General features: G+C 68.3%; 50 protein-coding genes and 1 rRNA gene (1 of these 51 running past the window's edge). 35 read left to right on the top strand and 16 right to left on the bottom strand.

Annotation, left to right across the window (positions count from 1 at the left end):
• The 3 genes in view from C7416_RS23265 to ccmI are tightly spaced (each overlapping or abutting the next) and all read left to right on the top strand, a layout consistent with a single transcriptional unit that may run on beyond the window.
• Positions 1-164, top strand: the final stretch of a protein-coding gene (locus tag C7416_RS23265; RefSeq protein WP_111521124.1) for a DsbE family thiol:disulfide interchange protein. Its footprint begins 379 nt before the window's first position; 164 of the gene's 543 nt are visible here — the last part of the coding sequence; the start codon falls outside the window, past its left edge; it ends in the stop codon at positions 162-164.
• Positions 157-624: a cytochrome c-type biogenesis protein gene (locus C7416_RS23260; protein WP_111521123.1), complete on the top strand. Its 468-nt coding sequence runs from the start codon at positions 157-159 to the stop codon at positions 622-624. Before C7416_RS23265 ends, C7416_RS23260 begins: the two co-directional genes overlap by 8 nt.
• Positions 621-1,820, top strand: coding sequence for a c-type cytochrome biogenesis protein CcmI (gene ccmI / locus C7416_RS23255; protein ID WP_111521122.1), 1,200 nt, complete (start codon positions 621-623; stop codon positions 1,818-1,820). The genes C7416_RS23260 and ccmI overlap by 4 nt, the downstream gene beginning before the upstream one ends.
• Before the next feature lie 3 nt (positions 1,821-1,823).
• Here the strand turns inward: ccmI and C7416_RS23250 are convergent, their stop codons facing one another.
• Positions 1,824-2,780 carry an L-threonine 3-dehydrogenase gene (locus C7416_RS23250; protein ID WP_111521121.1) on the bottom strand — a complete coding sequence of 319 codons (957 nt, stop codon included), beginning with the start codon at positions 2,778-2,780 and terminating at the stop codon, positions 1,824-1,826.
• Positions 2,777-3,979 (bottom strand): glycine C-acetyltransferase, encoded by a 1,203-nt coding sequence (kbl, locus tag C7416_RS23245; protein WP_111521120.1) that lies wholly within the window; start codon positions 3,977-3,979, stop codon positions 2,777-2,779. Before kbl ends, C7416_RS23250 begins: the two co-directional genes overlap by 4 nt.
• Positions 3,980-4,103: 124 nt before the next feature.
• On the opposite strand from kbl, the gene C7416_RS23240 reads away from it, so the two are divergent.
• On the top strand, positions 4,104-4,700 hold the full coding sequence (locus C7416_RS23240) for a helix-turn-helix domain-containing protein (RefSeq protein ID WP_111521119.1): 597 nt from the start codon (positions 4,104-4,106) through the stop codon (positions 4,698-4,700).
• Between the two features lie 45 nt (positions 4,701-4,745).
• Here the strand turns inward: C7416_RS23240 and C7416_RS23235 are convergent, their stop codons facing one another.
• From C7416_RS23235 to C7416_RS23200, 8 genes are all read right to left on the bottom strand, one after another.
• Positions 4,746-5,912 (bottom strand): xanthine dehydrogenase family Fe-S subunit, encoded by a 1,167-nt coding sequence (locus tag C7416_RS23235; RefSeq protein WP_111521118.1) that lies wholly within the window; start codon positions 5,910-5,912, stop codon positions 4,746-4,748.
• A gap of 8 nt (positions 5,913-5,920) precedes the next feature.
• Positions 5,921-6,748 carry an FAD binding domain-containing protein gene (locus tag C7416_RS23230; RefSeq protein ID WP_111521117.1) on the bottom strand — a complete coding sequence of 276 codons (828 nt, stop codon included), beginning with the start codon at positions 6,746-6,748 and terminating at the stop codon, positions 5,921-5,923.
• Positions 6,749-6,751: 3 nt separating this feature from the next.
• Entirely contained in the window at positions 6,752-9,148 is a 2,397-nt protein-coding gene (locus tag C7416_RS23225; protein ID WP_111521116.1) for a xanthine dehydrogenase family protein molybdopterin-binding subunit, read from the bottom strand.
• 115 nt (positions 9,149-9,263) lie between these two features.
• Positions 9,264-9,890: an N-carbamoylsarcosine amidohydrolase gene (locus C7416_RS23220; protein ID WP_111521115.1), complete on the bottom strand. Its 627-nt coding sequence runs from the start codon at positions 9,888-9,890 to the stop codon at positions 9,264-9,266.
• A complete protein-coding gene (locus tag C7416_RS23215) occupies positions 9,890-10,948 on the bottom strand; it encodes a 2,5-dihydroxypyridine 5,6-dioxygenase NicX family protein (protein WP_111521114.1) in 1,059 nt (352 codons plus the stop codon). Before C7416_RS23215 ends, C7416_RS23220 begins: the two co-directional genes overlap by 1 nt.
• Complete coding sequence (locus tag C7416_RS23210; protein WP_111521113.1) at positions 10,939-11,793, bottom strand: alpha/beta fold hydrolase; 855 nt, start codon at positions 11,791-11,793, stop codon at positions 10,939-10,941. Before C7416_RS23210 ends, C7416_RS23215 begins: the two co-directional genes overlap by 10 nt.
• 9 nt (positions 11,794-11,802) lie before the next feature.
• Positions 11,803-12,555 (bottom strand): maleate cis-trans isomerase family protein, encoded by a 753-nt coding sequence (locus C7416_RS23205; protein WP_111521112.1) that lies wholly within the window; start codon positions 12,553-12,555, stop codon positions 11,803-11,805.
• A 20-nt stretch (positions 12,556-12,575) separates the two neighbouring features.
• Positions 12,576-13,538 (bottom strand): amidohydrolase family protein, encoded by a 963-nt coding sequence (locus C7416_RS23200; RefSeq protein ID WP_111521111.1) that lies wholly within the window; start codon positions 13,536-13,538, stop codon positions 12,576-12,578.
• A 466-nt stretch (positions 13,539-14,004) separates the two neighbouring features.
• On the opposite strand from C7416_RS23200, the gene C7416_RS23195 reads away from it, so the two are divergent.
• The 10 genes from C7416_RS23195 (at position 14,005) to C7416_RS23150 (ending at position 24,001) form a co-directional block, all read left to right on the top strand.
• Positions 14,005-15,633: an MFS transporter gene (locus tag C7416_RS23195; protein WP_111521110.1), complete on the top strand. Its 1,629-nt coding sequence runs from the start codon at positions 14,005-14,007 to the stop codon at positions 15,631-15,633.
• A 165-nt stretch (positions 15,634-15,798) separates the two neighbouring features.
• On the top strand, positions 15,799-17,016 hold the full coding sequence (locus C7416_RS23190) for an ABC transporter substrate-binding protein (protein ID WP_111521109.1): 1,218 nt from the start codon (positions 15,799-15,801) through the stop codon (positions 17,014-17,016).
• Between the two features lie 8 nt (positions 17,017-17,024).
• Positions 17,025-17,798 (top strand): ABC transporter ATP-binding protein, encoded by a 774-nt coding sequence (locus C7416_RS23185; protein WP_111521108.1) that lies wholly within the window; start codon positions 17,025-17,027, stop codon positions 17,796-17,798.
• Entirely contained in the window at positions 17,795-18,532 is a 738-nt protein-coding gene (locus tag C7416_RS23180) for an ABC transporter ATP-binding protein (RefSeq protein ID WP_111521107.1), read from the top strand. Before C7416_RS23185 ends, C7416_RS23180 begins: the two co-directional genes overlap by 4 nt.
• A gap of 12 nt (positions 18,533-18,544) precedes the next feature.
• A complete protein-coding gene (locus C7416_RS23175) occupies positions 18,545-19,429 on the top strand; it encodes a branched-chain amino acid ABC transporter permease (RefSeq protein WP_111521106.1) in 885 nt (294 codons plus the stop codon).
• Positions 19,429-20,466, top strand: coding sequence for a branched-chain amino acid ABC transporter permease (locus tag C7416_RS23170; RefSeq protein ID WP_111521198.1), 1,038 nt, complete (start codon positions 19,429-19,431; stop codon positions 20,464-20,466). The genes C7416_RS23175 and C7416_RS23170 overlap by 1 nt, the downstream gene beginning before the upstream one ends.
• 82 nt (positions 20,467-20,548) lie before the next feature.
• Entirely contained in the window at positions 20,549-20,854 is a 306-nt protein-coding gene (locus C7416_RS23165; RefSeq protein ID WP_111521105.1) for a non-heme iron oxygenase ferredoxin subunit, read from the top strand.
• 11 nt (positions 20,855-20,865) lie between these two features.
• Entirely contained in the window at positions 20,866-22,146 is a 1,281-nt protein-coding gene (locus tag C7416_RS23160; RefSeq protein ID WP_111521104.1) for an NAD(P)/FAD-dependent oxidoreductase, read from the top strand.
• A 12-nt stretch (positions 22,147-22,158) separates the two neighbouring features.
• Positions 22,159-23,448 (top strand): aromatic ring-hydroxylating dioxygenase subunit alpha, encoded by a 1,290-nt coding sequence (locus tag C7416_RS23155; RefSeq protein ID WP_111521103.1) that lies wholly within the window; start codon positions 22,159-22,161, stop codon positions 23,446-23,448.
• A gap of 37 nt (positions 23,449-23,485) precedes the next feature.
• Positions 23,486-24,001, top strand: a complete 516-nt coding sequence (locus C7416_RS23150; protein WP_181461303.1) for an aromatic-ring-hydroxylating dioxygenase subunit beta — start codon at positions 23,486-23,488, stop codon at positions 23,999-24,001.
• Positions 24,002-24,049: 48 nt separating this feature from the next.
• On the opposite strand, the gene C7416_RS23145 is transcribed toward C7416_RS23150, so the two are convergent.
• On the bottom strand, positions 24,050-24,580 hold the full coding sequence (locus tag C7416_RS23145) for a MarR family winged helix-turn-helix transcriptional regulator (RefSeq protein WP_111521197.1): 531 nt from the start codon (positions 24,578-24,580) through the stop codon (positions 24,050-24,052).
• A gap of 110 nt (positions 24,581-24,690) precedes the next feature.
• Entirely contained in the window at positions 24,691-25,362 is a 672-nt protein-coding gene (locus C7416_RS23140; protein WP_111521101.1) for an ankyrin repeat domain-containing protein, read from the bottom strand.
• 219 nt (positions 25,363-25,581) lie between these two features.
• Between C7416_RS23140 and C7416_RS23135 the strand changes: the two genes are divergently transcribed.
• From C7416_RS23135 to C7416_RS23085, 11 genes are all read left to right on the top strand, one after another.
• Complete coding sequence (locus tag C7416_RS23135) at positions 25,582-26,049, top strand: nucleoside deaminase (RefSeq protein WP_111521100.1); 468 nt, start codon at positions 25,582-25,584, stop codon at positions 26,047-26,049.
• Between the two features lie 331 nt (positions 26,050-26,380).
• Positions 26,381-26,590: a hypothetical protein gene (locus C7416_RS23130; RefSeq protein WP_111521099.1), complete on the top strand. Its 210-nt coding sequence runs from the start codon at positions 26,381-26,383 to the stop codon at positions 26,588-26,590.
• Between the two features lie 65 nt (positions 26,591-26,655).
• On the top strand, positions 26,656-27,363 hold the full coding sequence (locus tag C7416_RS23125) for an intradiol ring-cleavage dioxygenase (RefSeq protein WP_111521098.1): 708 nt from the start codon (positions 26,656-26,658) through the stop codon (positions 27,361-27,363).
• A 279-nt stretch (positions 27,364-27,642) separates the two neighbouring features.
• Positions 27,643-28,809, top strand: coding sequence for a TRAP transporter substrate-binding protein (locus C7416_RS23120; RefSeq protein ID WP_373425080.1), 1,167 nt, complete (start codon positions 27,643-27,645; stop codon positions 28,807-28,809).
• Between the two features lie 18 nt (positions 28,810-28,827).
• Complete coding sequence (locus tag C7416_RS23115; RefSeq protein ID WP_111521096.1) at positions 28,828-29,466, top strand: TRAP transporter small permease subunit; 639 nt, start codon at positions 28,828-28,830, stop codon at positions 29,464-29,466.
• Complete coding sequence (locus C7416_RS23110) at positions 29,463-31,391, top strand: TRAP transporter large permease (protein ID WP_111521095.1); 1,929 nt, start codon at positions 29,463-29,465, stop codon at positions 31,389-31,391. The genes C7416_RS23115 and C7416_RS23110 overlap by 4 nt, the downstream gene beginning before the upstream one ends.
• A gap of 34 nt (positions 31,392-31,425) precedes the next feature.
• Positions 31,426-32,892, top strand: coding sequence for an MFS transporter (locus C7416_RS23105; RefSeq protein ID WP_111521094.1), 1,467 nt, complete (start codon positions 31,426-31,428; stop codon positions 32,890-32,892).
• 458 nt (positions 32,893-33,350) lie between these two features.
• Positions 33,351-34,751 carry an HlyD family secretion protein gene (locus tag C7416_RS23100; protein ID WP_062802697.1) on the top strand — a complete coding sequence of 467 codons (1,401 nt, stop codon included), beginning with the start codon at positions 33,351-33,353 and terminating at the stop codon, positions 34,749-34,751.
• A 23-nt stretch (positions 34,752-34,774) separates the two neighbouring features.
• Complete coding sequence (locus C7416_RS23095; RefSeq protein WP_111521093.1) at positions 34,775-36,118, top strand: hypothetical protein; 1,344 nt, start codon at positions 34,775-34,777, stop codon at positions 36,116-36,118.
• A gap of 2 nt (positions 36,119-36,120) precedes the next feature.
• The gene (locus C7416_RS23090; RefSeq protein ID WP_111521092.1) at positions 36,121-38,082 is read left to right on the top strand and encodes a glycosyltransferase; all 1,962 of its coding nucleotides are present in this window, start codon (positions 36,121-36,123) and stop codon (positions 38,080-38,082) included.
• Between the two features lie 40 nt (positions 38,083-38,122).
• Positions 38,123-39,967 (top strand): efflux transporter outer membrane subunit, encoded by a 1,845-nt coding sequence (locus tag C7416_RS23085; protein WP_111521091.1) that lies wholly within the window; start codon positions 38,123-38,125, stop codon positions 39,965-39,967.
• A 28-nt stretch (positions 39,968-39,995) separates the two neighbouring features.
• On the opposite strand, the gene C7416_RS23080 is transcribed toward C7416_RS23085, so the two are convergent.
• Together C7416_RS23080 and C7416_RS23075 are read right to left on the bottom strand one after the other, a co-directional pair.
• Positions 39,996-41,165, bottom strand: coding sequence for an acetyltransferase domain-containing protein (locus C7416_RS23080; protein ID WP_111521090.1), 1,170 nt, complete (start codon positions 41,163-41,165; stop codon positions 39,996-39,998).
• A gap of 10 nt (positions 41,166-41,175) precedes the next feature.
• Positions 41,176-43,347, bottom strand: a complete 2,172-nt coding sequence (locus tag C7416_RS23075) for a TonB-dependent siderophore receptor (RefSeq protein ID WP_111521089.1) — start codon at positions 43,345-43,347, stop codon at positions 41,176-41,178.
• Between the two features lie 81 nt (positions 43,348-43,428).
• Between C7416_RS23075 and C7416_RS23070 the strand changes: the two genes are divergently transcribed.
• Both C7416_RS23070 and C7416_RS23065 read left to right on the top strand, forming a co-directional pair.
• Entirely contained in the window at positions 43,429-43,851 is a 423-nt protein-coding gene (locus C7416_RS23070; RefSeq protein ID WP_111521088.1) for a Fur family transcriptional regulator, read from the top strand.
• 207 nt (positions 43,852-44,058) lie between these two features.
• A complete protein-coding gene (locus C7416_RS23065) occupies positions 44,059-44,868 on the top strand; it encodes an EamA family transporter (RefSeq protein ID WP_240988336.1) in 810 nt (269 codons plus the stop codon).
• Positions 44,869-44,888: 20 nt separating this feature from the next.
• Here the strand turns inward: C7416_RS23065 and C7416_RS23060 are convergent, their stop codons facing one another.
• A complete protein-coding gene (locus C7416_RS23060; RefSeq protein ID WP_111521086.1) occupies positions 44,889-45,470 on the bottom strand; it encodes a GNAT family N-acetyltransferase in 582 nt (193 codons plus the stop codon).
• 77 nt (positions 45,471-45,547) lie between these two features.
• Between C7416_RS23060 and C7416_RS23055 the strand changes: the two genes are divergently transcribed.
• The 8 genes from C7416_RS23055 (at position 45,548) to C7416_RS23020 (ending at position 57,304) form a co-directional block, all read left to right on the top strand.
• The gene (locus C7416_RS23055; protein ID WP_111521085.1) at positions 45,548-46,021 is read left to right on the top strand and encodes a winged helix-turn-helix transcriptional regulator; all 474 of its coding nucleotides are present in this window, start codon (positions 45,548-45,550) and stop codon (positions 46,019-46,021) included.
• Positions 46,022-46,349: 328 nt separating this feature from the next.
• The gene (locus C7416_RS23050; protein WP_111521084.1) at positions 46,350-47,672 is read left to right on the top strand and encodes an MFS transporter; all 1,323 of its coding nucleotides are present in this window, start codon (positions 46,350-46,352) and stop codon (positions 47,670-47,672) included.
• A 70-nt stretch (positions 47,673-47,742) separates the two neighbouring features.
• Positions 47,743-50,304, top strand: a complete 2,562-nt coding sequence (gene nirB, locus C7416_RS23045; RefSeq protein WP_111521083.1) for a nitrite reductase large subunit NirB — start codon at positions 47,743-47,745, stop codon at positions 50,302-50,304.
• 26 nt (positions 50,305-50,330) lie between these two features.
• Positions 50,331-50,714: a nitrite reductase small subunit NirD gene (gene nirD, locus C7416_RS23040; protein ID WP_012355456.1), complete on the top strand. Its 384-nt coding sequence runs from the start codon at positions 50,331-50,333 to the stop codon at positions 50,712-50,714.
• 65 nt (positions 50,715-50,779) lie between these two features.
• Positions 50,780-52,021 carry an NAD(P)/FAD-dependent oxidoreductase gene (locus tag C7416_RS23035; RefSeq protein ID WP_111521082.1) on the top strand — a complete coding sequence of 414 codons (1,242 nt, stop codon included), beginning with the start codon at positions 50,780-50,782 and terminating at the stop codon, positions 52,019-52,021.
• 37 nt (positions 52,022-52,058) lie between these two features.
• The gene (locus C7416_RS23030) at positions 52,059-54,782 is read left to right on the top strand and encodes a nitrate reductase (RefSeq protein ID WP_111521081.1); all 2,724 of its coding nucleotides are present in this window, start codon (positions 52,059-52,061) and stop codon (positions 54,780-54,782) included.
• 145 nt (positions 54,783-54,927) lie between these two features.
• Positions 54,928-55,935, top strand: a complete 1,008-nt coding sequence (locus C7416_RS23025; RefSeq protein WP_111521080.1) for a tripartite tricarboxylate transporter substrate-binding protein — start codon at positions 54,928-54,930, stop codon at positions 55,933-55,935.
• Between the two features lie 226 nt (positions 55,936-56,161).
• Positions 56,162-57,304, top strand: coding sequence for an MFS transporter (locus tag C7416_RS23020; RefSeq protein ID WP_111521079.1), 1,143 nt, complete (start codon positions 56,162-56,164; stop codon positions 57,302-57,304).
• An 87-nt stretch (positions 57,305-57,391) separates the two neighbouring features.
• Here the strand turns inward: C7416_RS23020 and rrf are convergent.
• Positions 57,392-57,504: ribosomal RNA gene (gene rrf, locus C7416_RS23015) — 5S ribosomal RNA — on the bottom strand.
• Positions 57,505-57,671: the final 167 nt, after the last annotated feature.

The raw sequence follows: 57,671 nt of genomic DNA, 5'->3' as shown, positions 1-57,671 counted from the left end.
TGGGGATCGACTACGGCGTCTATGGCGTGCCCGAGACCTTTGTCATCGACCAGCACGGCGTGGTGCGCTACCGCCAGGTCGGCCCCGTCACGCGCGAGGTGCTGGAGCAGAAGCTGATCCCGCTGATCGAGCGCCTGCAGCGCCAGGGAGGTCGCCATGCATAGGCTTCGCGCTGCGCTTGCCCTGTGGCTATGCTGGCTGCCAGTGCTGGCGGCTGCCGCGCCGACCGAGGCCGAGCTCGATGCGCGCGTGCATGCGCTGTCCAATGAACTGCGCTGCCTGGTGTGCCAGAACCAGACGCTGGCCGACTCCAACGCCGACCTGGCCGTCGACCTGCGCCGCCAGATCCGCGAGCAGCTGCGCGGCGGCGCCAGCGACCAGGCGGTCAAGGACTACCTGGCGCAGCGCTATGGCGACTTCGTGCTGTACAAGCCGCCGCTGCGGCCGCTGACGTGGCTGTTGTGGTTTGGCCCGCTGCTGCTGGTTGCCGGCGTCGCATGGGCGATCGTGCGGGCCCGCGCGCGTCACCGCGGCACGGGCGCTGCACTCGACGACAGCGCCCGGCGCCACCTTGAAAGCCTGCTCAACGACGCCGCCGATCCTGCCAGCCCCCGACAACCATGACGACCTTCTGGCTGCTCGCCGCCGCGCTGATCGCCGCCGCCATGGCCGGGCTGTTGTGGCCGCTGCTGCGCCGCCTCGCCACTCCTGACCCTGGCACGCCGGAGCGCATGCTGCTGGTCGACCTGTACCGCGACCAGTTGCGCGAGCTCGACGCCGACCTGCGCACCGGCACGCTGAGCGCGACCCGGCATGCCGAAGCCCGCGACGAACTCGGCCGCCGGCTGCTGGATGAAGCCGCGGACACCGCCACCGGCACGCACCGCGCCAGCACTTCCCCCCTGCTCGCCGCGGCATTGCTGGCGGCGTTGCCGAGCGCCGCCATCCTGCTCTACCTGCACCTGGGCAACCCCGTCGCGCTCTGGCGCGCCGGCGACATGCCGGACGTTGGCGGCAGCCAGCACCAGCTCAGCGGCGCGCAGGTCGAAGGCATGGTCAACCAGCTGGCGCAGCGGCTGCGCGAAGCGCCGGCCGATCCCGAAGGCTGGGCCATGCTGGCGCGCTCCTACAGCGTGCTGGAGCGGCATGCCGACGCTGCGGCGGCCTACGCCCGCGCCGTCGAGCTGGCGCCAGAGGTGGCATCGCTGCGCGCCGATTACGCCGATGTGCTGGCCAGTCTCAACCATGGCTCACTGCAAGGCCTGCCAATGGCGGAGATCGGCCGGGCGCTGGCGCTGGACCCGGATGACCCCAAGGCCCTGGCGCTGGCGGCCAGCGCGGCGGTGGAGCGCGGCGACAAACAGGCGGCGATCGGCTACTGGGAACACCTGCACCGGCTGCTGCCCCCGGATTCGCAGACCGCGGCGCGCGTGGCCGCAAACCTTGTCGCGGCGCGCGGCGATTCCGCCGCGCAGCCGGCGAAGATCACCGGCATGGTCACCCTTAGCGAAAGGGCCGGGCGCACGCCGCAGCCGGGCGACACCCTGTTCGTCTACGCCCTGCCCGCCGACGGCTCGCGCATGCCGCTGGCCGTGGTGCGCCGGCTGGCGCGCGACCTGCCGCTGACGTTCACGCTGGACGATGCGATGGCGATGCGGCCCGACCGCAAGCTGTCGGCGCACACGCAGGTGGTGGTGGAGGCGCGCGTTTCAGCAAGCGGCAATGCCATGCCGCAGTCGGGCGACCTGGTCGGGCGCAGCGGTCCGCTGGCAGTCGGCAGCGAAGGCGTGCGGATCGCGATCGACGCCGCCGTGCCATAGCGCTCAGGCAGCCAGCGTCGCCCTCAGGTTGGCCAGCATGTCCGCGACCATTTCCTCCAGGCCGTACTGCGCCTTCCACCCCCAGTCCGCGCGCGCCACCGAATCGTCGATCGAATCCGGCCAGCCTTGCGCGATCGCCTGGCGGTAGTCGGGTTCGTAGCGGATCTCGAAGTCCGGCACATGCTTGCGGATCGCCGCGGCGATCTGCGCGGGCGTGAAGGTGGTGCCGGCGATGTTGTAGCTGCCGCGTTCGCCCAGCCGTTCCGCAGGTGCCTCCATCAGTTCGATGGTCGCGCGCAGCGCGTCGGGCATGTACATCATCGGCAGGGCCTCGTCTTCCTTCAGGAAGCACGTGTAGGGCTCGCCCTTCACGGCAGCATGGAAGATATCGACCGCATAGTCGGTGGTGCCGCCGCCAGGCGGCGTCTTGTGCGAGATCAGCCCCGGATAGCGCACGCTGCGCACATCGACGCCGTGGTTGGCGTGGTACCAGCGGCACCAGCCCTCGCCCGCCTGCTTGGAGATCCCATAGACGGTGGTCGGCTCCATCACGGTCTTCTGCGGCGTATCCACCGATGGCGTGGTCGGGCCGAACGCCGCGATCGAGCTGGGCCAGAACACGCGCTCCAGCCCGGTCTGCCGCGCCAGTTCCAGCACGTTGAGCAGGCTCGTCATGTTCAGGTTCCAGGCCCACTGCGGCGCCTTTTCGCCGGTGGCCGACAGCGCCGCCGCCAGCAGGTAGACCTGCGTGATGCCATGGCGCTCGACCACGGTGGCGAGTTCGCCGCGGTCGGTGGCGTTGAGCATCTCGTGCGTGATGTGCACGTGGCGGCCGGTCGGCACCACGTCGGAGGTAATGACGCTGCCGCGGCCGTAGCGCTCGGCCAGCGCCAGTGCCAGCTCGGAGCCGATCTGGCCGTTGGCGCCGACGATCAGGATCCTGGGAGTGCCGTCGGTCATCGGATCAGCCCCAGTTCGCGGCCGGCCTGGCCGAAGGCGTCCAGCGCCGCCTGCAGCGTGGCCTCGTCATGCAGCGCGCTCATCTGCACGCGGATGCGGGCCTGGCCCTTGGGCACCACCGGGTAGAAGAAGCCCACCACGTACACGCCCAGCTCCAGCAGCCGCTGCGCCAGCTGCTGCGCCTTGTCGGCGTCGTAGACCATGATCGGGATGATGGGGTGGTCGCCGGCCTTGACGTCGTAGCCCAGCTGGTCCAGCCCGGCGCGGAAGAACCTGGTGTTGCGCTCGAGCCGGTCGCGCAGCTCGGTGCTGCCTTCAAGGATATCGAGCACCGCGATCGACGCGCCCACGATGGCCGGCGCCACCGTGTTCGAGAACAGATACGGCCGCGAGCGCTGGCGCAGCAGCGCCACCACTTCCTTGCGCGCACTGGTGAAGCCGCCGGACGCGCCGCCCAGCGCCTTGCCCAGCGTGCCGGTGATGATGTCGATCTTGCCGAACACGCCGCGCGCCTCGTGCGTGCCGCGGCCGCGCTGACCCATGAAGCCGGTGGCATGGCATTCGTCGATGCCCAGCAGCGCACCGTACTCGTCGCACAGCGCGCGCATCTGGTCCAGGCGCGCCACGGTGCCGTCCATCGAGAACACGCCGTCGGAGAACACCAGCGTGTAGCGCGCGCCGTCGGCGCGGGCCTGTTCCAGCTGCGCGCGCAGGTCTTCCATGTCGTTGTGCTGGTAGCGGTAGCGCCGCGCCTTGGACAGGCGGATGCCGTCGATGATCGAGGCGTGGTTGAGCGCATCGCTGATGACCGCGTCCTCCGCCCCCAGCAGCGTTTCGAACAGGCCGCCATTGGCGTCGAAGGCCGAGCCGTAGAGGATGGTGTCCTCGGTGCCCAGGAAGGCCGACAGCCGCGCCTCGAGCGTCTTGTGCAGGTCCTGCGTGCCGCAGATGAAGCGCACCGAGCTGAGGCCGAAGCCGTGCGTGCGCAGCGCCTCGTGGGCGGCCTCGATCACGCGCGGATGCGACGACAGGCCCAGATAGTTGTTGGCGCACAGGTTGATGACCTCGCGGCCGTCGCTGGTGCGCACGCGCGCGCCCTGCGGCGTGGCGATCACGCGCTCGTTCTTGTACAGCCCGGCGTCGCGGATGGACTGCAGCTCGTCGCGGATGGACGCATAGAACGCCTGGGCATTCGGCATGGCTTGGCTCCTTGGTCTGGTAGAAGGGTCGACGGGTGTGCCGGCGGATGTGCTACGATCCGGTCGATAAATCGAACAAGTTCTGTATATCGAACATTTTGCGCAATATAACGAACATCATTCCATGACGCAAGCCCTGGTCCAGACCCCCCCGGCCGACGGGCCGCCCGCTGTCGGCATGGCGCTGCAGGCGCTGCGCCAGCAGCAGCGGCTGTCGCTCGACGAACTGTCGCGCCGCGCCGGCGTATCCAAGTCGATGCTGTCGCAGATCGAACGCAACCTGGCCAACCCGACCGTGGCGGTGCTGTGGCGGCTGGCCAATGCGCTCGGCGTGAGCCTGACCGACTTCCTCGCCGGCGGCGCCGCGGAGCGTGCGGGCGGCGGCATCACCGTGGTCCAGCCGCACGCGATCCCGTCGCTGAAGAGCCCCGACACGCGCTGCGACCTGCGCATCCTGGGCCCGATCGACCTGGCCGGGCGCTTCGAGTGGTATGAGCTGACGATCCAGGCCGGCGGCGTGCTGGCCTCCGAGCCGCATGAGGCCGGCACCCAGGAACACCTGTCGGTGCTGAGCGGATCGATGACGGTGCGCGCGGGCGCCGACGAAAAGAAGCTGCGGCACGGCGAGACCGCGCGCTATGCGGTCGATGTCGCACATGCGATCTCCAATGGTGGCAAGACCACGGCCACCGCACTACTGGTTGTAGTGCATCCGGGCTAAGGCGGGCAAGGAGGCCGCGCTCCCCGCCGTCCCGGCCAGTGTGGTTCAGCGCGCGCCGAACAGGCGCCGCACGCGCTCCCACAGCACGCCGAAGAACATCGCCACCGGATTCAGCCGCGCGACCTGGTTGCGTTCGGCTTCGCTCAGCGTCGGATCCATCCTGCGCGCTACCGACCTGCCGAAGTCGGCGATCATCCGCCGCACGAAGTCGCGCACCAGCCCCGAGCGCGAGAACTGTGCGAGCGGACCTTGCAGCGAATATTGCAGGTCGACCGCGACTTCGGTCTCGCCGGCCGACAAGGCTCTGAGCTGGTAGGCGATATCGCCCGAGGCCTTGGAATTGCTGAGCGAGTCCTGTCCCGCGCCCTTCAGCACGCCGCGCTTGTTCGCGTCATCGCGCTGCAGGCGCGCGGCGCCTTCAAACCTAGCCGACATGGGGCCGAACTTGATGGCGATATGGCCCTTGACCTTCTCGCCGGCCACTTCCGTCAGCACCGCGCCGGGCAGGCAGCCCGCCACGGCCGGCAGGTCCGCCATGAAGGCCCATACCTCGTCCAGCGCATAGGGCACGGTGAAGCCGCCTTCGATGCGCGACCAGCCCTTGCGGTCGGCCGAGCGCTCGGGCTCGGCGCTGCCCGCCGCAGCCAGGTGCGGCTGCGTGCCGAGCGCCTCGTCCGCGACAGTGAAGCCCGCGAACGGCAGCGGTGCGGCGGCCGCGCCGGCATGCCGCGCGATCACGCCGGCGGCCGCGCGGCGCGCGTCCAGCACCGAACGGATCGCGGCGACGATGCCCATATAGCCGGTGCAGCGGCACAGGTTGCCTGACAGTTCATGGCGGATGGTGGCTTCGTCGGCATCGGGCAGGCGCAGCACGATATCGCGTGCGGTGGCCAGCATCCCGGGCGTGCAGTAGCCGCATTGCAGGGCGTGGTGCCGGTTGAAGGCGGCGCGCAGATCGGCCATGACCGCGTCGTCCTCGTAGCCCTCCACCGTGACGATGTCGGCGCCCTGACAGGCGGCGGCAAAGGTGATGCACGAGCGCACCGGCTTGTCGTCGACCAGCACGGTGCAGGCGCCGCACACGCCGTGCTCGCAGCCCAGGTGGGTGCCGGTCAGGCGATGCGTGTCGCGCAGGTAGTCGCCCAGGTGCGTCCGGTCCGCGCACGCGCCGGACACCCGGCGGCCGTTGACGGTGAATTCGATAGTCTGCACGGCGCTCCTCAGTTCAGCAGTTGCGTGACGCAGCGCATCACGACGGTTCGGTACAGCTTGCGGTCGATGGCGTCCTTGCCCGGCGCGGCCTGGGCGACCGCCTCGGCGACGGCATCGGCCGTCAGCGCGGCCGCGCCCTGCGCCGCGACGGCGCGCGTCAGGCCGGGCAGCACCATCGGCGGCCCATCCAGCGCACCGAGCACGATGCGGGCGAAGCGGCGGCTGGCGTCGAAGTACGCGGCGCAGCTGGCCTCGGCGAATTCGCCGGTCTTGCGGCAGAGCTTCTGGTAGCCCCAGCGGCTGTGCGCCGTTTTCGGCGGCACCCGCACCGCGGCGATCAGCTCGCCGTCGGCCAGCACGGTGGTGTAGGCGCCGAGCATGAACGACTCCATCGGCACTTCGCGCGTGCCGGCGGCGGACGCGATCTCGATGTGCGCGCCCAGCGCGGTCATGGCCACGACCCAGTCGGCCGCGGGGTCCGCATGTGCGAGGCTGCCGCCTACGGTGCCGCGGTTGCGGATCGCCCGATAGGCGATGCCGCCGGCAACGGCCTGCAGCATGGTGCCGCGCAGCGGCTCGAACACGCCGTCCTCGATCTGCGCGTGGGTCACGCAGGCGCCGATGCGGATGCCGTCAGCGGTTGCGGCCACGTCGCGCAATTCGCGCAGCGCCGACACGTCGACCACCGTATCGGGGCGGGTCAGGCGCAGGTTCAGCATGGGCCCGAGCGATTGCCCGCCGCCCATGGCCTTGGATACATCGGTGCCCGCGCCGAGGCGCGACAGCGCTTCCGGCAGCGAGCCGGGAGCTTGGTAGGAGAATGCAACGGCTTTCATCGGTCAGGCTGCCTTCCGGTTATGCGCATCGGCCGCGGCCGCTTCCAGCGCTTCCAGGATCTTGCGCGGCGTCAGCGGCGTCTCCTTCAGCTCGACGCCAAAATCGCGCAACGCGTCGTTGACGGCATTGAAGATTGCCGCCGGCGGCGCGATCGCCCCGCCCTCGCCCATGCCCTTGGCGCCGAACTCCGTATGCGGTGACGGCGTCTCGAAATGATGGATGCGGATCGACGGGATCTCGGTCGGCCCCGGCAGCATGTAGTCGGCCAGCGTCGACGCCAGCGGCTGGCCGTTGCCGTCGTAGTGCATGGCTTCGAACATCGCGGTGCCGATGCCCTGCGCCACGCCGCCGTAGGTCTGCCCTTCCACCACCATCGGGTTGATCATGGTGCCGCAGTCCTCCACCACGACGTAGTCGAGGATCTCGACGTGGCCCGAATCGATATCGACTTCCACCGCCACGGCGTGCGTGGCATAGGTGAAGCTGCCGGTATCGACGGCGGGCTTGAAGCCCATCGTCACTTCCAGCCCCTGCGCGTCGACGTCCGGCGGCAACAGGTGCGGGTTGATGTACCAGGCGTTGGCGATGCGCGCGATATCGGCCGTGCCCGCGTCCCCGGCCGCGACGGCGCCATCGCGGAACACCACGGCGTCCTGCGGCTGGCCCAGCATGTGCGCGCCGATCTTCAGCAGGCGGGGCAGCAGCGCCTTGCATGCGCGCGACACCGCACCGCCCGACATCACCAGCGAGCGCGACGCATATGTGCCCGTCGAGAATGGCGTCAGGCCGGTATCGCCGTGCACCACCTTGATCCGCGCGATATCGATGCCAAGGATCTCGTTGGCGATCTGCGCGAAGGTGGTCTCCATGCCCTGCCCGTGCGAATGCACGCCCACGCGCACCTCCAGCCCGCCGTCCGGCGTGATGCGCACCGTCGCCGAATCGAAACCCGGGATCACCGGCGTGCCCCACGCGGCGAACACCGAGGTGCCGTGCGCCGATTGCTCGGTGTAGGTGCCGAAACCCACGCCGACATAGGTGCTGCCCTGCGGCCCCGCCTGCTGGCGCGCGCGGATCGCGGGCAGGCCGATCATCTCCATGGCCTTGCGTACGCTGGCCGGGTAATCGCCGCCATCGAAATGCTTGTTGGTGACGTTGACATAAGGCATGGCTTCGGGCGGCACCAAGTTTTCGCAGCGCACCTCCCACGGCTCGCGTCCCACTTCGCGGGCGATGGCGTCGATCATCAGCTCCATCGCAAAGCAGACGCCAGTGCGCGCCACGCCGCGATAGGGTACGAAGCCAGGCTTGTTCGTCGCCACGCAAGTGGTTTCGCAGCGGTAGCCGTCGAAGGCGTACGGCCCCGGCAGGTTGCCGATCGCCTGCCCCGGTTCCAGCCCGATGGTGAACGGCCACACCGAATAGGCGCCGCCATCGATCACGAGCTTTGCATCGAGGGCCAGCAGGCGGCCGCGCGCATCGGCGTACGCGGTCAGGTCGTAGTGATGCTCGCGCGAGTTCGCGCCGGCGGTCAGGTGCTCGCGCCGGTCCTCGATAAAGCGGAACGGGCGCTTGTACGTCAGCGCCAGCCACGCGACGCACAGCTCTTCCTGCTGCAGCACGCACTTGTAGCCGAAGGCGCCGCCCACGTCGGGCGAGATCACCCGCACGCGCTCCTGTTCCAGCCCCAGGCAGTGCGCCAGGATCGTGCGGATCATGTGCGGCACCTGCGTCGCGCTGTAGACCACCAGCTGGTCGAACTGGTGGTCCCAGTAGGCCAGCACCGCCTTGCCTTCCATCGGCACCATGCACTGGCGCGCGAGGTCGATCTGGCGGCGCACCACCACCGTGGCCTCGCGCTGGCGCGCCTCGAAGTTCTTGTCGGCGGTCAGCGTCAGGAAGGTGTTGTCGCGCCAGTGCTCGTGCACGCGCACCTCGCCGGCAAGCTGGCGCGCCTGGGTCACGTCGGCCAGCGCGGGCAGTTCGTCGAACGACACGGCAACCTGCTCGGCAATGTCTTCGGCCTCGGCGCGCGTAGGTGCGAACGCCATCGCCACCGGCTCGCCGACGAAGCGCACCTTGCCGCTGGCCAGCGGAGGCTGCGCCGAAGGCTGGTAGGACGGGAAGGCGGAGTCGGCGACGATGTCGCTGGCCGCCGTCATGTCTTCGCGCACGATCACCGCGGCGGCGTGACTGGACGGCTTGGTCACCGACAGCAGCCGCGCGTGCGCGACCGGGCTGCGCAGGAACGCCACTTCCTGCAAGTCCGGCATGGCGATGTCCGCGACGAAGCGGCCCTTGCCGTGAAGGTGCCGCGCGTCCTCCTTGCGCGCCACGCGGGCGCCGACGCCCTGGCCGCGCGCGCTATCCGGGTGATCCGGTTCCATCGACGATGTCATGGCCCTGTCCGTTCCGATGATAAGCGTGGTTTATTCAGCATACTGACCAAAATCCTATGGAAATGCCGGAGTGCCTGTCAATTGCGGCTTTACCGCATGCCGGCCCTTCAGGCGCCTATTCCCGCACGCCAATGGCTGCCAGCCCGTCTGTCCGCGTCGCGACGGTTGCATACTTCTGCGCCATGTCGAACAGGTTGGCCTCATGCGGACCCAGCGCGCGGTCGCCCACGCAGTCGGACAGCACCAGCGGGCGGAAGCCGTACTGCATCGCATCGACCACGCTGGCGCGCACGCACCCGCTGGTCACGGCGCCGGCCACCAGCAGCGTGCGCACACCGCGCTGGGTCAGCCACGCCGCCAGCGACGTGCCGAAGAACGCCGACGGCACCGTCTTGCGCACCACCAGTTCGCCTGGCTGCGGCGCCAGTTCCGCCACGATGGCGCTGTTGAAGGCATGCTCCTTCAGCGTCAGCATGTTCGGCACCTTCATCGAGAAGACGTTGTGGTCGGCGCCATCGTCGGCATAGACGATGCGGCTGTGCGCGACCGGCCAGCCTTCGCGCCGCGCCACCGCGAGCAGCGGCACGGTACTGGCGATGGCGTCGCGGATATTGCCGCCGCCGAAGACGGCCGGATCGGCAAAGCCGTTGACGAAGTCCACAATCAGCAGCCCGAAGGGTCCGGCCAGCTCCAGCGTATTGCCAAAGCCCTGGCGCTGGTACGCGCCGATTTCCTTGTGCATCACGACTTGTCCTCCGGGTAGCGGAAGCCGTCGGTCACCTTGCCCGCGGTCACTACATCGACGCCGTCCAGGCGCACGGTGCAGCGGCGCACGGGGATATCGATATGGCAGGCCGTGGTGCGATGGCCGCCGGCCTCGTTGTTCGGCCCGAGCGAGAACAGGAAGTTGCCCTCGAACGCGCGCGCATCCATGCCGATGGTGGCCTCGCGGTCGTACAGGCCGAGCGTCGACCAGTGCGCGCGCGGCTGCAGACCCCAGCCGATATGCGAGATCGCATACGCTTCGGGGTCGTTGAACGACGCCATGTACTCGCTCAGCAGCTCGGCATGGAGCCCGCCTTCGATGCGCGTAGCAAAGCCGGCCTCGACCGTCAGCCGGATCGGCTCGGTGACGTAGGTCTTCTGCGGCAGCAGGATGTCGCCCTGGTCCAGCACGATGGTGCCGTGGGCGGCGCCTTCGTTCGGCCAGGTGAGCGCGAAGCCGCTGGGCCAGTGGTCCCAGCGCCCGGGCTCGTCGACAAAGCCGTACTCGCTGATGGCAGGGAATTCACCCAGCGGGCAGCGCAGGTCGGTGCCGGCGGGCGAGACGACGTGCATCTCTTTCGCGCTTGCCAGCCGCTGCGAGGCTGCCTTCACGCGTTCGCGATCGGCCTCGCAGGGCACCATGCGCGCCAGCACCTCGGGCGGCTCGACGGCCAGCAGGATTTTGGTGCCGCCCAGCAGGATCTCGTGCTGCTCGGGCGAGAACAGCAGCGTCATCAGGTCCAGCACCAGGTCGCTCGCCTTCAGCGCGGCGATGGCGGCCGGGTTGCCGGTCAGCGGCGTGGTGCCGAGGTAGGCGAGCGCATCGCGGCTCAGCGCCTTTTCGCCGTTGACCGGCGGCAGGTCAAGCCGGTTGACGATGGCGCCCATCGACTGCGTGGCGGTAAGCGCCGTGGACAGCGTCTGCGGGTGGGTGGCGGCGCTGGTCAGGATGGTGACGGTCTGTCCCGGCTCCAGCCGGGACAGTCGCAGCACCTTGCGCCAGGCCTCGATCATCTGGTGGTCGCTTACCGGCATGTCGGCTCCTTGTTCGCTGATTGCGCCAGCGGCGCGCCGAGGAAATCCCCCAGCGCCGCGTAAAAGCCAGCTTCGTCGTCCCACGGGATCATGTGGCCGGCATTGGCCACGTGGCTGACCAGCACGCCGGGCAGCAGCGTGCGGATCTCCGCGACGTCTTCGGGCCGCACCACGTCGCCGCGCCCTGCGGTGATCAACAGCGTGGGCACCCCCACCCCCGGCATGTCGGCATGGATGTCGTCACGGTGGAAGTCCTCGAAGCTGCGCACCACCGCGTCTTCGTTGCAGGTGTGCAGCCATTCGGCGCGCAGGCGCAGTTGCGCGTCGGTCCAGGTCGGGCAGAAGCGGCGCATGCCTTCCAGGTCGGTGCCTTCCCGGGACAGCCGGATCGAATCGACGTACCACGGCAGTTGCGCCGGATATGGGCGACGCCCGGGGCCCGAGACAGGCGGGTCGACCATCACCAGCCGCGCCAGCCCGTGCGGCCTTCCCGCCGCGGCTCGCAGGCCGATCCGCGCGCCCATCGAATGGCCGACCACGCTGTAGCGCGGCAGGCCCAGCGCTTCGGCAAAGGCGACGACGTCGCGCGCCTGCGCATCGAGGCCGTAGTCGAGCTCAGGCTCCGCCGACGACAGCCCGCGGCCGCGCACGTCGAGGATGTAGGTATCGAAGCGCGTGCCGAACTGCTCGCCGACGAAACCCCAGGTGATGGCAGGGCTGGTGATGCCCGGCACGATAACGACCGCGTCGCGCCCGGCACGCTCGCCCTCACTGCCGCCGTAGCGCAGGTAATGCTGGCGGATGCCATTGACGTGGACGTGGCCTCCATATTGGAATGTACTCACGGCCGCTCCTCAGTACGCGCCGGACAGCAGTGCGCCCGCGCCTGGCACGACCGGCTCGAGGTCCAGCGCCCGGAGCATCGCATAGGTAGTGGCAATAGCGGCGGTCAGCACCGGCTTGCCGGTCATCGCCTCGACCTTCGCCACGGCCGGCAGCGACGGCATCTGCACGCAGGCAGACAGCACGATCACGTCGGCATCGCGCGTGTTCATCTGCGCGACGATGCCCGGCAGCCGCGCGGGATCGTGCCGGCCGACTTCCAGGTTGTCGGGGATTTCCAGCGCGCGATAGTCCACGACTTCATAACCCTCGTTGCGGATGTAGTCCACGACCAGTTCGGTCAGCGGCTTCATGTAGGGCGCGACCACCGCAATGCGCTTCGCGCCCATCACCTTCAGCGCATCCACCAGCGCGCCGGCACTGGTGATGACGGGCGCGTCGCCGCCATTGGCCGTGGTGTGTGCCTTCAGTCGCTGCTCGGATTGCCGGTGGTAGCCATGGCCCATCGCCATGATCGCGACCAGGCAGGCATAGCCGAGCACGTCGACACGGGCATCGCTCAGCTCCACCGCGCAGCGGTCGGACTCGGCATCCATTGCCGCCAGCTCTTCCTTGACCACCTTCTTCATCCGCATGCGGCTGGAATGGAAGGTGAAGCGTTCCGGGCGGATCTGCTGGCGCGCCATCAGCATGGCCGGGATTTCGGTTTCCATCGTCGTGTTCGAGCTGGGGACGATCTGGCCGATACGAAAGACTTTTTGCATGGGGGTTCCAGGTTGTGCGATCAGAGCTTGAGCAGGCGTTGCGCGTTGCCATGGCAGACCAGCGCGCGCGTGGCGTCGTCGAGCGGCGCGCTGTCGATGAACCGCGCAGCCACTTCGGTGGATTCATAGGGATAGTCGACCGAGAACATCACCGCCTCCGACCCCAGTTCGGCGATGGCGCCCGTCAGCGCGCCGTGCGAGCACACGCCCGAGGTGGTGATGACGATATTGCTGCCGATATATTCGGACGGGGCCCGCTCCAGCCTGACGCCGTGTGAATAGACCGCGAAGCGGCTGTCGAAGCGCCAGCGCTGGTAAGGCAGGCCCTCGCCCATATGGCCGAGGATCAGCTTCAGGCGCGGGAACCTGTCGAACACGCCGCTGAACAGCAGGCGCAGCGCGTGCGACGCGGTTTCTACGCCCCACCCCCACGCGGCCCCCGCCAGTTCCGGATGACCGGCCAGCACTTGCGGCGACACGAAGGCATCGGTCGGATGCAGGTACATCGGCACGTCCAGCGCCTGCATGCAGTCCCAGAATGCGTCATAGGCGGGATCGTCGTAGTAGCGCCCGTGCGTATGGCCGTTCACCAGCGAGCCCTTGAAGCCGAGTTGCAGCACGGCGCGCTCCAGTTCGGCCGCCGCTTGCGCGGGGTCCTGCATCGGCAGCGCGGCGAAGCCGGCATAGCGTGTCGGATGGCGGGCAATCTGCGTCGCCAGAAAGTCATTGCTCTCGCGCGCCCGGGTCAGCGCCAGTTCCGGATCGGCTTCGCCCTGCACGCCGGGTCCGGTTTGCGACAGCACGGTGATGTCGATACCGCACCGGTCCATCTCGGCCAGGCGCTCTTCGTCGAAATCGGCAAGGCGGCGACCAAGCTCGGCGAACGCCGCCGGATCGATATGCTGCGTGAACCCTTTGGAATATGCCTGGAAGCCGGGGGTCATGAAATGCTCTTCCAGGGCGATCTTTTTCATGTAGGTCATGCTTGTGGGGGCTCCTGATGGGTGGAATCGCTGCGTGCCGAGCTTGTGCCGCGAGCTTGTGCCGCATGTGCAAGCGCGTTACCTCTTCAATTGCTCAGTACACTGATTAGTTTCGGATTCTAGTCAGCGGATTTTCAAAAGTCCAGACGCCGCGCGAAGGGTTAACACCTATAACGATGGACGGGGGCGCTCAGTACACTGATTCCCGATGATCAGTATGCTGACAATATGAAATGACTATTTAAATCGGGCTTTCCGGCGCCTGCGCAAGACATCAGGCGGCGCCGGCACTGGCCCGCATTTTGCTCAGCATACTGCATATCTAATCAGCATACTGACTGATGCACCGGCAGGAAGCGGCGCCGCACAGTACCGGGTCATGATTGACCCGCACCAGCGGCGCCGGCACCACCGGGAAGCAAACAAACAATAGAGACAAACGGCCTGACCAAAAGGAGCCCCCGCCATGACGATCAGCCTGACCCGCGCCAAGACGCGCGCCGAGACGAGCGCCGAGACGAGCGCGCGAGCCTCCGGCATGACCGCCGAAGAACGCAAGGTCATCCTTGCCTCATCCTTCGGCGCCCTGATGGAGTGGTATGACTTTTATATCTACGCGGCGCTGGCGGTGTACTTCGGCGCACTGTTCTTTCCGCCGGGCAACGAAACGGCCGCCTTCCTGGCGAGCCTGGCCACCTTCGGCGCGGGCTTCCTGATCCGCCCCGTGGGCGCCCTGCTGTTCGGGCGTCTGGGCGACCGGATCGGCCGCAAGTACACCTTCCTGGTCACCATCCTGCTGATGGGCGTGGCCACGGTGGGTGTCGGCGTGCTGCCGACATACGAGCAGATCGGCATCACCGCCACGGTGCTGCTGGTCTTGCTGCGCCTGCTGCAAGGCCTGGCGCTGGGCGGCGAAGTGGGTGGCGCGGTCACGTATGTTGCCGAGCACTCGCCGACAAGCAAGCGCGGCCTCTACACCAGCTCGCTGCAGACCACCGCCACGCTGGGGCTGCTGTCCTCGCTGTTCGTGGTCTACCTGCTCAAGACCTTCCTGACCGAAGCAGAGTTTCGCGCGTGGGGCTGGCGCATCCCGTTTATCGTGTCGCTGGTGATGCTAGTGATCTCGGTCTACATCCGCGGCAAGCTGCATGAATCGCCGGTGTTCGCGCGCATGAAGGCAGGCAATGCAACCTCGAAGTCCCCTATCCGGGAGAGCTTCACCGAGTGGAAGAACCTGAAGTCGGTGCTGCTGCTGTTCGTCGTGGCGGCCGGGCTCGGCGCGATCTTCGGCACCGGCCACTTCTACAGCATGTTCTTCCTCAACAAGACCCTGCACGTGCCCATCGAGACCGTACACAAGCTGATCGCGATCGCACTGGTGGTGGCTACGCCGTGCTACCTGTTCTTCGGCTGGCTGTCGGACCGCATCGGCCGCAAGTACATCATGATGGCGGCGTGCCTGCTGGCTGCGCTGTGCACCCAGCCGGTGTTCAAGGGACTGACCCACTACGCCAATCCGGCGCTGGAGCAGTTCCAGCGGCAGGGCACGGTGCAGGTGACCGCCGGCGACTGCAAGGCACGCCTGTTCGGCGAGCCGGTGTCGGCCTGCGACAAGATCCGCGGCTACCTGACCGACCTGGGCGTGGGCTACACCTTCGCGCCGGCCAGCGACCCGGCGCAGGCGGAAGTGCGGATCGGCGAGCGCACGCTGCAGGGCTTCGACCGCGCCGCCATCAAAGGCGCACTGATCGAGGCTGGCTGGCCGGAGCGCGCCGATCCCGCCCGGATGAATACGCCGATGGTGTTCATGCTGCTGCTGGTACCGATCCTGTTCCTGGCCATGGTCTATGGGCCGATGGCGGCCTTCATGGTCGAGCTGTTCCCAGCCAGGGTGCGCTACACCTCGCTGTCGCTGCCCTTCCACCTTGGTGCGGGCTGGGTGGGCGGCATGCTGTCGTTCGTGGTTACGGCGATGAACGTGTCCAGCGGCGATGTGTACTTCGGCCTTTGGTACCCAGTGGTCATCGCCGGACTCGCCTTCGTCATCGGCATGGTGTTCGTGCCGGAAACGCGCGGGCGCGACCTGTCCACCTGAGCACCGCCACCATCGCATTGACAGGGCGGAGAGCTCCGCCCTTTTTCCCGAGATATCGTCAGCATACTGATTTATTTTCGGCGCGAGCGCTGCGATGGCGCCCGCGTCGGTCAAATGCAGCCATCGCCAACTTCCGTACCTTCGCGCAGACAACCTGGAGCTCCCATGTCCACCTCTCGCATCCTCCGCACCCTTGCCGCGTCATCCGCCCTGCTCGGCCTGGCGCAGGCCACGCCCGCCCTGGCCGACGCCGGCGGCGTGAAGATCGGCGTCATCACCGATATGTCCGGCTCCTATGCCGACCTGTCCGGCAAGGGCTCGGTCGTCGCCGCCCAGATGGCAGTCGAAGAATTCGGCGGCAAGGCGCTGGGCAAGCCCGTGACGGTGCTGTCCGCCGATCACCAGAACAAGGCCGATATCGCTTCGTCGCTGGCGCGCCGCTGGTTCGATACCGACGGCGTCGACATGGTGATCGACTTCCCCAACTCATCGACCGCGCTGGCGGTGCAGGAAGTGGCGCGCCAGAAGCAGAAGATCGACATCGTCTCCACCGGCGGCGCCATGGCGCTGACCAACCAGAACTGTTCGCCCACGGGGTTCCATTGGGCCTGGGACACCTACTCCGTGTCGTATCCGCTGGTCCGCCGCCTGATCGACCAGGGCCGCAACAGCTGGTACTACATCACCGTGGACTATGCCTTTGGCCAGTCGCTGGAAGCCGACTTCCGCAAGGCCGTCGATGCCGGCGGCGGCAAGAACGTGGGCAGCACGCGCCATCCGCTCAATGCCAGCGACTTCAGCAGTCCGGTGGTCGCTGCGTCGGCGTCCAAGGCCAAGGTGGTGGTGCTGGCCAATGCCGGCAACGACATGATCAACGGCGTCAAGGCCGCCGGCGAGTTCGGCCTGATCAAGGCGGGCCAGACGGTCATCACGCCGTCCACCTTCATCACCGATATCAAGAGCCTGGGCCTGCCCGCCGCGCAGGGCCTGACCTATGTCGATCCGTTCCGGCTCGATCTCGACGCGAAGTCGAAGGACTTCGTCGAGCGCTACTACAAGCGCCACAAGGCATATCCCACGCACGGGCAGATCGGTGTCTACTCTGGCGTGCTGCACTACCTGAAGGCCGTGGAAGCCGCCAGGACTGTCGAAGGCCCGGCGGTGGCGGACAAGATGCGTGCGCTGCCGGTCAACGATGCCTTCGTGCGCAATGGCAAGGTCCGGATCGACGGCCGCATGGTGCACGACATGTACCTGGCCCAGGCCAAGACGCCGGCGGAATCGAAAGGCCCGTGGGACCTGGTCAAGTACATCGGCACGATCCCCGGCGACGAGGCCTTCCGTCCGCTCTCCGCCAGCGAATGCGCGCTGGTCAAGAAGTGAGCGCGCCCATGCCCGAGCAAGACGTAATCCTGCGCACGCAGGGGCTGACCAAGGCGTTCAAGGGCTTTACCGCCGTCAGCGATGTCAGCCTGTCGGTGCGGCGAGGCTCGATCCACGCGCTGATCGGCCCAAACGGCGCCGGCAAGACCACCTGCTTCAACCTGCTGACCAAGTTCCACGCGCCTTCGTCCGGCTCCATCCATTTCAATGGCACCGATATCACCGCGCTGCGCCCGGCGCAGATCGCCCGCATGGGCGTGATCCGCTCGTTCCAGATTTCGGCGGTGTTCCCTCAACTGACCGTGCTCGAGAACGTGCGCATCGCGCTGCAGCGCAGACTGGGCACGTCGTGGCACTTCTGGCGCGGCAGGCGTGCGCTGTCGCAGCTGGATGCGCGCGCCATGGAACTGCTGGACGACGTGGGCCTGGCCGGCTTCGCGCACCTGGGCACGGCCGAACTGGCCTATGGCCGCAAGCGCGCGCTGGAGCTGGCCACCACGCTCGCCACCGATCCCGAGTTGATGCTGCTGGACGAGCCAACGCAGGGCATGGGCCACGAGGACGTCGAGACCGTGACCGCGCTGATCAAGCGCGTGTCGGCGGGACGGACGGTGCTGATGGTGGAGCACAACATGAGCGTGGTGTCGTCGATCGTCGATCGCATCACGGTGCTGCAGCGCGGCGCCGTGCTGGCCGAGGGCACGTATGACGAGATCTCGCGCAATCCGCAGGTGAAGGAAGCCTATATGGGAACCACGGAAGACCAGCAGGAGGCCGCATGACCGCAACCGCCACCCCGGCCCTGGAACTGCGGGGCCTGCATGCCTGGTATGGCGAATCGCACATCCTGCACGGCGTCGACCTGGCGGTCCAGCCGGGCGAAGTGGTCACCCTGCTGGGCCGCAACGGCGCGGGACGCACCACCACGCTGCGCGCCATCATGGGCCTGGCCGGCATGCGCAAGGGGTCAGTGCGCGTATTCGGCCGGGAAACCATCGGCATGAAGACGCACCGCATTGCGCCGCTGGGGCTTGGTTACTGCCCCGAGGAGCGCGCGATTTTTGCCAGCCTGTCGTGCGAAGAGAACCTGATGCTGCCGCCTGCCTTCGAGGCGGCGTCGGGCGCGACGGGGCTGCGCGAGCCCATGTCCGTGGCAGAGATCTACGAGATGTTCCCCAACCTGCATGAGCGGCGCAAGAGCCCGGGCACGCGCATGTCGGGCGGCGAGCAGCAGATGCTGGCGGTGGCGCGCATCCTGCGCACCGGCGCCAGCGTACTGCTGCTCGACGAGATCTCGGAAGGGCTGGCGCCGGTGATCGTGCAGAAGCTGGCGAAGATGATCGCCACGCTGCGCCGGCGCGGCTACACCATCGTCATGGTGGAACAGAACTTCCGCTTCGCGGCGCCTCTGGCGGACCGCTTCTTCGTGATGGAGCACGGCCGCATCGTCGAGGCCTTCAATGCCGGCCAACTGGAACGGAAGATGCCCGCGCTCAATGCCCTGCTGGGCGTGTAAGGAGACCTTGTCATGGAATTGTTTGGAGTGCCCCTGCCCGCGCTGCTGAGCCAGCTGCTGCTAGGGCTGGTCAATGGATCGTTCTACGCGATCCTGAGCCTGGGGCTGGCAGTGATCTTCGGCCTGCTCAATGTCATCAACTTCGCGCATGGCGCGTTGTTCATGCTCGGCGCTGTGTTGGCCTGGATGGGACTGAACTACCTCGGCATCAACTACTGGGTGATGCTGCTGCTGGCGCCGCTCGCGGCCGGCGCGCTGGGCGTGTTGCTGGAGCGCACCATGCTGCGCCACCTGTACCGCTTCGACCATCTGTATGGCCTGCTGCTGACGCTCGGCATCTGCCTGCTGATCGAGGGCTTGCTGCGCTCGGTCTACGGCGTCTCCGGCCTGCCCTACCCCACGCCGGATGCCCTGACCGGTGTCAGCCAGCTGGGCTTCATGGTGCTGCCCAACTACCGTGCCTGGGTCGTGGTGGCTTCGCTGACGGTGTGCTTCGCCACCTGGTTCATGATCGAGAAGACGCGGCTCGGCGCCTACCTGCGCGCCGGCACCGAGAATCCGCGCATGGTCGAAGCCTTCGGCGTCAACGTGCCGTTGCTGGTGACGCTGACCTATGCCTTCGGCGTGGGCCTGGCGGCGCTCGCCGGCGTGCTGGCCGCGCCGGTGATGCAGGTGTCGCCGCTGATGGGGCAGAACCTGATCATCACGGTGTTCGCCGTGGTGGTGATCGGCGGCATGGGCTCGATCCTCGGCTCGATCTTTACCGGCCTGGGGCTGGGTGTGTTCGAAGGCATGACCAAGGTCTACTACCCCGAAGCTTCCGCGACCGTTGTCTTCGTCGCCATGGTCTGCGTGCTGCTGGTGCGGCCGGCCGGTTTGTTTGGAAAGGAGAAATGATGGCAAGCCCCACTTACGCAACGCGGCCGCGGCTCGCGTACGGACTGCTGCTGGCAGCGCTGCTGCTCGCGCCCTGGCTGGGCGCCTACCCGGTGCTGGTGATGAAGCTGCTGTGCTTCGCGCTGTTCGCCTGCGCCTTCAACCTGCTGCTGGGCTATACCGGGCTGGTGTCGTTCGGCCATGCCGCGTTCTTCGGCGGCGCCGCCTACGCCTGCGGCTATGCGATGAAGGCGCTGCAGCTCACGCCGGAACTGGCGCTGCTGGGCGGCACCGCCTTCGGCGCCCTGCTGGGGCTGGCGTTCGGCGCGCTGGCGATCCGCCGCCAGGGCATCTACTTCGCCATGATCACGCTGGCGCTGGCGCAGATGTTCTACTTCTTCTGCCTGCAGGCACCGGTCACCGGCGGCGAGGACGGCATGCAGGCGGTGCCGCGCGGCGAGCTGTTCGGCGTGCTGCCTCTGGCGTCCGACCACACCATGTACTACGTCGTGCTGGCGATCACCGTGGCTGCCTTCCTCGGGATCATGCGCATCGTCGACTCGCCCTTCGGGCAGATCCTGCGGGCGATCAAGGAGAACGAGCCGCGCGCGGTCTCGCTGGGTTATGACGCGGACCGCTTCAAGCTGCTGGCGTTCGTGCTGTCGTCGGCGCTGGCGGGGCTGGCGGGGGCGCTCAAGACGCTGGTGCTGGGCTTCGCCACGCTGACCGATGTCCACTGGATGATGTCGGGCTCCGTGATCCTGATGACCCTGGTCGGCGGCATGGGCACCCTGTCTGGCCCGCTGGTTGGCGCGCTGGTCATCGTCGCGCTGGAGAACAAGCTGGGGGATGCGGGCAACGCGCTGGCGGGAATCACCGGCATCGGCTGGTTCGATACGTTGGGCGAGTCGGTGAGCATGGTGACAGGGCTGATCTTCGTGGTCTGTGTGTTGACATTCCGCCGCGGCATCATGGGCGAGATCCTGGCGCGGCAGGCACGTCCGACGCTGCAGCACAGTGCCGCGGTAACGCCAGGGACCGCTCATACCCCGGGTTAACGAGAATATTTCGCGCCCCAAACATCAGTACACTGATCTTATATGTTCAGTATGCTGATAAATTAGATTCACGGAGATGACCATGGCATGGATTCACATCGATGCGGCCGACACGCTGCAGAACGACGAGGTGATGCCGCTGACGCTGGGCGATCGCCAGCTTGCCGTCTATCGCAGCGATGACGCGTTCTTTGTCACCGACAACGTCTGCACGCACCAGTACGCGCTGCTGTCGGACGGCTACCTGGAAGACGGCTGCATCGAGTGCCCGCTGCATCAGGCCCGCTTCGACATCCGCACCGGCAAGGCGATGTGCGCGCCCGCCACCAGCGATATCCGCACCTACCCGGTCAAGATCGAAGACAGCCGGGTGTGGGTCGAGCTGTAAGGGCGCCGGTCATGACACAGCACACGCCCATCCTGATCGTCGGCGCCGGCCAGGCCGGGGCCATGGCCGCCGCCGCCCTGCGCGGCCTTGGCCATGGCGGCCGCATCGTCATGGCAGGCGGCGAACGGCACGCGCCATACGAGCGCCCGCCGCTGTCCAAGTCCGTGCTTGCCGACGCCGGACAGGACGGCAAGATCAGCGTGCACCCCTCCAGCTTCTATGCCGACCAGGGCATCGAGCTGCGGTTAGGCACCTGCGTCACCGCGCTTGATGCCGCGCGGCAAGTCGCCCACCTGGCCGACGGCAGCACCATCGGCTATGGCGCCTGCCTGCTCGCCACCGGCGGCAATGCCCGCGCGCTGCCCGCGCTGCCGCCCGGCACGCTCCATGTGCATTACCTGCGCTCGCTGGACGACGCCGCGCGCCTGCGCGACGCCATGCAGCGCGCAGGCGAACTGGTGGTGATCGGCGGTGGCTTCCTTGGCCTGGAGACCGCTTCGACGGCCGCCAGCATGGGCCTGAAGGTCACGCTGGTCGAGAGCGCGGACCGCCTGCTGGGTCGCGCGCTGCCGCCGGAGCTTGGCGCATGGCTGGCGGATCGGGTGCGGGCGCAAGGCGTGACCCTGCGTCTTGGCTGCGGCATCGCTCACTGCGAGGTCCAGGGCAATGGCGTGCAAATGCGGTTCGACGACGGCTCCGCGCTGCCCGCTGCGCTGGTGGTGGTCGCGATTGGCCTGACTCCGGAAGTGGCGCTCGCCGCCGGCGCTGGCCTGGCGCTGCATCCGCAGAATGGCGGCATCCAGGTCGACGAACAGTGCCGCACCAGCGCGCCGTCGATCTATGCCGCTGGCGACTGCTGCAGCCAGTACCAGCCGCTGTTCGGCGCCGAGATGCGGCTCGAGTCCTGGCAAAGCGCCAATGAACAGGCGCGCATCGCGGCGGCGGCGATGCTGGGCGTGGCGGCGGAGCCTGCGGCGCTACCGTGGTTCTGGACCGACCAGTTCGGATGCAACGTGCAGATGCTCGGCGCCGCGCATCCGGAAATCCGCTATGCCTGGCGCGGCTTCGCTGCCCACGATGCCGCCGCCCCGAAGTTCATGCTGCTCGGCACCCGCCACGGCCGCCTGCGCCATGCCATTGCCGTGAATGCCGGCGGCGACCTGCGTCAGCTGCGCGCACTGGTCGGACACGACGTCTCGGCGCACCTGGCACGCCTGTGCGACGACACATTGCCGCTGCGGCAGGTCGTCCGCGAACGGCAGGCGGAAGCAGACAGCTCCATCACACTCTGAGAGGACTCCCACATGTACCAGACACAAGCGGTGATCCAGCACACGCTGGGCAAGAAGAACCCGGGACTGGATGAATGCCGCTGGCCCGAGGACGGACTGCACTACATCCCGGACTGGGTCTACACCAGCCAGGCCGTCCATGACCTGGAGCTGCAGAAGATCTTCCGCGGCCGCTCATGGAACTATGTCGCGCTCGAAGCCGAGATCCCGAACGCCGGCGACTTCAAGCGCTCGTATGTCGGCGCGACGCCGGTGGTCGTGTCGCGCGCCGAGGACGGCTCGATCCATGTCTTCGAGAACCGGTGCGCGCACCGCGGCGCGGAGTTCTGCCGGCACAGCCAGGGCAACACCAAGGAATTCGTCTGCCCTTACCACCAGTGGTCCTATGACCTCAAGGGCAACCTGCAGGGCGTTCCGTTCAAGCGCGGCGTCAACCGCGCCGGGGGCATGCCCAGGGACTTCCGCAACGAAGACCATGGGCTGGTGAAGCTGCACGTGGCAACGCGCAACGGCGTGATCTTTGCCTCCTACGCAGCTGACATGGAAAGCCTGGAAGACTACATGACGCCGGAGATCCTGAAGGATTTCGACGTGGTCTTCAACGGCAAGCCGCTCAAGGTGCTCGGCTATTACAAGAACGAACTGCCGTGCAACTGGAAGATGTACCACGAGAACCTGAAGGACCCTTACCACGCCACGCTGCTGCACTCCTTCCTGGTAGTGTTCGGCCTGCTGGTGGCGGGCAACGAGTCGGCGATGATCGCCGACCCCGTGCACGGCCGCCACGGCACCATGGCATCGGCCAAGAAGGAGGACAAGTACGCGGCCGTCAGCGACGAGAACAAGAAGGAGATGCGCTCGTACCACGAAGGCATGCGGCTGGAGGACGAGCGCTTCCTGGAGTACGTGCGCGAGTTCGACTCGCCGTGGTCGGTGACGATGCAGACGATCTGGCCGAACCTGATCGTGCAGCGCGAGATGAACACGCTGGGCGTGCGCCAGATCGTGCCCAATGGCCCCGACAGCATGCTGATGCTGTGGACCATGTTCGGCTACGAGGACGATACCGACGAAATGACGCAGCACCGGCTGCGCCAGGGCAACCTGATGGGCCCCGCCGGCTTCCTCGGGCTGGAAGACAACGAGGCGATGAAGTTCGTGCAGGAAGGCGTGCGCCGCTCCAGCAGCGACCTCAACGTGCTCAAGCTGGACGCGCAGCAGATCGGCACCTCCAGCTCCCTGATCTCCGAATCCGCTATCCGCGCGATGTATCAGTATTATCGCGGCGTGATGGGATTCTGAACGCGGCCCGACGGGAATCAAACAGCATATGAAACCGATGAACTACTCCCTCTATCGCGAGAGCACCCTCGGCACCGCGCGCGCGATCGAACTGCGGCTGGAGATCGATGCCTTCCACGCCGACTATTGCGCGGCGCTGGACGCCGGCATGGTCGAACGCTGGCCGGGCTTCTTCACCGACGACGCGCTCTACCGCATCACCGCGCGCGAGAACGCCGAACGCAACTTGCCGGTCGGGCTGGTGTACGCGGAAGGCATCGGCATGATGCGCGACCGCGCCGCGGCGATCGCCAATACGCAGATGTTTGCCCCGCGCTACAACCTGCATCTGGTGACCAACACGCGCGTCAGCGATGAGACCGCCGACGGCGATATCGTGGCGCAGGCCAACTTCATGCTGTTGCAGACGCTGGTCGAAGGCCCCACCACGATCCACCTCGCCGGCACCTACCATGACCGCTTCCGCCGGCAGGGCGGCCGGCTGCTGCTGCGCGAGCGCCAGGTGGTGTACGACACCACCATCATCGCGAACGACCTGGTCTATCCGGTCTGAGCCACCGCTCCAATGGAAAACGGCGGGCCTTGCGCCCGCCATACTTGCTTACATGCTCCGCAACACGGTGCGGCTGTACTGGTTGTTGGCCTCCACCAGTGTCGCCAGCAACTCCATGAATACCTCCCGCTGCGCCGGCTTCAGCGGCGCGAGCATGCGCTCCTGCGCGCGCGCCATGTCGGCACGCAGCGACGTGACCACGCTCTTGCCTTCGCGCGTCAGGTGGGCGTGGCGCGTGCGCCGGTCCGCCGGATTCTCGCGGCGCTCGACCAGGCCGCGCTCTTCGAGCCGGCGCACCACGTCCATGGTCGTGGTGCGGTCAAGGCCAACTTCCTGCCCCAGCGAGGTCTGGTCCAGTCCCGGCAGCACCGACAACACGGTCAGGATGGCGTACTGCACCGGCGTGATATTGGGCGCCTTGCACTCCTCGAAGAACATCGCCACGTGGATCTGGTGCAGCCGCCGCACCAGGAACCCGGGACGTGCCCAGAGCAGTTCCTTGGCCGGATCCGGTTCCGGCGCCGCAGTAGCCAGGCTGCCGCTGTCCGTCGTTGCACTGCGCTTTGCTCTCGAAGCCATCGCCTTCACCATTTTGTATGCACACTGACAGTATATATGAGGGACGGTTACGGCGATCCCCCTCGAACGGGTCGCAACCGATGGTACGCAGGTCACAGGGCGCAGCGGCCTCAACGTGCGCCGGCGTCGCGCAGAAGGCGCTCGATTTGCGTATAGCCGCGCTGGCGCGCATGCTGCAGCGGCGTGACCCCGTCGCCGTCGGCCAGGTTCACGTTGGCCCCGGCCTTGACCAGCAGGCGCACGATCTCGGTATGGGCGGCGCCGCCGTTGCCGAGGATGATGGCCTCGAGCAAGGCGGTCCACTTGAGCCGGTTCACATGGTCCACCGCCACGCCGGCCGCGATCAGCATGCGCACGGTCTCGACATGGCCGCGCTCGGCCGCGGGGATCAGCGCGGTGCCGCCGTAGCGGTTGGTGCTGCGCAGGTCGGCGCCGTGCGCCAGCGTCAGGCGCAGGATCTCGTTGAGGCCGCGCGCGCCGGCATACAGGTAGGGACTGTCGTGGATCGCGTCCTGCGCGTTCACGTCGGCGCCGGCATCGATCAGCACCCGCGCCGCCTGCACGCGGTTGTGTTGCGTGGCGAGCAGCAGCGCGGTGCGTCCCTGCGCATCGCGCGCGTCGATGCTGGCGCCCTGGGCCAGCAGCGCGCTGACCTGTGCGGCGTTGCCGCGCGCTGCGGCTTCGCGCAGTTGTTGCTCGGGGGTTGCGCTCGCGGCGGCGGGGATGGACGTCAGCATGACAATGAACAGGGACAGGGAAACGAACAGGCGCGCCGCCAGCATGTGGAATCCTTCAGCAAGACATCGGCCGCATTCTGGCACGTCGCCCGCGCCACGCGAAGTTAAGGATTCGAATGCGCGCCAGTGCCAAGCGCAATAGCCCGCGGGCGCCCGAATACGCTCTATAACAACCCGCGCCACCGTGCCCGCGCACGCTGTCCTATAGTCGCGAGGCCCGCATCATGTCCGCCTGCGCGGGCCAGGCCTGAACGGAGACAACGCGTGTCGACAACCGAAGCCTATCTGCTGGATTCCATCCGCCTCGCCATGGAAAACGTGCGCGAGCGCAGTACCTGGCCCTTTGGCGCCGTGGTGGTCAGGGACGGCACGGTGCTGGCCCGCGCGGTCAACGAGGTCGATGCCACCTGCGACCCCAGCGCGCATGCCGAGATGCAGGCGGTGCGCGCCGCCAGCCGCGCGCTTGGCAAGCCCGACCTGAGCGGCTGCACCGTGTACGCCAGCGGCTATCCCTGCCCGATGTGCCTGACCGCGATGTACCTGGCCGGGGTCGAGGCGGTCTACTACGCGTATTCCAACGAGGACGGCGCCCCTTACGACCTGTCCGCCGAGCGCGGCTACGTCGAGCTGGCCCGTCCGCTCGAGCAGCGCGAGATGAAGCTGGCCTACGTGCCGGCGCGCGACCAGGGCGTCGACCTGTACGAAGCCTGGCGCGCGCGCCAGGGCCAGTAACGGCGACAGGCATGACCGGGAGCGGATGGCTGCCGCTCCCTTTGCCCACGATGCCGGCATGGCCATCGCCTTGTCACGTGGGCCGGCTAGTATGGGAATGACGGCGCTGCGACAGTGGGTCACATGTAACGGCCGGCGGCAGCGCGGAACCGCGCGCGGAGCCTTCCGTCAAACCAATGGATTGCGAGACACCGGCAGCGCTGCGCATTGCAGCGCAACATGTGCAGCACATGTGGCCGCGTGGTCCCGACGATCGTATTACGCCTCCCGCCGGCGCGATGTCGCCGCGCAGACTCCCAGCAAACGCCCCCCTCTAGCCAAGGAGACGAACGTGCTGAGCCCGCATGAACTTGCCACGCTGCTGTTGCTGAGCGATGGCCCCGATTCCCTCGATTCCACCGATTCCCGCCAGATCGATCCCATCGACCTCAAGGCCCTGGTCGACAAGCGATTCGTTCATCTCGAAGTGCTGCACGGCCGCCGCCAGGCACCGCGCATCACCAGTCACGGCTATTCCATGCTCAAGGCCATGGGACGCTGAGGCCGCGGCCCTGGCTGCCTCCGGCAAGCGCCGTCCGGCCCACTCGCAACGCCACGGAGGCCACCATGACCACGGGCCCCGCGCCTGATGCCGGCGTCCCCGAAGATCCCGACGCGGCGCGCCGCCGCTTCCTGCGCGACCTGGGCCTGCTGGCAGCCGCCGGCATCGCGCCGGGCACGGCCGCGGCGGCAACACCCGCCGCCTGCCTGCTGACCCCGGCCGCCACCGAAGGCCCGTTCTACCTGGACGACGCCCTGGTGCGCGCCGACATCCGCGACGGCAGCCCCGGCCAGTCCTTGCGGCTGCGCATCCGGGTGGTCGACGCCGGACGCGGCTGCGCGCCGGTGCCGGGTGCCCTGGTCAGCATCTGGCACTGCGACGCGCAGGGCCGTTACAGCGGCGAAGGCCGCAGTGAAGTCCGCACCGACCGGCAGGCGCGCTTCCTGCGCGGGGTCCAGCCGGCCGACAGCGACGGCGTCGCCACCTTCACCTCCATTTATCCCGGCTGGTACGCGCCGCGCGCCATCCATATCCACTTCAAGGTGCTGCTCGGGCGCGCCGAGGCGCTGACCAGCCAGCTGTATTTCAGCGACGCGCTCAACCGCCAGGTCCTGGGCAGCCATCCGGCCTACCGTGCGCACGGCGTGCCGGCACGCGCCACCGTGCAGGACCCGATCGCGGGTGCGCGCCCCAACCTGATGGCGGTGCGCGAGGCCCCCGACACGGCGGGGTTGCTCGAAGCCAGCTTCACGGTCGGCATCGCGCGCGCCTGAGCCGGCGGCACGCGGCTCGTCCGCGGCCCCGAAGTGCGCCGGCGCACACCGCGCGGGTAATCCCTAGATTGTGGTTGCCTGTGCCTTTCCTACCATGAAGGGAATCACGGGCCACCTGCCCGGCACCCCTGCCCGTCGGCAGGCCTGCCGCGCGTCCGCTGGCCCCGCATGCTCCAGTTTTTCCCGACTTTTCCGGTGTTCGCGTCAGTGGCGAGTGGCCTCGGTCCCCATGGCCGGCACGCTCGCGGGTAGTCCCACACTCATCAGAGGGAGACGGTCATGGCATCCAGGGCGAGGAAATCAGAGGGGCGGAGCAGCGGTCAGGATAGCGGCCAGGGCAGCAGCGTGTCCCGGCGCGGCTTCCTGGGCGGCGCCGCCGGCGCTGCCGCGGGGGCGGCGGCGATGGGCTTCCCGGCCATCGTCAAGGCGCAGGGGCCGGTCACGATGCGCTGGCAGAGCACCTGGCCGACCAAGGATATTTTCCACGAGTTCGCCGGCGACTTCGTCACCAAGGTGAACGATATGTCGGGCGGCGACCTCAAGATCGAGCTGCTGCCCGCAGGCGCGGTGGTCAAGGCGTTCGACCTGATCGACGCGGTCAGCAAGGGCACGCTCGACGGCGGCCATGGCGTGATCGCGTACTGGTACGGCAAGAACTCGGCGCTGGCGCTGTGGGGCTCGGGCCCGGCCTGGGGCATGGACCCGAACATGCTGCTGGCCTGGCACAAGTACGGCGGCGGCAAGGAACTGCAGCAGGAGATCTACCGCAGCCTGAACCTGGACGTGGTGTCGTTCCTGTACGGGCCGATGCCGACCCAGCCGCTGGGCTGGTTCAAGAAGCCCATCACCAAGCCGGAAGACTTCAAGGGGCTGAAGTTCCGCACCGTCGGGTTGTCGATCGATATCTTCACCGGCCTGGGCGCCGCGGTGAACGCGCTGCCGGGCGCCGAGATCGTGCCGGCGCTGGACCGCGGCCTGCTCGACGCGGCCGAGTTCAACAACGCCAGTTCCGACCGCGCGCTGGGCTTCCAGGACGTGTCCAAGATCTGCATGCTGCGCAGCTTCCACCAGTGCTCGGAGCAGTTCGAGATCCTGTTCAACAAGAAGCGCTACGACGCATTGCCGGCCAAGCTCAAGGCGCTGATCGCCAACGCGGTGGACGCGGCCTCGGCCGACATGTCGATGAAGGCGATCGACCGCTATTCCAAGGACTACCAGGCGCTGCAGCAGCAGGGCGTGAAGTTCTACGCCACGCCCAACTCGGTGCTGCAGGCGCAGCTGAAGATCTGGGACGAGATCGTCGCGCGCAAGGAAAAAGAGAACCCTATGTTCAAGAAGGTCAATGATTCGATGAAGGCCTTCGCGCAGCGCTCCACGCGCTGGCAGAACGATACCAACGTCGACTACCGGCTGGCCAGCAGCCATTACTTCTCCAAGCGCGGGTGAGCCCCCGGGACGCCCGCCGTGCAACGCCTGCTGCTGCGCATCGACTGGCTCAGCACCTTCGTCGGCCAGGCCGCCTCGTGGCTGATCATCGCGCTCACGCTGATGATCAGCTACGAGGTGTTCTCGCGCTATGCGCTGGGCGCGCCGCACGCCTGGGTGTTTGACGCCAGCAACATGCTGTACGGCACGCTGTTCATGCTGGCGGGCGCCTACACGCTGGCCAAGCGCGGCCACGTGCGCGGCGATATCCTCTACGGCTTCCTGTCGCCGCGGATGCAGGCCGGCATCGACCTGGTGCTGTACCTTGCCTTCTTCTTCCCCGGCGTGATCGCGCTGGCCTGGGCCGGCATCGACTTCTTCGAAGTCTCGCTGGCGCAGAACGAACACTCCTCCATCGCCGCCGACGGCCCGCCGATCTATCCGTTCAAGGCGGTGATCCCGGTGGCCGGCGCGCTGCTGCTGCTGCAGGGCGTGGCCGAGACCATCCGCTGCATCATGTGCCTGCGCAGCGGTAACTGGCCGCTGCGCGAAGGCGATGTCGAAGAGGTCGACGTCGACAAGCTCAAGGAGATGGTGCAGGGCACGCCCACGGCGGAACTGGCCGACGTGGCCGCAGCCCCGCCACCGCGCGACAACCCGCCGGGAGCCGGCCGATGAGGAAGGAACTGTGGTTTGGCGTGTCGCTGATGGTGCTGATCGTCGCTGCCGTAGCCTGGTTCATGCCGGCTCCGGGGGACTGGACCAGCGGACACCTGGGCCTGCTGATGCTGGCGCTGATCGTGGTGGCGATCATGCTGGGTTTTCCCACCGCGTTCACGCTGATGGGCATGGGCGTGCTGTTTTCCTGGCTGGCTTACCGCAACGCCAATCCCGAGATCGCGGTGCAGCAGACGCTGGACCTGATGGTGCAGCGGGCCTATGCGGTGATGACCAACGATGTCCTGATCTCGATCCCGCTGTTCGTGTTCATGGGCTACCTGGTCGAGCGCTCGAACCTGATCGAGAAGCTGTTCCGCAGCCTGCACCTGGCGCTGGCATGGATCCCGGGCTCGCTCGCAGTGGCCACGCTGGTGACCTGCGCGATCTTCGCCACTGCCACCGGCATCGTCGGCGCGGTGGTCACGCTGATGGGCCTGCTGGCCTTCCCCGCCATGCTGCGCGCGGGATACAGCACCTCGATGTCGGCCGGCGCCGTGACCGCCGGCGGCTGCCTGGGCATCCTGATCCCGCCGTCCGTGCTGCTGATCGTTTACGGCGCCACCGCGGGCGTCTCGGTGGTGCAGCTCTATGCCGGTGCCTTCTTCCCCGGGCTGATGCTGACCGGGCTCTATGTGCTCTACATCGTGCTGCTGGCCAAGCTCAAGCCCGCGCTGGCGCCCCCGCTGCCGGAAGCCGAACGCGTGGTGCCGCTGCCGCCGGTGGCGCGCACGCTGGAAGCGCGTGGTGCCACCCATGCCCTGCCGGCGCTGGGCGCGGGCCTGATGCGCGCGCTCAAGGGTCCGCGCAACGCCGAGGTGCCGAGTGCCGTGTTCGCGCGCCAGCTCGGCATCGTGCTGCTGCCGGCGCTGGCGACGGCGCTGGTGATGGGTACCATCTATAGCGCGGTCACCGCGCCGGCCGCGAGCATCGCGATCGAGGCCCCATTGTCGCTGGGCGGCGCCGAGGAAAGCAGCGCGGCGGTGGACGACCTGGCGGCGCCGCCAGCGGAAGAACCGGCGGCGCCGGCCGCCGCGGCACCGGCCACGCCCGCCGCACCGGCCACGTCCGCGACGCCGTCCGCCACCGAAGCCGACGCCCGGGCGCCATCCGCACCTGCCGCCGCAACCGTCGCGGCCCCGCGCTGGTTCTGGATCACGCTCGCGGTGGTGGGCCTGCTGCTGGTGTACTTCTACTGGCGCTTCAGCTTTGCGCGGGTCGAAATCTTCAAGATGCTGCTGACGTCGTTCTTCCCGCTGGCGCTGCTGATCCTGGCAGTGCTGGGCTCGATCGTGTTCGGGCTGGCCACGCCCACCGAGGCCGCCGCGGTCGGCTCGCTGGGCGGCGCGCTGCTGGCCGCCGCCTACCGTCAGCTGAACTTCCGCGTGCTCAAGGAATCGGTGCTGCTGACCGCCAAGACCAGCGCCATGGTGTGCTGGCTGTTCGTGGGCTCGTCGATCTTCTCGGCCGCGTTCGCGCTGCTGGGCGGGCAGGCACTGGTCGAACAGTGGGTGCTGTCGATGAACCTGTCGCCGGTGCAGTTCATGATCCTGGCGCAGCTGATCATCTTCCTGCTGGGCTGGCCGCTGGAGTGGACCGAGATCATCATCATCTTCATGCCGATCTTTATCCCGCTGCTGGACAACTTCGGCATCGATCCGCTGTTCTTCGGGCTGCTGGTGGCGCTGAACCTGCAGACCGCGTTCCTGTCGCCGCCGGTGGCAATGGCCGCGTTCTACCTGAAGGGCGTGGCGCCGCCCCATGTCACGCTGAACCAGATCTTCCTCGGCATGCTGCCGTTCATGGGCATCCAGCTGATTGCGCTGGTGCTGCTCTACGTCTTCCCCGAAATCGGCCTCTGGCTGCCGACCGTGCTGTACCGCTAAGCGGCGCTGCCCTCGTTTCCTATACTGGTTGGCAATGCCAACCGATACCGCCTTCGCCAGCCCGCCTGCCGACACCAGCTTCCGCACCGACATTCCCGGGCGGCTCGACCGCCTGCCGTGGTCGCGCTGGCACTGGCGCGTGGCGATCGCGCTGGGCGTCGCGTGGGTGCTCGATGGCCTGGAGGTCACGCTGGTCGGCTCGGTCGGCGCGGTGCTGGAGCGGCCCGATACGCTGGGGCTGAGCGCGACCGAGGTGGGCTGGTCGGGCTCGCTCTACATCGCCGGCGCGGTGCTGGGCGCGCTGGTGTTCGGGCGCATGGCCGACCGGCTCGGCCGCAAGCGCCTGTTCCTGGCCACGCTCGCGGTCTACATGGTGGCCACGCTGGCGACCGCGTTCGCGCCCGACTTCGCCTTCTTTGCGGCCTGCCGCTTCTGCACCGGCCTGGGCATCGGCGGCGAATATGCCGCCATCAATTCCGCCATCGACGAACTGATCCCCGCGCGCGTCAGGGGACGCGTGAACCTGGCGATCAACGGCAGTTTCTGGCTGGGCGCGGCGCTGGGCGCCGGGCTCAGCCTGGTGCTGCTGGATGCGCGCGTATTCGGCCCGGTTTGGGGCTGGCGCGCCTGCTTCGCGCTCGGCGCGGTGCTGGCGGTGGCGATCGTGCTGGTGCGCCGGCATGTGCCGGAGAGCCCGCGCTGGCTTGCCACGCACGGGCGGCTGGACGAGGCCGAACGCATCATCGCCGCGATCGAGGCCGAAGTGCGCGCCAGCCATGGGCCGCTGCCGCCGGTGTCGCCCGATTGCGCGGCGGTGGCGATGCGCCGCCGCGCAGCCCCGGGCGTGGGCGAGGTCATGCGCCTGCTGCTGCGGCGCTTTCGCCAGCGCAGCCTGATCACGCTGGCGCTGATGGTGGCGCAGGCCTTCTTCTACAACGCCATCTTCTTCACCTATGCGCTGGTGCTGTCGCGCTTCTACGGCGTGCCGGAAGCGCGCGTGGCGCTGTACATCTTTCCGTTCGCGCTCGGCAACGCGCTGGGGCCGCTGCTGCTGGGCCCGCTGTTCGACCGCGTCGGGCGCCGCCGCATGATCGCCGCCACCTACGTGCTGTCCGGCATCGGCCTCGCGCTGACCGGCTGGGCCTTCGTGCAGGGCTGGCTCGACGCGCGCACGCAGGCGCTGTGCTGGTCCGCCGTGTTCTTCCTCGCCTCCGCCGCGGCCAGTTCCGCCTACCTGACCGCGAGCGAGGTGTTCCCGCTGGAAATGCGCGCGCTGGCGATCTCGGTGTTCTACGCCGTGGGCACCGGCACCGGCGGCTTTGTCGCGCCGCTGCTGCTGGGCGCGTTGATCGAGAGCGGCAGCCGCGAAGCGGTGGCGGCGGGCTACGGCTTCGGCGCCGCGCTGGTGATCGTGGCCGGGCTGCTGGCATTGCGCTTCGGCATCGATGCCGAACGTCGCCCGCTGGAGCATATCGCGCCGCCGCTCGGCAGCGACGAATAGAGACGCTGCGCGGACCCTTCTGCGGGCTTTTTTCCACGCCCGTGTTAAGCAGTGCTACAGCCTCCTCTTACACATTCTTACAGCAAGCGAAGGGGCAACTGACTAGCCTTAACTCACCCGCGGCGGCCTGAGTGCGTGAATCTTTGCTTCAGCGGGCCGCCAAGTCTTGGCCAATCCACTGGCCATTGTTCAACTCTGCCTGGATGAAGCCGGGCAACTCTACGGGCTGCACGCCGCTGCATGCGGTATGTCGGTCCGATTGCAAGGTGCGCCGATACGGCCCAGCCACATCGCGCGTGCTGCAGACAACAAACTGAATTGGGGACTTGCAAGCCGGGCCACGCGCGACAGCCCTTGCGCGACGCCACACGCTTGCCTGACGGATACGCTCGCCCGGCATCCATGCGCCGGATGCCGGCGGGGATGCTTTTTGACTTTGCTTGCCGGAGAACAACACCATGGCCGACCAGCGCAACAACCCACCGCCGCGCCCCCACTCGCTGACCCCTGCCCCGCTGCGCCAACCCCAGGGCGACGGGCTGGTGCAGCGCCCGCAGCCGGTCGCCGTGCCGCTGTGGCATATCGTGCCGCGCATGGCGGGCTACGGCGTGGTGCTGTTCATCATCTGGGCCGTGCTGACGATCATGTTTCCAAATGTGTTTACGCGCTCGTCGGAACGCGCGGTGGTGAACAGCCCCGTCAGCCTGGTGACCTCGCCGGTGGAGGGCGTGGTGATGAAGCAGATGGTGGCCGCGGGCCAGCCGTTCACGGCCAACCAGGCGCTGATGGTGGTGCAGAACCCCAACATCGACCGTTCGCTGCTGGTCGACCTGACCGGCAAGAAGCTCGACAACCAGCAGCGCTATGACTCGGCCAAGGCGCGGCTGGAAAGCAACCGACGGCTGATGGCTGCCACCGACCAGGACCTGCAGCGCTACAACAGCGCCGCGCAACGCGAGCACGCCGCGCGTGTGCGCGCACTGGAAGCGCGGCTGGCTTCGGCCAAGGCGCAGGAAGACCAGCAGCAGGAAGTGGTCAACCGCAACCAGAGCATGCAGTGGGCCGGCGCGGTCAGCGAAGCCTATACCAATGCCTCGCGCTACCAGCTGTCGATGCTGTCCAACGCCAAGGCCGCGGCCAAGGCCGAGCTCGACAATGCCATCGGCGAAAGCCAGGCGTCGCGCAACAAAGTCTATGCATCGTCCACCGACGGCCCCAGCGCCACGCTGGCGCAGCGCCGCCAGGTGCTGGGCGCGGAAGCGGCACAGCTGACGGCGGAGCTGGAGCAGCTGGAAGCCTACGGCAAGTCGGTCGACGCAATGATCGCGACCGAGCAGGAACGCATCGACCGCCTCTCCAACCTTGAGATCCGCTCGCCCGAGCCCGGCACCATCGAAGACCTGATCGCGCAGCCCGGCATGCGCGTCGCCGCCGGCGCCACGCTGGCGCGCGCCAGCAATTGCGCGCAGACGCGCGTGGTGGCGGTCTTCCCGCGCAGCCTCAGCGACAACCTGCTGCCCGGTGCGCGCCTGAACGTGCAGGTCGACGGCGTGGCCACGGCGCTGCCGGCCTCGGTGGCCGAGGTGCTGCCGCGCGCGCCGGACGGCGACCAGGCGCGCTACTTCGTGCCGTTCCCTCCGATCGAGAAGAACGAGATCTACGTCATCGCCAAGCTCGACCGCCCGCTGGGCAACCTGCCGGCCAAGGCCGGCGCGGCGTCGGGCAGCGCGGCCGCGCCCGCTACCGCGGGCACGGCGGCAGCGGCGGCGCCGGCGCAGTCCGGGCACTGCGGCATGGGCCGCTGGGCCCGCGTCACGCTGAACCAGAGCTGGCTCGGCCAGTTGCGGGCCTCGCTGTAAGCGCCCGCGCCAAGGAGAGCCGGATGCGATTGCCGATCCCGACCGCGCGCCTGCCCCGCATGATCGCCGGCGCGCTGCTTCCCGCCCTGCTGGTGCTGGCGCCGGCCGCGGCCCGCGCCGCGGACCCCGCGCAGCAGGCGCTGCTGTCCGACGGCTGCAAGGCGCTGTCCGACCAGGTCGTCCGCGCCGGCGGCAATGGCCCGCTGTTCCTGGCCAGCTACGAGCCCGCGCCCGGCGGCGAACCGCTGTCGCCGGCGCTGCGCAATGCCGCCTTCGTCTACGACAACGCGCTGGCCGGCATTGCGCTGGTGGCGTGCAAGCGGCCCGCGGAAGCGCGCCGCATTGCCGATGCGGTGCTGCAGGCCACGCGCCAGGACCGCCACTTCCGCGACGCGCGCCTGCGCAACGCCTATCGCGCGGGGCCGCTGCCGGCAGGCCCGGCGCCGCTGCCGGGCTGGTGGGACGAACCCAGCAAACGCTGGTTCGAAGACGCCTACCAGGCCGGCACCGCCACCGGCAACGTGGCCTGGGCCGCGCTGCTGCTGCTGGCGGTGCATGACGCCACGCGCGATGCGCGCTATCTCGACGGCGCCGCGGCACTGATGGGCTGGGTGCATGCCACCGTGCCGGATCCGGCCGCGCCGGCCGGCTACATCGGCGGCTTCTTCGGCCATGAGCCCAAGCAGATCCGCCAGGGCTGGAAATCGACCGAGCACAACGTCGACACCTATGCAGCCTTCAGCTGGCTCGCCAGCCTGCGCAACGATCCGCGCTGGCGCGACGGCGCGGCGCGCTCGCGCGGCTTTGTCAGCGCCATGTGGCAACCGCGCGAGGGCCGCTTCATCATCGGCACGCACGACGACGGGCGCTCGCCCAATGCCGGCCCGTCGGCGCTGGACGCGGTGCTGTGGCCGCTGATCGCCTTCCCCGACCCGCCGCAGGACTGGCGCCGCAACCTGGCCTGGGTCGAGGCCAAACACCGGTCCAGCGCCGGCTACGGCTTCAAGGGCAACCCCGACGGCATCTGGACCGAAGGCACCGGGCAAGCCGCGCTTGTGCTGCAGGCCGCCGGACAAGCGCAGCAGGCCGCGCCGCTGTGGCCGCTGCTGCGCGCGCAGCGCGCGCCGTCCGGGATGCTCTATGCCACGCCGCAGGCGCGCGTCAGCACCGGGCTGTCGATCGGTCCCACCTCCACCACCGAGGACTTCCACTACTTCCACCTGCCGCATCTGGGCGCCACCGCCTGGGCGGTGCTGGCCGCCGCGCGCTGGAACCCGTTCCGCCCGGGCGGCTGCCTGGAGCCCTCCTGTCCGCCGCCGGCGATTGCTGCCGCCGGCACCGCCAGTGCCACCCCCGACAAGGACTGACGATGTTCGCCCTCTTCCTGGAAAACCAGACGCTGCTGGTCATCAACGGCGGCGTGCTGCTGGCCACGGTGCTGCTGTCGCTGCTGTGCCGGCACGAGCGGCCGGCGGACCGCATCCTGTTCGGCGGCGTCACCGCGCTGCTGCTGGTCGTGTACCTGACCTGGCGCGTGCGCGAAACCCTGCCCGACTGGCAGATGACCTTCGCCAGCGTATGGGCCCATGTGTTCTTCATCTTCGAATGCATGACGCTGGCCTACACGCTGCTGTCGATCGTGGTGCTGTCCCGCACCAGCAACCACACGCCCGATGCCGACGCGGGCGAAGCCGCGCTGCGCCGCGCGCAGCGGGTGCCGCCGGTGGACATCTTCATCGCCACCTACAACGAAGGCCTGGAGATCCTGGAGAAGACCATCGTCTCGGCGCTGGCGATCGACTATCCGGACTTCCGCGTCTGGGTGCTCGACGACACCCGCCGCGACTGGCTGCGCGAGTTCTGCGAGCGCGTCGGCGCCAACTACGTGACGCGTCCCGATAACGCCCACGCCAAGGCGGGCAACCTCAACAACGGCCTGCGCCACAGCGCCGCGGCCGGCGGCGCGCCCTACATCCTGGTGCTGGACGCCGACTTCGCGCCCCATCGCAACATCCTGCTGCGCACCGTGGGCCTGTTCGGCGACCCGTGCGTGGGCGTGGTGCAGACGCCCCAGTTCTACTACAACGCCGATCCGATCCAGTACAACCTGCGCGCCACCGAATGCTGGGTCGACGAGCAGCGCGCCTTCTTCGACGTGATGCAGCCGGCCAAGGACGCGTGGGGCGCGGCGTTCTGCATCGGCACCTCGTTCGTGGTGCGGCGCGACCTGATCGAGCTGATCGGCGGCTTCCCCACCGGCACCGTGACCGAGGACATCCACCTGACCTACCGGCTGCTGCCGCACGGCTATATCACGCGCTGGCTCAACGAGCGCCTGAGCGTGGGCCTGTCGGCCGAGGGCCTGCCCGAGTACATCAGCCAGCGCAGCCGCTGGGGGCTGGGCACGATCCAGGTGGCGCTGACCGCCGACGGACCGCTGCGCGGGCGCGGCTACAGCTTCATGCAGCGCCTGCACTATGTGCACGGGCTGCTGCACTGGCTGTCGCGCCCGTTCACGCTGATGCTGCTGGCGGGGCCCTTGCTGTACTGGTACTTCGGCGTCTCCACGCTGTACGGCGAGCCGCTGCAGTTCCTCGCTTACGGCCTGCCCGCGCTGGTAGCGTACTGGGCGTACAGCATCTGGATCACCGGGCAGCGCGCGCTGCCGATCTTTACCGAGGTGACGCAGATCGTCGCGGCGCTGGCGGTAACCGCGTCGCTGGTCAGCGCGATGTTCAAGCCGTTCGGACGGCCGTTCAAGGTCACCAACAAGGGGCTGGACCGCTCCAAGCTGGTGATCCACGGCAAGTTCGCCGCGCTGTACGCCGGCCTGCTGGGGTTCTCCGCGCTGGGCCTCGGCCGCGCGCTGGTGGTCGACCCCGATGCGCAGGGCCTGGCCTTCAACACGATCTGGACCGGCGTCGCGCTGATGCTGTACCTGGCCTCGCTGCTGGTGTGCGTGGAATTGCCGCGGCCGCGCAAGGAAGAGCGTTTTCCGCACCATGCCGCCGCGCTGCTGCGCGTCGACGGGCGCGAATACCGCGTCGCCACCAAGGATTTGTCCTGCAACGGCGTGGCCGTGATCACGCCGCTGGCGCCGGCCTTCCGCCCCGGCATGGAAGGCGCGCTGTGGCTGGCGCAGACCGGCTGGATCCCGTGCCGCGTGGTACGCCGCGACGGCCAGCTGCTTGGGATCGCACTGCATACCAGCATGGCCGCGCGCCATGCGCTGATCCGGCTGCTGTTCACCGATCCCGCCCACAACATTGCCCGACAGGGGCAGCCCAAGCTGGCGATCTCGCGCTTCATGCGCCGTGCGCTGATGGGCTGACCTCCTGCTGCTCCCAGTCTTTCTCTCTCCGGAACCATCCATGCGAAGCCTGCCCCGCCCCCGCCGCCATGCCCCCCTGCCACCACGCCTGCTGCTGCCCGGCGCGCTGGTACTGGCGCTTGCCGCGTGCACGCTGGAGCCGCAATACCAGCGCCCCGAAGCCCCGGTCCCGTCGGCGTGGCCCGACGGCGCGGCCTACCGCACCTCGCAGGCCAAACCGGCCAACGGCACCGCGCAGCCGGGCCAGCCAGCGCAACGCCCCGGCCCCTCCGCCGCCGACCTGGGCTGGCGCGATGTCTTCGTCGACCCGCAGCTGCGCCAGCTGATCGAGCTGGCGCTGGCCAACAACCGCGACCTGCGCATGGCCACGCTGGCCATCGACGAAGCGCGCGCGCTGTACCAGATCCAGCGCGCGGCGCAGTTCCCCACCGTGGAAGGCAGTGCCGGCGTGGTGTCACAGCGGCTGCCGCAGCGGCTGCGCGCGGCAGGACAGTCGCCGCAGATCACCACCTACAACGCCGGCATCGGCCTGACCGCGTTCGAGCTGGACTTCTTCGGCCGCGTGCGCAGCCTCAAGCATGCCGCGCTGGAGGAATACATGGCCACCGAAGAGGCGCGCCGCAGCGCGCAGATCAGCCTGGTGGCCGAAGTGGCCAGCGCCTACCTGACGCTGCGCGCCGACCGCGCGCTGTTGCAGCTGTCGCAGGACACGCTCAAGACCCAGCAGGACGCGGCGGAAATGGTCCGGCGCGGCCACCAGGTGGGCGCGATGGCGCAGCTGGACCAGCATCGCGCGCAAACCCAGGTGCAGACCGCGCAGGTGGGCGTGGAGCAATACACCCGGCAGGTCGCGCAGGACGAGAACGCGCTGGCGCTGCTGATCGGCGGGCCGCTGCCCAAGTCGGTGCTCGATGCCGGTACCGCGCCGGCGAATCCGAATGCTCCCGCGCCGGATCCGCTCGACGCGCGCATGCTGATGCGCGAGTTCCCCGAAGGCCTGCCCTCCAGCGTGCTGGTGCGCCGTCCCGACATCCTCGACGCCGAACACCGGCTCAAGGCCGCCAACGCCAATATCGGCGCGGCGCGCGCGGCGTTCTTCCCGCGCATCTCGCTGACCGGCGCGCTGGGCGTGGCCAGCAGCAGCCTGGCCGGGCTGTTCTCGGGCGGCATGGCGTGGGTCTTCGCGCCGCAGCTGACGGTGCCGATCTTCGATGCCGGCCGCAACCGCGCCGGCCTCGACGCGGCCAACGTGCGCAAGGACATCAACATCGCCAACTACGAGAAGACCATCCAGACCGCGTTCCGCGAAGTGGCCGACAGCATGGCGGCCCGCGCCACCTACGAGCGCCAGGTGCAGGCGCAGGAAGCGCTGGTGCGCGAAGGCAGCGAAACCCGGCGGCTGTCGGAGATGCGCTTCAAGAACGGCGTGGACGACTACTTTGGCGTGTTCGACGCGCAGCGCCAGCTCTACACCGCGCAGCAGGCTCTGATCACCTACAAGCTGGCCGGGCTGACCAGCCGGGTGTCGCTGTACAAGGCGCTGGGCGGCGGCTGGCGTGAAGTGACCGAGGCCGCTCCGGTCGCAAGCGGCGGGACCAATGCGGCGCCCGCGGCCCGACCGCAAGCCGCGGCGCAGGCCGCGGCGCAGGCGGCGACGCAGCCGCAGGCGGCGCGGCCCCAGGCCGTCGCACAGCCTCAGGCTGTTGGGCAACCGCAGGCCGTTGCGCAGCCTCAAGCCGTCGCACAGCCGCAAGCTGTCGCACAGCAACAGCCCGGTGCACAGCAACAACCCGTCGCGCAGCCGCAACCCGTGGCGCAACAGCAGGCGCCGGCACCGGCTCCGGCGGCGGTCCAGCCAGCCCCTGTCGCGACCGTACCGCGCTGAGGCCGGGCGCGGCGGCCGGGGGCGCGGGTCACAAGTACTTCAGCCAGCGCCAGTCCCGCCGCGTCGCCTTCAGCGCCGCGAACCAGCGCACCGCCGGCCACAGCAGCAGCGCCAGCACCGCTGCCGCCAGCCACAGCTGCCAGACATGGTCCAGGCCGAAGACACGGCCCTGGTTCAGGCCCCAGCAGTAGACGCAAAGCTGGTACAGGCCCTGCAGCACATATAGGTGCAGCAGGTAGAAGAACATCGGCACCGCGCCGAACACGGCGAGGCAACGCGCCGGCCGGCCGTCCTGCACGCGCTCCAGCCACAGCAGCAGCAGGCACCCCGTGCCCAGCGTCAGCAGCAGGAACAGCAGCGACGGCGGGTACTTGGTCACGTTGAGGAAACTCATCGCGGTATGCAGGGCATCCGCGCCGGGCATCCATTTCTGTTCCTGGCCGTAGCCGTTGAGCGCGCGCAGCCAAGCAAACCCGGCCAGCCCCGCCAGGCCGCAGGCGGCCAGCCTCAGCTGGCGCGCGCGGGCAGGCATGGCCGCGGCAAACCACGGTCCTGTCGCATAGCCCAGCGCGATCACGCCGATCCACGGCAGCACCGGGTATGAGGTACGCACGCGCAGGCCATCGGCCAACTCGATCCAGGTGCGGTCGTGCAGGATCGCCCAGGGCACGTGCCAGGCACTGTCACCCGCAAAGTGCAGCGGATCCAGCAGGTTGTGCCCCGCCACCAGTGCCACGCCTGTTGCGACCAGCGCCGCGCGCGGCAGCCATACCAGCGCCGCCAGCGCCATCATGCTCAGGCCGATGGCCCAGATCACCTGCAGGTAGATCACCTGCGGTGGCAGGCGCCAGGTCCAGGCAAAGCCCACCAGGGTCAGCTCCAGCAACACCAGGAACAAGCCACGCCTGAGCAGGAAGCCGCTGACCTCGCGCCGGTCGTGCCCGGCGTTGCCGTAGAGCCAGGCCGACACGCCCGCCAGCGCGATGAACACCGGCGCGCACAGGTGGGCCAGCAGCCGCGAAAAGAACAGCGCCGGCGCGGTGGCGGCGACATCCATCGGATCGGCGACCGGCACGTGCAGGAAGAACATGTCGCGCACATGGTCCAGCAGCATGATCAGGATCACCAGCCCGCGCAGCGCATCGATGGACAGCAGCCGGTGGGTCGGGGCAGTCCGCGCCAAGGATGACGGCATCATCGTTCCCTGCTCAGTAGCTCAGCTGCACGCCCAGCCGCACGCTGCGGCCCGCGCCCGGCGCGACCCACAGGCTGTTGAACGAGCTGGCGTAATAGGTCTTGTCGAACAGGTTGCCGACGTTGAGCGACACGCGCACGTGCCGGCTGTATTGCCAGTAGCCGTGCAGGTCGACCAGCACGTAGGCGGGCAAGGAGAAGCTGTCCTGCACGTCGCCCGGACGCCGTCCGACATAGCGCACGCCGGCGCCGGCGCCATAGCGCTGCCCCACCGGCGCCGCGTCTTCATACATCGCCAGCAGGCTGGCGCTGGTGCGCGGCACGTTGGACAACGGGGTGCCGGGGGCCAGGCGGGTGTCCTGCGTGATCTCGGCATCGGTCAGCGCGAAGCTGCCCGAGACGCGCCAGTGCGTGCCGAGCTGCCCGGCCACGTCGAGCTCGACGCCGCGGCTGCGCGCCTCGCCGGCGGCGAGATAGAACGACGGATCGGCCGGGTCGGCGGCCAGCACATTGCGCTTGCGGATCTCGAACACGGCCAGCGTGGCGCCGGTGCGGCGGTCGTCGCTGTCGAACTTGACGCCGGCTTCCAGCGCGCGGCCGCGCTCTGGATCGAACGGCTGGCCGGCGGCGTCGGTGCCGGCATTGGGGCGGAACGACTGGCTGGCATTGGCGAACAGCGACAGGTTGTTGCTGGCCAGGTAGCTCACACCCACGCGCGGCGACACCGCGTTGTGGTGCTGCGTGGTGCGGGTGCCGCGCAGATGGTCGTCCAGCGACTGGCTGAAGCTGTCGAAGCGCACGCCGGCCAGCACGCGCCAGCGCTCGCCCAGGCTCAGCTGGTCCTGCGCGTAAGCGCCGACATTGTGCTGGCGCTCGTAGGTGTCCATGTTCCAGGCCAGCGGCGGCGCCGGCTGGCCATAGACCGGGTCGTAGATGTCGATCGCATAGGGTGCCGCGGCGCTGGGGTTCCTGCGCAGGATCGCCATGGTGTTGCCGAAGCGGTAGGCGTCGACGCCCAGCAGCAGTTCATGCCCGACCGGGCCGGTATTGAACTTGCCGGTCACACTGGCCTGCAGCGAGACATCGTCGGACTGGAAGTCGCGATAGCGGTGCTGGCGCCAGAGCGTGCGGCCATCCGCGGCGAGCGCGGTCGACTCGCTCGAATGTCCCGCCAGCGCGCCGCCGCGGTACGACAGGCCGAGCCTGCCCTGCCACTGCGGCGAGAACTGGTGCTCCACGCTGAGCTGGTGCGACTGGCTGTCCAGGCGCAGGCTGCCGTCGCCGGGCTCGCCCAGGAAGCGCGAGCGCGGAATGCGGCCCAGCTGGCCGTTGACGGCGACCACGCCGCGGTCCATCGGCGTGGTGTAGCGCTGGAATTCCGCCGCGTACTGCAAAACGGTGTCGTTACCGAGCATCCACGTGATCGACGGCGCAACCAGGTAGCGCTGGCTGTGGACGAAGTCGCGGGTGCTGCCCTGGTGGTCGGCCACCGCGATCAGCCGGCCGGCGATGTCTTCGCCCAGCGGGCCGGTGACGTCGACGGTGGCGCGGTAGCCGTCGCGCGTGCCCAGCTCGAAGCCGTAGCGCTGCGCGGGCCGGAACTGCGGCTGGCGCGTGACCACGTTGAAGGTGCCGCCGGGCTCGCTGCTGCCGTACAGCGATGAGGTCGGGCCCTTGAGCACCTCGACGCGGTCGATGGTGGCCGCGTCCATCGGCGCGGTATAGCCGCGGTTGGCGGCGAAGCCATTGACCAGATAGCCGGCGCCGGTGTTCTCGTTGCCGGTGAAGCCGCGCATGGCAAAGTTGTCCCACAGCCCGCCGAAGTTGTTCTGGCGCGCGACGCCGCTGACGTAGTCGAAGGTCTGGTCGAAGCGGGTCGCGCCGAGGTCGTCGAGCATGGCACGCGGCACTACGCGCACCGACTGCGGAATCTCGCGCAGCGGCGTGTCGGTGCGGGTCGCGCCCGAGGCGTCGGGCGGGTTGTATGATGCGGTGGCCGTACCGGTCACCGAAACGGTTGGCAGCGTAATATCGGAGGCCTGCGCGGGTTCCGCCGCGTCGGCCAGGCCGGACATCGCCAGCATCAGCGCGGCCAGTGGCCGCCGCGCCGGCACCGGCCGGCATACCACGCGCAAGAAGGAAAGCGGCACCGGATGCCGGACACGGCTGGGCTGCGCAAGCAGCATAAGGAACACCCCAAAAAAACGAGTCGCCGCGGAACCGCGGCGACTCATTAATGATAATAGATTCTCACTAAGATTTTAGGCATGGAACGCATGACCCGTCAACGCGGCGCCGTGATCGACGCGCTGCGCGAAGCCGGCCGGCCGCTGAGCCCGGCCGAGATCCTGGCCGCGGCCCAGCGCCAGGTACCGTCCCTGGGCCTGGCCACGGTCTATCGCAATCTCCGTGCCCTGCTCGACGATGCGCAGGTGCACGCGGTGGAATTGCCCGGCCAGGCCGACCGGTATGAACTGGCGGAGGAACCGGGCGCGGTGACCCATCGCCACTATTTCCAGTGCCTGACGTGCGACCGCGTGTTCCCGCTGGAAGGATGTCCCGGCCATCTGGAAGAGATCACGCCGTCCGGCTTCGTGGTGGAGCACCACGAACTGACGCTGCTGGGGCGCTGCCCGGATTGCGCCGGCAAGCCCGGCAAGCGGCGCAAGGCCGCGGCGCACCAGCACTGAGGCGCAGCCCGGCCCTCACCGCGGCCGCAGGCGGCGCAACTGTACTGAGCCGCCCGCGCGCACCTGTATATGGCGCCCGCGCCGCGCTTGCCGCATGATGCGGCAGCATTCGCACCGGCACCCACTTCGATACAGGACCCGACCTTGCAGCACGCCACCGCCCACCGTCACTCGACCCTGATCGCCGTACTGGCCCTGACCGGCTCGATGGCCTCGCTGTGCATCGGCACCTCGTTTGCCAAGAGCCTGTTCTCGGCGCTGGGCGCGCAGGGCACCACGGCGCTGCGGGTGAGCTTTTCCGCGCTGATCCTGCTGTGCGTCTGGCGACCGTGGCGCATGCCGCTGACTCGCGCCAACGCGCGCGCGATCGCGTTGTACGGCGCGGCGCTGGGCGCCACCAACCTGCTGTTCTACATGTCGCTGCGGACCATTCCGCTGGGCCTGGCGATCGCGATCGAGTTCACCGGGCCGCTGGCGGTGGCGGTGCTGTCGTCGCGGCGCGCAATCGATTTCCTGTGGATTGCCTTTGCCGTGACCGGGCTGCTGCTGTTGCTGCCGGTGGGCGATGCCGCCGGCACGCTGGATCCGGTCGGCATCGGTTATGCGCTGGCCGCGGGCGTGGGCTGGGCGCTGTATATCGTGTTCGGGCAGATGGCGGGCAACGCCCACGGCGGGCAGGCGACCTCGCTGGGGCTGACCATGGCGGCGCTGGTGGTGCTGCCGTTCGGCCTGGCGCACGCGGGCACCGCCATGTTCAGTCCGACGCTGCTGCTATTCGGGCTGGCGGTCGGCATCCTGTCGAGCGCGATTCCCTATTCGCTCGAGATGGTCGCGCTCAAGCGCCTGCACCGGCGCACCTTCGGCATCCTGCTGAGCATGGAGCCGGCCATGGGCGCGCTCGCCGGGCTGGTGTTCCTGCATGAGCAGCTGAGCACGGTGCAGTGGCTGGCGATCGCCAGCATCATCACGGCCTCGGTCGGCTGCACCATCACCGCGCGCGGCAAGCGCGCAGCCTGAGGCCAAAGGCTTGCGGCAGCTCAGCGCGCGCTGAACCAGTCCGCCGGCAACCGTTGCGCGCTGCGCGCCGGCTGGGCCAGCGCCAGCGAAACTTCATGCAGGAAGCTGTCCTGCGGATTGCGGCGGCTGGCAAAGCCCAGCCCTTGCAGGATCGCCAGCATGCGCCGGTTCTCGCTGAGCACGTCTCCGCGCAGGCCGTGCAGTCCGGCCGCGCGCGCCAGCTCGCACAGCCTGGCGATCAGGCGCCGGCCCAGACCCTGCCCCTGCCAGGCGTCGGCCACCACCACCGCGAATTCGGCAATCTGGCCGGACACGACATATTCGGCGCTGGCGACGATGGCCTGGCTGCCGTCTTCACCGGGCGCGACCACCACCAGCGCCACGCCACCGTCCCCGGGCGCGGCCAGGCCGGCGACGATTTCGTCCACCACGCGCCCGCCGGTCAGGAAGCGGAAGTAGCGGCTCTCCCGCGACAGCGCATCCACCATTGCGCGCAGCGCCGCGCCGTCCTGCACCCGGGTGCGGCGCAGCATTACCTGCGTGCCCCGTCCCGCGGTCCAGCTTTCCGTCACGCCGCCGCGCATCAAGGCCTGGTTATCCATGCTGCCACCTCTAGCTTCACAATTTGTAGCCAGAGTATAGGAGATAACCTGACTTTTGCAAATGAAGTCAGCATGCTATGCTTCACGGCATCATGACCACTACTGCGTCCGATCTCCGCCATTGCTCGATCGCCTCCACGCTGTCGCTGATCGGCGAAAAGTGGACGATCCTGATCCTGCGCGACGTTTTCCACGGCGTGACGCGCTTCGACGACTTCCTGCGCCGGCTGGAATGCTCGCCGGCGGTGCTGTCGGCGCGGCTCAAGACGCTGACCGATGCCGGCCTGCTGCACAAGGTCGGCTACCGCGAGCCAGGCGAACGCGAGCGCTTCGAGTACCGGCCCACCCGCGCCGCGGTCGAGCTGCTGCCGGTGCTGGTCGGCCTGATGCAATGGGGCGACTGCCACATGGCGCCCGACGGCGGCCCGGTCGAGATCCGCTCGCGCGCGAATGGCAAGCTGGTGCGCGCCGCACTGATCGACGAGGACGGTGCCGAGGTGTCGCCGCGTGACATGCAGATCATCCCGGTGCGAAAGCCCGCCGGCAGCTGACACCACGGCCTTCCGTGCCGCCGGTGCCGCACCGCACCAGCGCAGTCCACCGCACTGCACCATGAGCGTGCCGCGCGCCCCCAACCCGCCCCACCACAGCGCATGCCCCCCGCTTGCGCTCCCGTCGCCCCGCCTTTAACCACCATTGCCCGTCACATAACGGGCTGGCACACCCCTTGCGTAATCGGGTCCGGGCCCGTCAACGGCGACCGGCCCGCCCCCACATACACAGCCCCTATCCCATGTAGCGGCTGTCAGGACAACGGCGTCCCCTGAACCGGCTTCACGCCGGTTTGCGGGACGCCATTTGTTTTTGGAGCAAGTGACGATGACCGGCAAAGCCACCCGCATCGAGCTGCTGAGCTTGAGCACTCCGCAGATGCGCGCCTTCCACCTGACCTGGATGGCGTTCTTCGTGTGTTTCTTCGCGTGGTTTGCCTGCGCGCCGCTGATGCCGCTACTCAAGGGCGAGTTCGGGTTGAGCGCCGGCCAGATCGCCAACATCAATATCGCCGCGGTGGCGGTGACGATCCTGGTGCGCCTGGTGATCGGCCCGATGTGCGATCGCTTCGGCCCGCGCAAGACCTATACCGGGCTGCTGGCGCTGGGCGCGCTGCCGGTGCTGGGCGTGGCGCTGGCGCAGAACTACGAAACCTTCCTGGTGTTCCGGCTGCTGATCGGCGCGGTCGGCGCCAGCTTCGTGATCACGCAGTACCACACCTCGGTGATGTTCGCACCCAACGTGGTCGGCACCGCCAACGCGACCTCGGCCGGCTGGGGCAATGCCGGCGGCGGCGCCGCGCAGGCGCTGATGCCGCTGGTGCTGGCCGCGGTGCTGATGATGGGCGCGGACCACGCCTTCGGCTGGCGCATCGCGCTGCTGGTGCCGGGCGTGCTGATGCTGGTGATGGCGGTGGTCTATTACCGCTTCACCCAGGACTGCCCGGAAGGCAACTACTCGGACCTGCGCGCGCGCGGCATCGAGATCAGCGGCAAGGACGGCGGCAAGGGTGGCGGTGGCTGGGCCAGCTTCCGCGCCGCCAGCGCCAACTACCGCGTGTGGCTGCTGTTCATCACCTACGGTGCCTGCTTCGGCGTCGAGATCTTCATTCACAACATCGCCGCGATGTACTACGTCGACCGCTTCGGCCTGAGCCTGAAGGCCGCCGGCATGGCCGCCGCGAGCTTTGGCTTGCTGGCGCTGTTCGCCCGCGCGCTGGGCGGCTGGTTGTCGGACAAGGCGGCGCGCCGGCGCGGCCTGGATGCACGCGCCACGCTGCTGTTCGCGCTGATCCTGGGCGAAGGCCTGGGCCTGCTGTGGTTCGCGCAGGCCGGCAACGTGGCCATGGCGGTGGTGGCGATGCTGCTGTTCGGCCTGTTCACCCACATGGCCTGCGGCGCCACCTACGCGCTGGTGCCCTTCATCGACCGCAAGGCGCTGGGCGGCGTGGCCGGGATCATCGGCGCGGGCGGCAACGTCGGCGCGGTGGCCGCGGGCTTCCTGCTCAAGGGCCTGGGCAACGTGCAGCAGACCCTGACGGTGCTGGGCGTGCTGGCCACCATTGCCGCGCTGTGCGCCATCGCCATCCGCTTCAGCGCCGAGCACAAGGCGCGCGAGCAGGCGCTGTACGACAGCGCGCTGGCCAGCTGAATTCCATTCGCCCCACAGCACGACAAGCATCACAAGCAGCAAAGACTGACTACCGGACAAGGAAAGCATCATGAAACTGATCATCGTCGGCCACGGCATGGTAGGTCACAAGTTCCTGGAATCGCTGGCGGAAGCCGGTGCGGAAAACCTGGAAGTGACCGTGCTGTGCGAAGAACCGCGTCCCGCCTACGATCGCGTGCACCTGTCCGAGTTCTTCGCCGGCAAGTCGGCCGAAGACCTGTCGCTGGTGCCGGCGGGCTTCTTCGAGCAGCACGACAACATGCTGCTGCGCCTGAACGCGCGCGCCATCGAGATCGACCGCGCCGCGCGCACGGTCAAGGTCTCGACCGGCGAAACCCTGTCCTATGACAAGCTGGTCCTCGCCACCGGCTCCTATCCGTTCGTGCCGCCGGTGCCGGGCAAGGAGCGCAAGGACTGCTTTGTCTATCGCACCATCGAAGACCTCGAGGCGATGCAGGAATGCGGCACGCGCTCTAAGAGCGGCGTGGTGGTCGGCGGCGGCCTGCTCGGGCTGGAATGCGCCAAGGCGCTGCGCGACATGGGCCTCGACACGCACGTGGTCGAGTTCGCGCCGCGGCTGATGGCGGTGCAGGTGGACGAAGGCGGCGGCCGCATGCTGCGCCAAAAGATCGCGGGCCTGGGCGTGACCGCGCATACCGGCAAGAACACCGTCGAGATCGTCGACGGCGAGGACGGCACCCATCGCATGGTGTTCGCCGACGGCACCCATCTCGACACCGACATGATCGTGTTCTCGGCCGGCATCCGCCCGCGCGACGAACTGGCGCGCGCCTGCGGCCTCGAGGTCGGGGCGCGCGGCGGCATCGCGGTCGACAACCACTGCCGCACCTCCGACCCGGACATCTACGCGATCGGCGAATGCGCGCTGTGGGACGGCAAGATCTACGGCCTGGTGGCCCCCGGCTACGACATGGCGCGCGTGGCCGCGCGCCATCTGCGCGGCGAGGCGGCCGAGTTCGGCGGCGCCGACATGAGCACCAAGCTCAAGCTGATGGGCGTGGACGTCGCCAGCATCGGCGACCCGCACGGCACCGTGCCGGGCGCGCGCATCTACCAGTTCAGCGACGACCGCAAGGAGGTCTACAAGAAGCTGGTGGTGTCCGACTGCGGCAAGTACCTGCTGGGTGGCGTGCTGATCGGCGATGCCAGCGAGTACGGCACGCTGCTGCAGATGATGCTGAACAGGATCGAGCTGCCCGAGTCGCCCGAATTCCTGATCCTCCCGGACAGCAGCGGCAAGGCCAAGCCGGCGCTGGGTGCCGACGCGCTGCCCGACACCGCGCAGATCTGCTCGTGCAACAACGTCTCGAAGGGCGAGATCTGCGCGGCCGTCTGCGACGGCTCGACCAGCATCGGCGCGCTCAAGAGCTGCACCAAGGCCGGCACCGCCTGCGGCGGCTGCGTGCCGCTGGTGACGCAGATCATGAAGGCCGAGATGAAGAAGCAAGGGATGGCAGTCAACAACCACCTTTGCGAGCACTTTCCGTTCTCGCGCCAGGAGCTCTACCACCTGGTGCGCGTAGGCAAGTTCAAGACCTTCGACGCGCTGCTGGAAGCGCACGGCAGCGGCATGGGTTGCGACATCTGCAAGCCCACCGTGGGCAGCATCCTGGCCTCGTGCTGGAACGAGTTCGTGCTGAAGGAAGAGCACGCCAGCCTGCAGGACTCGAACGACTACTACCTGGCCAACATCCAGAAGGACGGCACCTACTCGGTGGTGCCGCGCATGCCGGGTGGCGAGGTCACGCCAGAAGGCCTGATCGCGGTGGGCCAGGTCGCGAAGAAGTACGGTCTCTACACCAAGATCACCGGCGGCCAGCGCGTAGACCTGTTCGGTGCGCGTGCCGAGGAACTGCCCTATATCTGGGAAGAACTGATCGCGGCGGGCTTTGAATCGGGGCATGCCTACGGCAAGGCGCTGCGCACGGTGAAGTCGTGCGTGGGCTCGACCTGGTGCCGCTATGGCGTGGGCGATTCGGTCGGCCTCGCGATCGAACTGGAAAACCGCTACAAGGGCCTACGCGCGCCGCACAAGATCAAGTTCGGCGTGTCCGGCTGCACCCGCGAATGCGCCGAGGCGCAGGGCAAGGACGTCGGCGTGATCGCCACCGACAAGGGCTGGAACCTGTACGTCTGCGGCAACGGCGGCATGAAGCCGCGCCATGCCGAACTGCTGGCGAGCGACCTCGACCACGACACGCTGGTGCGCTACATCGACCGCTTCCTGATGTTCTACGTGCGCACCGCCGACCGCCTCCAGCGCACCAGCGTCTGGCGCGACAACCTCGAAGGCGGCCTGGACTACCTCAAGGCCGTGGTGCTCGACGACAAGCTGGGCATCGCCGCCGAGCTGGAAGCCGAGATGCAGCACGTGGTCGACACCTATGAAGACGAGTGGAAGAAGGCCGTGACCGATCCCGAGACGCGCAAGCGCTTCCGCCACTTCGTCAACAGCGACCGCCGCGACGACAACCTGATCTTCATCGAGGAGCGCGGCCAGATCCGTCCGGCCACGCCGGAGGAACGGAACTTGCAACGCTCCCGGCTGAGCCACATTCCCGTGGTGTCCATGCCCGCGAAAGCCGCCTGACCGTGCCCGCAAACAAGGAGAACGTGATGAGCCATCCCCACCATCCCGAAACCTGGACCGCCGTCTGCACCGTACGCGATATCGTGCCCAATACTGGTGTGTGCGCGCTGGTCGACGACCGCCAGGTCGCGGTCTTCCGCATCGGCCGCGGCGACGAGGTCTACGCCATCGACAACTTCGATCCCAACGCGCAGGCCGCGGTGCTGTCGCGCGGGCTGGTCGGCAACCTCGGCGAACGGCTGGTGGTGGCCTCGCCGATCTACAAGCACCACTTCGACCTGCGCACCGGCGAATGCCTCGAGGCGCCCGAGCAGTCGGTCAACGCGTACGCCGCGCGCGTCTATGACGGCAAGGTGTGGATCGCCGCCGGCGTGGAAGTGCGGGAGGCCGAGGAAGAACTCGCCGCCTGACTCTGCCTTCCTGCCCCCGATCGATGCTGCCCCTGCCCACCTGCCCTGCCAACGGAGATGCCGGCATGACGCCTTCCGCCAACCCCCAAGCCCGGCCGCGCCTGGTCGTCGTCGGCAACGGCATGGCCGGCATGCGCACCGTCGAGGAACTGCTGCGCCTGGCGCCGGACCTGTACGACATCACGGTGTTCGGCGCCGAGCCGCACGGCAACTACAACCGCATCCTGCTGTCGCCCGTGCTGGCCGGCGAGAAGACGGTGGCGGACATCATGCTGAACACGCGCGAGTGGTACGAAGAGAACGGCATCGAGCTGCTCGCCGGCGATCCCGTGGTCTCGATCGACCGGCCGCGCCGCGTGGTGCGTTCCGCCTCGGGACGCGAGGTGCGCTATGACCGCCTGCTGCTGGCCACCGGCTCGAAGCCGTTCATCATTCCGGTGCCGGGCCACCAGCTCGACGGCGTGATCGCGTTCCGCGACATCCAGGACGTCGAGACCATGCTGCAGGCCGCGCGCAACCATCGCCACGCGGTGGTGATCGGCGGTGGCCTGCTGGGGCTGGAGGCGGCCAACGGCCTGCTGCGCCAGGGCATGGACGTGACCGTGGTGCACCTGGCCGACTGCCTGATGGAGCGCCAGCTCGACAAGCCCGCCGCCACGCTGCTCAAGGGCGCGCTGGAACGCAAGGGCCTGCGCTTCCTGCTGAGCGCGCACACCGCCGAGATCCTCGGCAGCGAACGCGTCACCGGCGTGCGCTTCAAGGACGGCAGCGAGATCCCCGCCGACCTGGTGGTGATGACCGCCGGCGTGCGCCCCAATATCGAACTGGCCGCCGGCGCCGGCCTGCACTGCGAGCGCGCCATCGTCGTCGACGACACGCTGCAGACCTACGACCCGCGCATCTACGCCGTGGGCGAGTGCGTGCAGCATCGCCAGGCCACCTTCGGGCTGGTCGCGCCGATCTGGGACCAGGCGCGCGTGTGCGCCGCGCACCTGGCCGGTGCCGGCCATCGCCGCTACGTGCAGCAGGCCACCGCCACCAAGCTGAAAGTCACGGGCGTCGACCTGTACTCCGCCGGCGACTTCATCGGCGGCGAAGGCAGCGAAGACCTGGTGCTGCGCGACGCACGCCGCGGCGTCTACAAGCGCCTGGTGCTGCAGGACGGGCGCCTGGTCGGCGCGGTGCTGTACGGCGACGTGCAGGACGGTGCCTGGTATTTCGAGCTGATCCAGCAACGCACACCGGTGGCGGCGCTGCGCCAGCGCCTGCTGTTCGGCAAGGCGCAGTGCGAAGCGCTGGCTGCCTAGCGTCACCCAAGCATATAACGCCCCGCACGGAGAACGCGTGAACCTGTCCGACATCCCGGTTGTATCCGCAACCCTGACCACTACCACCGCCACCACGTGCCCGTACTGCGGCGTCGGCTGCGGCGTGCGTGCCTCGGTGCGCGCCGACGGCCAGGTCGAGATCGCGGGCGACGCGCAGCATCCGTCCAACCAGGGCCGGCTCTGCGTCAAAGGCTCGGCGCTGGGCGAAACGGTCGACCTGGAAGGCCGCCTGCTCCATCCCAAGCTGCGCGACGCCGACGGCCAGTTGCGGCAGGTATCGTGGGACCACGCGCTCGACACCGTGGCACAGGGCTTCACCGACATCATCCGCCGCCATGGACCGGATTCGGTCGCGCTCTACGTCTCGGGCCAGTTGCTGACCGAAGACTACTACGTTGCCAACAAGCTGATGAAGGGCTTTATCGGCAGCGCCAATATCGACACCAACTCGCGCCTGTGCATGTCGTCGGCCGTCGCCGGCCACAAGCGCGCCTTCGGCGAAGACCTGGTGCCGGGCAACTACGAAGACCTGGAACTGGCTGACCTGGTGGTGCTGGTGGGCTCCAACACCGCGTGGTGCCACCCGATCCTGTTTCAGCGCCTGTCCCGGGCCAAGGAAGCGCGCCCCGAGATGAAGATCGTAGCGATCGACCCGCGCCGCACCGCCACCTGCGAACTCGCCGACCTGCACCTGGCGATCCGGCCGGGCACCGACGTGTGGCTGTTCAACGGGCTGCTGAGTTACCTGGCGCGTGAAGGACATGCCAACACCGCCTTCGTCGCCGCCAGCACCGCGGGGCTGGATGAGGCCCTGCAGGCCGCTGACGCCGCCTGCGCCGATCCGGCTGCCGTGGCCCGCGCCTGCAAGCTGAACCTGCAGGACGTGCTGGACTTCTACGCATTGTTCGCGCAGACCGGAAAGACCGTGACGGCCTTCTCGCAGGGCGTCAACCAATCGTCGGCCGGCACCGACAAGGTCAACAGCATCATCAACTGCCACCTGCTCACCGGCCGTATCGGCCAGCCGGGCATGGGCCCGTTCTCGTTGACCGGCCAGCCCAACGCGATGGGCGGGCGCGAGGTCGGCGGCCTGGCCAACATGCTGGCCGCCCACATGGAACTGGCCAACCCGCTGCATCGCGAGGTCGTGCAGGACTTCTGGCAATCGCCCGCGATCGCCGACCGCCCTGGCCTCAAGGCAGTGGAGCTGTTCGAGGCCATCGAGGCCGGCCGCGTCAAGGCGGTCTGGGTGATCGCCACCAACCCGGTGGTGAGCCTGCCCGACGCCGACCAGGTGCGCCGCGCGCTGGCCACGTGCGAACTGGTGGTCAGCAGCGACATCATCGAACGCACCGACACCAACGCCGCCGCGCATGTGCTGCTGCCCGCGCTGGGCTGGGGCGAGAAGGACGGCACCGTGACCAACTCGGAGCGGCGCATTTCGCGCCAGCGCGCCTTCCTTCCGGCGCCGGGCGAAGCGCGCGCCGACTGGGACATCCTGTGCGAAGTGGCACGCCGCATGGGCTTCAGCGGCTTCGACTTTGCCGGCCCGCATCAGATCTTCGACGAACACGCGCGCCTCAGTGCATGGCGCAACGACGACGCGCCGCGCGCGTTCGATATCGGCGGACTGGCCGGCCTGGACCCGGTGCGCTATGACGCGCTGGAACCGGTGCAGTGGCCCGTGCCGGCGCAGGGCGCGCAAGATGCGCGGCGCTTGTTCGGCGATGGCCGCTACGCGCACGCCGATGGCCGCGCCCGCTTTGTCGCCACGCCGCCGCGCGCGCCGGCCCATGCGCCCGACGACGACTTCCCGCTGATCCTGAACACCGGCCGCGTGCGCGACCAGTGGCACACCATGACGCGCACCGGCAAGTCGGCCAAGCTGGCCGACCACCTGCCCGAGCCCTTTGTCGACATGCACCCGCAGGACGCGCTACTGTGCGGCGTGGGCGAGGGCAAGCTCGCGCGCGTCAGCACGCGCTGGGGCGCGATGGTCGCGCGCGTGCGCCACGGCGGCGGCATTCCGCGCGGCAGCGTGTTCGTGCCGATCCACTGGAACGGGCAGTTCAGCTCCGATGCGCGCGTCGGCGCGCTGGTCAATCCGGTGGTCGATCCCGTTTCCGGCGAGCCCGAGTTCAAGCACACGCCGGTGCGGGTCGAGCCGTTCGGCGTGCACTGGCATGGCTTCATGCTGAGCCGCCGCGCGCTGCCGGCCGAAGCGCTGACCTACTGGACGCGCGTGCAGGGCCGCCAGTTCCAGCGCTATGAATTCGCCGGCCGCGACACCGTCTCCGACCGCACCGCCTGGGCCCGCGCGCTGCTCGGCGTGACCGATCCGGACGCGGACTGGCTGGAATACGAGGACCGCGCCGCCGGCGTGTACCACGCGGGCCACGTCGTCGACGACCGGCTCGAGGCCTGCGTCTATGTGTCGACGCGCCCCGAGCTGCCGTCGCGCGCCTGGCTTGCCGGCCTGTTCGGTCGCGAGCGGCTGGAAGACGCCGACCGCATCGGGCTGCTGCTCGGACAGCCGATGGAGAAAGGCGCCGACACCGGCCCGACGGTGTGCTCCTGCTTCGGCGTCGGGCGCAACACCATCTGCGATGCCGTGCGCAAGCACGACCTGAAGACGCCCGCCGAGATCACAGCCTGCGTCAAAGCCGGCGGCAACTGCGGCTCGTGCGTGCCGGAGCTGAAAAAACTGCTGGTGGAGGTGCGCGTGGCCGAAGTGGCCTGATCTTTCGCCAGGCTGATCTTTCACCATGCATTAGGCATCCTTCACGAGAACCAGATTGCTGTCGCCGCGGCTTGCCGCCATGCTAGCCGCGCAACCCTGACAAGCCGCCCCGGACCCATGGCGCGGCACCTATCTGGAGACAGCGATGAAGGATGCGAAGTATCGGCTCGCCGGGCCGCGATGGCTGGCGGGCATGTTGGTAACGGCTTCCGCGATGGCAGGCGCCTCGGGCTCGGCAGCGGCCGACGCCTATCCGGCCAAGCCGATCACCCTGGTCGTGCCCTACTCCGCCGGCGGCCCGACCGATGTCGTCGCGCGCACGCTGGCGCAAGCGATGTCGCAAGACCTTGGCCAGAGCATCGTGGTGGAAAACCGCACCGGTGCCGGCGGCACCGTGGCGGCCGCCTTCGTCGCGCGCGCGCAGGCCGACGGCTATACGCTGCTGATCCACCATAACGGCATGGCGACGGCGCCGGCGCTGTACAAGAAGCTGTCGTATGCGCCGCTGAAGGACTTTGACTACGTCGGCCAGGTAGCGGACGTGCCGATGACGCTGATGGGCCGCAAGGACCTGCCGGCGAAGTCGGTGCCGGAACTGATTCAGTACGTGACGCAGAACAAGGACAAGGTGTCGCTGGCCAATGCCGGCCTGGGCGCCGTGTCCCAGCTGTGCGGGCTGCTGTTCGAACAATCGGTGCACGTCAAGCTGAACGCCATTCCCTACCAGGGCGCGGGTCCCGCGCTTACCGCGCTGCTGGGCGGCCAGGTCGACCTGCTGTGCGACCAGACCACGGCCACGCTGCCCCATATCCAGGCCGATCGCGTGCGCCTGTTCGGCGTTACCACGCCGGCACGGATCAAGGCGCTGCCGCAGGCCCCGACTCTGCAGGAAGGCGGGCTGAAAGGCTTTGACGTCAAGGTATGGCACGGCATCTACGCGCCCAGGGGCACACCGCCGGCCGCCGTCGAACGCCTGACCAGGGCGTTGCAGAAAGGGCTGAAGGACCCGGCCGTGATCAGGAAGCTGGACGGGCTAGGCGCGGAAATCGTTCCGGTCGACAAGCAGACGCCGGACGGGCTGCGGACGCTGCTGAAGGCGGAAAGCGACAAGTGGCAGCCGCTGCTGAAGTCGATGAAGGTGGAGGCCGACTAAGCCCACGCTCCTTTCCCGGCAATACGTTAGAATCTTCCATCTTGCGGGCGGACCTTCCTGGTCCGCCCATCTCGCCTGACTGGTGCCCCCGCGCACCGCTTCTGTCTGCGCCCGACTCCGCGGCGCGGCTCAATTCCCTGATTTAGCTGGTTTTAGCCATCGATGCCGTCGCATTGCCGTCTCGACGCGCGCTTCGGCTCTACGTCATCCCACCGGGAGTTTCCGCATGCCATCGCCGTTCCTTCTGCCAGTCCTGGCCCTTGCCGTCTGCATGGTCGGGGCCGCGGAGTTTATGCTCGCACCGATGCTGGCCCCGCTCGCCTCGGCCTTCAACACGTCTCCGGCGCATGCGTCGGGACTGGTTTCGGCCTACGCCTTGTCCTACGCCGCGGCCGCGCCGTTGATGGGCTGGCTCTCGGATCGCGCCGGACGCCGCAAGGTGCTGCTCGCTGCCATGCTGCTGTTCGCTGTGGATAGCCTTGCGCTGACGCTAGTGCCAACACTGCAGGCCGCCATGGCCCTGCGCATTCTGGGCGGCCTGGCAGCGGCCGCGACGATTCCGACTGTCTTCGCCCTGATCGCCGATCGGATTCCACCTGCGAAACAAGCCGGCGCCATGGGTGGCGTCATGCTTGGCATGACCGCCGGGATCGCAGCTGGGCCCGCCGCGGCTGGTTTGCTGGCGGAGGCCTGGGGATGGCGCGCGCCGTTTCTGTTGATCGCCGGAAGCTGCCTTGCGGCCTTCGGATTAGGCTGGTGGGTGATTCCGCGCGATCTGCCACGCGCCCGCAAGACCAAGGAGTCGTCCATCGAGAAGGCAAGCGCCGGCATCTTCCGCCTTCTGCTTGCAAAAGGTGCATGGAATGGCAGCGCAGTGGCGGGCTACGTCTTTGCGGGAGAAGCGCTGCGGATGCGATATGGGCTCGAGGTGGGAGCCGTCGGCATTGCAGTTTCAGTATTCGGTCTGGGGCTGGGAATCGGCAATACGCTGGCAGGACATTGCCGGCGTTACCTGCGCGAAGAAGACACCCTCGTTCTCGCTACCGTGGTGGTCGCCTGCGCCATGACATTATTCCTGACGGCCGCGATCGGGCTGCCGGTAGCGCTGGGATGCTTGCTGGCGTGGGGAGCGGCGCTGGGTATCGCGGCACCTGCCAGCACCGCCATCCTCGCGCAGCGGGCCGGTGCAAACAAGGGAAAGGTGTTGGCGGCGTCGGAAAGCGTCAATAACGTGGCCGTGCTGATGCTGTTGCCGGTCGCTGCAAGCGCGTCGGCAACATACGGTGTCACGCCTGCCTCGGCATTGCTGGGCGGAATCTGCCTGGCGGGCGCCATCCTCAGTGCCACGGTTCGGCGTCGGGAAGTCTAGCAAGGAAGCGCGAGCGCGGCCTAATTCGCCGCGCCAAAGACAAAACCCCTCGCAGCACACGCTGTCGAGGGGTTTTGCAGTATAAGAGCCTGGCGATGACCTACTTTCACACGGGAATCCGCACTATCATCGGCGCGGAGCTGTTTCACGGTCCTGTTCGGGATGGGAAGGGGTGGTTCCAGCTCGCTATGGTCACCAGGCATGAGGGGTTGTGGCGCTGTCGGGTTGGGACAGCGTCACGAATCGGGATGTAGTTGGGGTTGTGCGTATCTGGCACAGACACGATCACACACACCAGGTGAAACACACTGGTTATAGGATCAAGCCTTACGGGCAATTAGTACTGGTTAGCTTAACGCATTACTGC

Source organism: Cupriavidus phytorum, assembly GCF_003254285.1.
Taxonomy (GTDB): Bacteria; Pseudomonadota; Gammaproteobacteria; order Burkholderiales; family Burkholderiaceae; genus Cupriavidus; species Cupriavidus phytorum.
The sequence above is the reverse complement of the archived record's forward strand: the minus strand, read 5'-3'. Positions and strand labels throughout refer to the sequence as shown.

Coding starts and splice junctions, on each gene's coding strand:
- C7416_RS23200 (WP_111521111.1), bottom strand. CDS start 13,538: ATGACCTACATGAAAAAGATCGCCCTGGAAGAGCATTTCATGACCCCC.
- nirD (WP_012355456.1), top strand. CDS start 50,331: ATGAGCCATCCCCACCATCCCGAAACCTGGACCGCCGTCTGCACCGTA.
- C7416_RS23185 (WP_111521108.1), top strand. CDS start 17,025: ATGCCCGAGCAAGACGTAATCCTGCGCACGCAGGGGCTGACCAAGGCG.
- C7416_RS23035 (WP_111521082.1), top strand. CDS start 50,780: ATGACGCCTTCCGCCAACCCCCAAGCCCGGCCGCGCCTGGTCGTCGTC.
- kbl (WP_111521120.1), bottom strand. CDS start 3,979: ATGCCGAATGCCCAGGCGTTCTATGCGTCCATCCGCGACGAGCTGCAG.
- C7416_RS23205 (WP_111521112.1), bottom strand. CDS start 12,555: ATGCAAAAAGTCTTTCGTATCGGCCAGATCGTCCCCAGCTCGAACACG.
- C7416_RS23240 (WP_111521119.1), top strand. CDS start 4,104: ATGACGCAAGCCCTGGTCCAGACCCCCCCGGCCGACGGGCCGCCCGCT.
- C7416_RS23060 (WP_111521086.1), bottom strand. CDS start 45,470: ATGGATAACCAGGCCTTGATGCGCGGCGGCGTGACGGAAAGCTGGACC.
- C7416_RS23150 (WP_181461303.1), top strand. CDS start 23,486: ATGAACTACTCCCTCTATCGCGAGAGCACCCTCGGCACCGCGCGCGCG.
- C7416_RS23075 (WP_111521089.1), bottom strand. CDS start 43,347: ATGCTGCTTGCGCAGCCCAGCCGTGTCCGGCATCCGGTGCCGCTTTCC.
- C7416_RS23195 (WP_111521110.1), top strand. CDS start 14,005: ATGACGATCAGCCTGACCCGCGCCAAGACGCGCGCCGAGACGAGCGCC.
- C7416_RS23180 (WP_111521107.1), top strand. CDS start 17,795: ATGACCGCAACCGCCACCCCGGCCCTGGAACTGCGGGGCCTGCATGCC.
- C7416_RS23020 (WP_111521079.1), top strand. CDS start 56,162: ATGCCATCGCCGTTCCTTCTGCCAGTCCTGGCCCTTGCCGTCTGCATG.
- C7416_RS23190 (WP_111521109.1), top strand. CDS start 15,799: ATGTCCACCTCTCGCATCCTCCGCACCCTTGCCGCGTCATCCGCCCTG.
- C7416_RS23225 (WP_111521116.1), bottom strand. CDS start 9,148: ATGACATCGTCGATGGAACCGGATCACCCGGATAGCGCGCGCGGCCAG.
- C7416_RS23105 (WP_111521094.1), top strand. CDS start 31,426: ATGCCAACCGATACCGCCTTCGCCAGCCCGCCTGCCGACACCAGCTTC.
- C7416_RS23250 (WP_111521121.1), bottom strand. CDS start 2,780: ATGACCGACGGCACTCCCAGGATCCTGATCGTCGGCGCCAACGGCCAG.
- C7416_RS23095 (WP_111521093.1), top strand. CDS start 34,775: ATGCGATTGCCGATCCCGACCGCGCGCCTGCCCCGCATGATCGCCGGC.
- C7416_RS23085 (WP_111521091.1), top strand. CDS start 38,123: ATGCGAAGCCTGCCCCGCCCCCGCCGCCATGCCCCCCTGCCACCACGC.
- C7416_RS23175 (WP_111521106.1), top strand. CDS start 18,545: ATGGAATTGTTTGGAGTGCCCCTGCCCGCGCTGCTGAGCCAGCTGCTG.
- C7416_RS23215 (WP_111521114.1), bottom strand. CDS start 10,948: ATGCCGGTAAGCGACCACCAGATGATCGAGGCCTGGCGCAAGGTGCTG.
- C7416_RS23145 (WP_111521197.1), bottom strand. CDS start 24,580: ATGGCTTCGAGAGCAAAGCGCAGTGCAACGACGGACAGCGGCAGCCTG.
- C7416_RS23140 (WP_111521101.1), bottom strand. CDS start 25,362: ATGCTGGCGGCGCGCCTGTTCGTTTCCCTGTCCCTGTTCATTGTCATG.
- ccmI (WP_111521122.1), top strand. CDS start 621: ATGACGACCTTCTGGCTGCTCGCCGCCGCGCTGATCGCCGCCGCCATG.
- C7416_RS23220 (WP_111521115.1), bottom strand. CDS start 9,890: ATGCACAAGGAAATCGGCGCGTACCAGCGCCAGGGCTTTGGCAATACG.
- C7416_RS23110 (WP_111521095.1), top strand. CDS start 29,463: ATGAGGAAGGAACTGTGGTTTGGCGTGTCGCTGATGGTGCTGATCGTC.
- C7416_RS23025 (WP_111521080.1), top strand. CDS start 54,928: ATGAAGGATGCGAAGTATCGGCTCGCCGGGCCGCGATGGCTGGCGGGC.
- C7416_RS23170 (WP_111521198.1), top strand. CDS start 19,429: ATGGCAAGCCCCACTTACGCAACGCGGCCGCGGCTCGCGTACGGACTG.
- C7416_RS23125 (WP_111521098.1), top strand. CDS start 26,656: ATGACCACGGGCCCCGCGCCTGATGCCGGCGTCCCCGAAGATCCCGAC.
- C7416_RS23090 (WP_111521092.1), top strand. CDS start 36,121: ATGTTCGCCCTCTTCCTGGAAAACCAGACGCTGCTGGTCATCAACGGC.
- C7416_RS23070 (WP_111521088.1), top strand. CDS start 43,429: ATGGAACGCATGACCCGTCAACGCGGCGCCGTGATCGACGCGCTGCGC.
- C7416_RS23050 (WP_111521084.1), top strand. CDS start 46,350: ATGACCGGCAAAGCCACCCGCATCGAGCTGCTGAGCTTGAGCACTCCG.
- C7416_RS23160 (WP_111521104.1), top strand. CDS start 20,866: ATGACACAGCACACGCCCATCCTGATCGTCGGCGCCGGCCAGGCCGGG.
- C7416_RS23165 (WP_111521105.1), top strand. CDS start 20,549: ATGGCATGGATTCACATCGATGCGGCCGACACGCTGCAGAACGACGAG.
- C7416_RS23120 (WP_373425080.1), top strand. CDS start 27,643: ATGGCATCCAGGGCGAGGAAATCAGAGGGGCGGAGCAGCGGTCAGGAT.
- C7416_RS23065 (WP_240988336.1), top strand. CDS start 44,059: ATGGCCTCGCTGTGCATCGGCACCTCGTTTGCCAAGAGCCTGTTCTCG.
- C7416_RS23260 (WP_111521123.1), top strand. CDS start 157: ATGCATAGGCTTCGCGCTGCGCTTGCCCTGTGGCTATGCTGGCTGCCA.
- nirB (WP_111521083.1), top strand. CDS start 47,743: ATGAAACTGATCATCGTCGGCCACGGCATGGTAGGTCACAAGTTCCTG.
- C7416_RS23100 (WP_062802697.1), top strand. CDS start 33,351: ATGGCCGACCAGCGCAACAACCCACCGCCGCGCCCCCACTCGCTGACC.
- C7416_RS23080 (WP_111521090.1), bottom strand. CDS start 41,165: ATGATGCCGTCATCCTTGGCGCGGACTGCCCCGACCCACCGGCTGCTG.
- C7416_RS23055 (WP_111521085.1), top strand. CDS start 45,548: ATGCTTCACGGCATCATGACCACTACTGCGTCCGATCTCCGCCATTGC.
- C7416_RS23230 (WP_111521117.1), bottom strand. CDS start 6,748: ATGAAAGCCGTTGCATTCTCCTACCAAGCTCCCGGCTCGCTGCCGGAA.
- C7416_RS23155 (WP_111521103.1), top strand. CDS start 22,159: ATGTACCAGACACAAGCGGTGATCCAGCACACGCTGGGCAAGAAGAAC.